This is a genomic window from Calidithermus roseus, from assembly GCF_003574095.1.
GTDB lineage: Bacteria > Deinococcota > Deinococci > Deinococcales > Thermaceae > Calidithermus > Calidithermus roseus.
In genome coordinates this window covers 1-55,890 of the sequence record NZ_QWLA01000003.1, presented here as the reverse complement: position 1 = coordinate 55,890, position 55,890 = coordinate 1, and the positions used below count along the sequence as shown (strand labels likewise).

The following is a 55,890-nucleotide window of genomic DNA, read 5'->3' as shown; positions in this document are numbered from 1 at the left end:
GCCATAGAAAGCGCGGTGGGGTTTGGTTGGCTTCGGCAAAAGCGTGACAGAGGGTGGCGTGGAGTTCGTAGGGGTTGGCGAGGTCGGTGCGGGCTTGCTTGTGGCGGGGGTCAAGCTGGAGCCGGCTTAGGTACACGCTCCACCTCCACAAAATCCGGAATCACGAAGCGGGCCCCAAAGCGGCGCTCGGCAAATGAGCCCAGCGGCTGATCCATGCGCAGTGAGCCTTCGCTCGAGTCCCGGTTCTCCAGCATCACGGGCAGTCTGGCCGACTCGAGGCCATTTTCGTCTTTGGGCCACTCGCGCCCGAGGAATTCGTACTTCAAAGCTTCTCGCAAAGGCTCATCCCGCAAGCCATCGGGCAAGAACACGCCAGGGCTCGGCACGTAGCCTTTTCTTCCGAGGAAGAGCGGCCAGACCGGATTTTTGAGCGCCCGGTGAGCGCGCTCGAGCAGCCCCCAATCCTCTCCTTCTAGCCCCACGAGGAAGACCGCATCGGCCAAGTAGTAGCGCCTCGAGACGGTGGTGGGGTGCACCTTGGACTCATCGGCGGCGATTACGTTCTGGGCGGTCTGGTAGTCGTAACGCAGCACTCCCGGCTGATCCACCCGCACACCCATGAGCAAATCGGCCAGTTGCAGCACCGTCTCTCGCTCCTCACGGTCTACGCCCATCGCGGCGCACAGCAGGCCGATCACCCCGCTTTTGGAGGGCAGAAGATCGGTGTCCCGCTCATCGAAGCGGCTCCGGGTGCCCCAGGACTGCATGGGGCCGGCCAGTCGCAAGAGCAGCGTGGGCATTCAAACCCCCATCTGCTGGCGCACGGCCTCGAGGGTTTTTTCAATCAGCTCCCGGAGGCTCTCCACCGGCTCGCCCACGCGCTTGTTCTCGTCTTTATCGTTGCGGCGAAAATCGGCCTCGTCTATCTCTGGGGCGTTGAGGCGGAAGGTCTTACCGGCCTCGCCGTAAGCGACCTCGAGCCAGCGCCACTTTTGCTCGAACTTCACCGCCGAAGCCTCGGTAAGGCGCAACCCCTGGCTGGGGCGCACCGGCTTCTCGAAGGCATTGGCCAGGTTGCGCGGGTCGGCATCCTGACGCACCGTGAAAACGACGTACTCAGGGTCGTTGTGGGCGGCAAAAGAGTTCTGCTTGCCGCTGGGCTTGGCCTTGACGATGGCCCTGAGGAAAGCCTCGAGGCCCTTCAACATCAGTTCGCTGTCGCCTCCGAGGTTCGTCCTGAGCTTCTCGAGGTCTATGGCCGCGTAGCGATAGAAGCAGGCCGAGTTGAACTCCACCGTCCCGAGCATGTCCGCCCCCGAGTTGTCGTCGGGTTTGAGGTCGTCTACGGCGGTGTAGAAGTCGAATTCGCGTTCCACGACATTGGTAGAGATGGCATGGGCCACCTGACAGGCCGCGTCCTGGTTCTTCTCGGGCAAATCGGCCAACATGCGGCCAAAGAGCGCGACATCGAGGGCCTTACCCCCATCCAGCACGCTGCCCAAGGCTTTTTTGATCTCGTCAGGGACGGCTTCCCTGGCAGCTTTCTTAGCGTCCTTGGCTTTCTTTTTGCCCCCCTCTTCCTCGGCTTGGGCTGCCACCAGGCCGTCCCAGTGCCGGTCAATGAGGTCGGCAATTTTGGCCACCTCTTGCTTGCCCAAAAACAACAGGTACTGGGTTTTGCCCTCTGCATCTACCTTCAGGCCCATCCCACCCAGGGCTTGCTCTACCTTCTGCCGAGCCTCCTCCTCACCCCGGCCCTTGGCCTTAAGTTGTTCTACCAATGCTTGCACCAGTCGCTTGGTGCGCAAAGCCATCGCCTCATGAGGCAGGCCGTTGGGGTGATCGCGTACGTATTCCCGCGCGGCCCGCTTGAGACACTGGCTGCTGATGCGTCCACGCCGGTAACCGCCAAAGAAGGCGTCTTTGGGGCTGCCGGTGTCGTCGCGGTTGAGGTTGGAGGGGGCGAAGTTTTGCAGGATGTGAATCTCGAGAAGATGCTTCATATGGCTCCTACTTTTGAAGGTTCTGAATCTGTAGCCGTACAACCTTCCAGCCGAGACCCTGTCTTTCCATCACAATGCCTTCATTAGGGTTATCCTTGTGATGAAGAAGAACTTGGGACAAACCTTGTCGCTTGAGCCGCCAGTCCCTGACCGCCTCGAGGTTGCCATATTGGGGGTCTTCACCGGTGCCAATGCTGGCCAGACCCTGGGGGGTGATCAGCGCGTTGACCAATGGCTCCACCAATGAAGCTGCAAACAGAAGCCCTAACGCACCATACCCGGACTCGTCTTGTTTGGCTTGCTCCATCAAGGTGCGGTTAAGGTCGGCTTTGAGACTCTCTCGCACGCGGGGGAAGTCCACGTAGCGCTCGAGGCGCGAGGGGTCGTTGCTCTGGATGGCCCGCTGGATGCCCACAAACGTCAGGTACGGCGAAAACCAGGCGTAGGCCACCAGCAGCAGCAATCCGGCCAATAAAGCAAAGGGCAGCTTCCTGGCGTGCCAAGGGCTCGAGGACAGCTTTTCTTGGGGTTTGGTTTCGTTGCTCATTCTTCGCCTCCTTCTTTGCTCACAGTGCGGTAAAAAGCCCGGGCCCACTTTTGTTGCACGGGCTTACCCTCGTAATTCCAGGCCAAAAGGTCGCGCAAAAGCTCCGACCAGTAGATCTGAATGCCATCTTCGCTCTTGAGCAGTTGCATCATCTGGCGCAGCCGGTAGGGTAGTTGCTCCTCGTCGGCATCGAGCAAGGTGACGAAGCGCTGCTCGATGCTTTTGGGCTGGTCACGGGCCAGGTAAAGCTGGGCGATGGCGTGGCCCAGCGTGCGGCGGTAGCCCGCCTCCACCTGGTGCACAGCCGCAGGCTGTCCCGACAGGGGATTGTCCACCGGCTTCTCCTCGGCTTGGGTCGGCTCCGGCTCCTCCTCAGTCTGCTGGCGGAAATGCTCCAGCTCCGATGAAGACACCGTAGTGGCCCACAGCCCCGCCACCAGGTAGTAGACCAGCCGCTCCCAACGGTCTTCGCGTTCATCCTGGATGCGCGCCAAGAACCTCTCGACCACCGGGATCACTTCCTGGCCCGGATCGCCCAGAGCGCGGCGCATCCGCGCCAGATCGGCGGGTTCGCTGCGACGGCGCAGGTGCCGCACGAAAGCCTGTTCTCTGCTAATTTCCTTTTGCACCCGCTTCCTCCTTCCCTTTGCCGTAGACGTGGGCCAGCAGGATGCCTTCGCTCTTGTGGATGGCCCGCAGGGCCCTGGCATCGTCCCCGGCAGCCAAAACCGTGAACCTCCATGCCCGCAGGGCTTCCCGCCGGAGGGTCTCGAGCCAGGCTTTCTCGAGGCGGGACTGGTGCTGCTCGAAATCCAACCCCAGTTGCTCAATCCAAGCGGCGAATTGGGTCTCGAGCGCCGACCAGTAAGCGACTTGGTGAGGAAAACTCTGGACCAGCTTGCTCACGTCGTCTTTATGGGGCTGCCGATCTCCCAGGGTCAGGAGCTGCGTAGCCAGGGCTCGAGCCGCCCCATTCAAGGCCCTTCCCATTTCTTCGGCTTTTTCCAGGTTCTCCTCCACAAAGCGCCAGAGGTCCTTATCGCTCAGGATGGCCTCGGGCAGACGGTAGACCTCGCCCCGCCATAGCTCAATCTTGGCCTGGTCGTTGGCCTGGCCCGCGACCATTACCGGAATGCCCCGTCCTTTAAACCGAGTCCCCAGCGCCCTGTAGACGTTGCGGGCGTGATCCACCACCCCCAGGCTGTGCGCGGAACCTGGCCTGGGCAGCAGCGAGGCGAAGTCCCGCCACAACGCCCGGCCCTCGCTGAAGCCGAGTTGGCGTGGCGGCTTGGAAGGGTCTTTGGGGTCCGGGCGGAAGGCCACCATCGGGTCGGGGCGTATGGCGGCTTCCTCGTAGCGAATCCCCGAGGCGTAGGCGATCCAGCGCACCACCGTCTGGTGAACAGGCGCGTGAGCGCTCTGTCCCAACAGGGGATCGTCCGTCTGGCCGTCTTTCTCTTCGGGCTCGAGGCGCACCGCGCGCGAGAACCAGGTGTAGCGGTGGACAATGCCCTTGGCAGTGGCCCTGGCGGCCTCGCAATTTTCCAGGTCGGATACCCGCAGCGGCTCCTGCTCCCAGGTGGCCAAATCGCGTTTGTACTCGCCTTCGGAGTAGCTAACCAGGTTCAAACACAGCGTCTGGTGCAAATTCTCGCCCAGCACGATGACCAGCGCCGCCGTTGCCACGGGCGCAGTGGCGGTGTGGCAGAGCACGCTCTTGCCTGCAGAAAGGGCAAAGGTCTGGTTGGCGACCAGCAAGCGCGCGGCCTCGGCGGGGTGCAGGGGGCGGGGCCTGGAGGTGACGGTGTGGTCGAAGAGAACCTTGTTGTTGTCGGAGTTGAGTTCGGGGGCCAGCACCGTCCAGGAGCGACTGGAGCGCTCGAGGGTAAAGTCGGGTACCTGGTAGAAGGGTTTCTCGGGGTGAAAGAGGTCGAAGCGGTCGTGGTGTCTGGCCAGGTAGTCGCGTATCTTGTCGTTATCGAAGCCGTCTTTGAACCACTTTGCTGCCACATAGGCATCTGCCGGGCCTTGCAGCGCTCGGTGCAGTACGGCCAGCAGCAAGCGGTGCAGCGCCATGGTCACGAGCGGGCTGGGGTCTTCGATGCGGGTGAAGCCTCTGGCCTCGAGCAGGGCTTGCTCGAGGCTGACAAGCTTCAACTTGTTTCCCTGTCGCACGGGAATCCAGGGCTGGGTTATCAGGTTGAACGTGAACAAGGTTTACCTCCTGTAAACCACCCCAAGCTCGGAGTGAAGCTCGAGCTCGAGTTCCCCCAGCACGGCGCAGCCCCCCTCGAGCACCACCGGATGGGCGTGGGCCAGCAGTGGGGTTTCGCTCCAGACCTTGGCCGCCAGGCCCTGGCTCTCGCGGTGGGCCTTGAGGGCCTCGAAGTCGTTTCGCGTAAGCTCATGTCGGCTCAGCTTGACCGAGCGGGCGAACAGCCGCTTGGCCTCGGCTAGCTCGAGCTTGGCGGCCAGGCTGACCGGTTGTTGCCCGTCTGGATCCAAGCAGAGCCTTCCTTCTACCTTGTGCAGCAGCACCACCGTGGCGCTGGGCCGACCCTTACGGGTTTTGGGCGGACTGGGGTCGTCGTCGGGGTTGGGTTCGTCGTCGGGGAGTTTGCGCGGGTCGGGGGCCTCGAGCCAGTCGGTCTCGCAGGGGTCGCCAAAGGCTGCGTAAAACGCCTCGTCCTGGGCTTGAGAATCTCGTTTGTCCATGCGGGCCTGGGCCTGCTCGAGGGCCGTCTTCCACTCCACCGAAAGCCCCTGGGGCGGCGGCTCGCTGTAGACCTCCTGCACCAGGCGGTCAATATCGCACGGAAGGTCAATCTGGGTGCGGCTGTGCAGCGCGAGCCAGCTCCGCAGCAGAATGTAGCGCTCGTAGATTCGCTCGGTAGAATCGAAATCCGGCACGCCCCCCTCCTCCAGGCCCGCCACCCACAGCACCGGCTTGGTATGGCCGCGCCGTTCCTCTGGGCTGCGGGCGTGACGGTGGAGCCGCCCGGCGCGTTGCAACACCAAGTCCACCGGGGCCAGGTCGGTAAACATCACGTCGAAGTCGAGGTCAAGAGATTGCTCGACCACCTGCGTGGCCACCAGGATGGCCTTATGGGGGCGCACGCCCTCCTTGCCGAACTTGGCGAGGACGGTTTGCTCGCGCTGGAGGCGCTCCTCGAGGGGGTAGCGGGCATGGAACAGGTGAACCTCGACCCCATCCGGGTTGCTCACCAGTGCCCGGTACAAGTCCTGCGCCCGCTGCACGGTGTTGACGATGCAGGCCACGCAGCCGCCCGAACGGGCCTGCTCGAGGGCCTTTTCTTTGATGTCCTCGAGGTCGAGCCTGGCTCGCTTCAGGGTCAGGGTGGGTTGAGGCCGGGCTGCAAAAGTCTCTGTGGTCGCCCTGGGATTGCCCTTGATCACCCGCGTAATGCGGGGATAAGGCTCCTCTTCCCACTCCTCTGCCCCAAAAGCCCTGAGCAGGCTTTCCCGCTTGGCCTTGGGCAGCGTCGCGCTCATCAGCACGACCGAGGAGTCCAAGGCCTTCAGCCAGCGCACCAGCGACTCGATGAGGCCGCTGGTGTAGGTGTCGTAGGCGTGAACCTCGTCCAGCACCACCACCCGGTTGCCCAGACCCCACAGCCGCACGAAGTGGTGCTTGGTGGGCAGGATGCTCAAGAGTGCCTGATCCACCGTGCCCACCGCGTACTCCGAAAGGAGCCCGCGCTTGCGGTGGGAGAACCAGACCTGCGCCCCTACCCCTTCCTCCCCCTCGCTGGGCGCGTTGGGCCGCACCACGATGTTCTGGTAGGCATCCACCAGCTCGCTGGCCCCGTGTAGCAGTTGGAGGTCGAGCTTGCGGGAAGCCCCGTAACGGCCCAGGAAGGCTTTGGCCCGCTCGAACATCAGGTTGCCGGTGGCCTGGGTGGGCAAAGCGATGTACATCCCCCGGTGCCCGTTGGCCGCTTGCAGGCGCAGATGGGCATAGAGCGCGGCCTCGGTCTTGCCCTCGCCCATTGGAGCCTCGACCAGGAAGAGGGCGGGTTTATCCACCCCCTCCAGCAAGCCCTCGAGCACGGTTTGCAGCGGGCGGGCTTTGAAGGGCTGGTTGGGTTTGCCCAGGTAGGCAAACACCGCTTCGAGGCTTTGCGGCTCGGGCATTAGGCTTTCCCGCTCGAACCAGCCCACGCTATCGAGCTTTTGCGCCGCCCGCGCTTTAGCGTTCCGGTAATACTCGGCCAGGTCGTTGCCAAGTGGGTGGAAGTCGAGGCTCGAGCCGATCCAGTCGGCGAAGCTGGTCAGGCCCGCCAGGCGCTCGAAGGCCGCGCCCCCGTAGATACAGACCTGGGGTGCCTCCCCTACCTCGAGCACCTCGAGCACCGCCTCGAACAGCTCGCGTCGCACCTCGTCCCAAACGCCCTTACCCCTCTCTTTGGAGACCACATCATCAAGGTTCTTTTGGCTGGCTCTGAAACCGTGGTGCTCGCCTACCGCAGCCGCAACGTTTTGGGCGGCCCTGGGAGTCCAGCCTTTTCCCTCGAGGAGTTCGGGCAGTACTGCCTCACTAATCACGCTGTGGGAAACGTCATCGGGCGGCGGCGTGGGGTCGCTCGACCAGGTTAGCCCTGTGGCCCAGACCCGTTCCTTGCCCTCAGGCCACTTCTGCTGGAAGGCCGGGCTGGCCTTGCCGATGTCGTGCAGCCCCGCCAGAGCGCATATCCAGGCTTTGGCTTGCTGGGGCTCGAGCTTCAGGTCTCGGGCGTACAGCTCGAGGGTCTTCGGGGGCTCACGCTCGAGAATCACCTCGGCGCTGGCCGCTACGTCGAGCAAATGAGCGATGAGCGGATGCCAGGAGCCCTCATCCTTCTCCCGGTCGCTTTTCGCCCACAAAGCCCTTGCAGCCTCCGAAAGCCTCATGGCCTCACCTTCCCGCCCCACTGCGACAAATCCCGTCCTCCATCGCCATAGGCCTCTCCTGCGTACTCGCCCAGCACCTGCCGGGCCTCCTCGAGCCACCGCCGCCGGAGGTTTTCCGGCTCCAGCACCTCCACCCTGGGCCCCCAGCTCTGCACCCAGGAGAGCAGCTCGAGGGGAAAGCTGTGGTTATCGGTGCCGACGGTGAAGCGCGCCTCGAGGCCCCCCTCCGGCAAGTCCAGCAACTCCATGTCGGGGTAGCCCCCTTCCCGCAGGCGGTAGGCCGCCTCCTTCTTGAACCTCAAGCGCACCTCGACCGGCTCCCCCCCGCTGCTGCCCACGACCCCCCAGGCGTTGGAGAGGTACGAGCGCGGATCGAAATCGGCGGGGATGGTATAGGCCCTCTCCTCCCCGATCGGGCGGATGCGGCTCATGCGGTTGAGCTTGTAGGTGCGCAGGCTGCGGTGGTAGCCCCGCTCGTAGCCGATGACGTAGACCCCCAAGTTGAGGCGGGATACCTCGATGAAGTAGACCTCGACCTCGTTACGCCGGGCCTGCCCCGAGCCGCCGGGCTTGTGGTAGTAGAACTCCAGGACCTGCTGGCGGAACCAAGCCTCGGCCACCTTGCCCAGCGCATCGCCCTCGTCGAGCCGGTGGGAGAGGCGGCGCTTGAGGTCTTCGGTGCTCTTGATCGCCACGCTCTGGGCGGGCTCGGGCATCCGCCGAGCGAGCTTGAGGAGGGCCTCGAGGTAGAGCGCGTTGTGCCCCGGAGCGTGGTGGTAGAGCATACGCAGCGCGCTGTGCGTGACCAGCGCCTCCACCGGGCTGAGCTCTTCGGAGGTCAGGAGCCGGTAGCGCGGAGGCCGGCTTCGATCGTCCAGCGGCACCGCTCCCAGGTCGGCGATGTAGCGCTGGGCGGTGCGGAGGTGCACCTCGAGGGCCTCCGCCAATTCCTGCGCGGTGTAGGGCCTCGCCAGCAGCCACCGCCGGGCCTCGCCAAGACGCCGGGCTTTCTCGTGGGTGGCGGGTTCGTGTCGCGTGGTTTTGCCCATGACTGCTCGATCTCCAAGGTTTGCACCGGAGTATAGCGACAGCCCACCCAGCAAATGTCCATTTAGCTCATAGGCATCATGTCATTAGCAAGTTATTTGCGCTCAGTAGACTAAAAGAGAGCCCTCGAGTTCCTGACGCCGCTCCTGGACCCAGTTGCTGTAGATGCCCTCCAGGAAGACCTTCCTGGCCCGAACGTGGGGGTCGTCCATGTCGTAGACCCAGTGGGCCTCGGGGTCGAGGCGCAGCGAGCCGCCCTCGCTGCGGATGCTCTGGGGCCAGCCCAGCGCCCGGCGCAGCTTGGCGACGTTTTCCCACAGCGATTTGTAGGCCTTGCGGCGGCCCTCGGAGGTGGCCGGGACATCGGGGTAAAGGGCGTTGAGCAGGGCATCCATGCTCTGTTCCCCCTCGCCCTCGAGCAAAAACGCCAGCAGCTCCGCCGGGCGCCCGGTCGGCTTGAGGGGGATGGGACGCCCGTTGACCTTCACCCGCAGCAGTCCCGCCGCCCAGACCTCGACCCTGGCCTGGGTCCTGGGCTCGAGCGCCGGCCCGGATGGGGCGAGGAGGGCGAAGAGTTCGGGAAAACACAAAGCCTCTTCCAGGCTCCACAGGTTGGGCAGCTTGAAGCCCTCCAGCTTCACGGGATTGCCCCGGCGCCGCTCCAACTCCGCCCGCACCACCGCCAGCAGGAAGCGCCCCCGCTCCTTGAGGTGCGTCGCCCTCTCAGCGGCCTCCCTGGCCCCCTCCTCGTCGCCCAGCAGCAGGTGCGCGGCGGCGATGTCCGCGTGGAGCCACCCGGAGGACGAAGCCCCGAGCTCGAGGGCTTGCTGAAAGTACCCCAGCGCCTCCGCCGTCCGACCGGAAAGCCTCAGGGTATGGCCAAGGCCCCACAGGGCCTGCTGGCGGTCGTCGGCTTCCTCGGCCACCCGCAGGGCTTCGCTGTAGCAGGCGATGGCCCTGGGCCACTCGCCCAGGATGCGCCGGGCAGCCCCCAGCCCGCACAGCGCCCTGGCCCGGATGGGGCGGGCGGCAGGCTTGCGGCTGAGCCGCTCGGCCTCGAGCAGGTGCCCCTCGGCCTCGGCGGGTGCGTCCAGCGCGCTGATGCCCAGGTTGTAGTGCGCCCAGGCCAGGTAATAGGGGTCGTTGCGCAGGTAGGCCAGCGCCTCCGACCAGCGGGCGCGGGCGGCAGGCACCCGGCCCGCCGCGTAGAGGTAGCTCCCCTCGTCGATCAGGCAACGCCCCAGGACTTCGTGGGTGAGGTGCTCCTTGGCCCGCGCGAAAGCCTCCTCCCAGCCCGGCAAGCCCAGCTTGGCCCCCACCTCCGCCCGGCTGCGCCAGTAGAGCCCCTTGTCGCTCAGCGCCCCTTCATCCAGGGCCTCGAGTCCCTCCAGCGCCTCCTTCGTCCGATCCAACCGCGAAAGCGCCCAGGCGCGGTAGAGCCCCATCATGGGAGTGGCGACCCCGGTCTCTTGGCAGAAGGCCAAGAGCGCTTCCGGCTCCCGCACACGGCACAGGGCATGGGCGTAGAGCTCGGCGGCCTGGGCGTCGGTGTGGAACCAACCCCTGGGTATCGAGGGGAACAGCGCCGACAAAAGCTGGCGCTGGGCCTCGAGGGTGCGGGCTTGGGCAAAAGCCCTCGCGAGGGTTCTGGTGGCGAGGTCCAGACGCCCGGTATGCACCAACTGCCGCAGGGTGGCCTCGAGGTCGCTCAAGGATGCTTTCATGCCGCGTGAGGAATTGTACCCAAATCGAAGGACAATCCCCGCTCAAAGCGGGGATTGCGTGCGCCCGATCCCTCACCCTCCCGTGCCCGTCTTGACGTCGTCACCATCCACCACCGCAGGCTGCGTGGACACATGCGCCCCGCCCTGCGGCTGCACCAGCGCGAGCAGTGCCAGGATGAGGCCGAGCGCCACGAGCCACTTGCCCAAACCGCCCTTCGTGTGGAGTGCATGGGGTTTTCCCATGGCCCACAGGGTGCGGCGGGAATGCGACAAATCCTGTCGCGATGCGGGCGAACTGGGAGCCTCGAGCGACTATGCCCCGCAGGCGGCTCTAGGCCCTACCACCCCCATCAGCGACGGGCTAGACGCCCATCAACTCGGCCTGGGCCAGGACGTGCCCCTGCATGGCCCGCAGCACCTGCTCCTTGGTGGCCCCGGCGGGCAATTGCAGCAGGGTGTCCAGGGCGTAGAGCCGGAAGAAGTAGCGGTGCGTGCCGGAGGGGGGGCACGGGCCACCATAGCCCAGCCTGCCCCAGCTGTTGCGGCCCTGGACGCCCTGCACGGCCTTCTCGGCCAGCTGGTGGGTCTGGGCCGGAAGGTTGAACAGCACCCAGTGCACCCAGGTGCCGGCGGGCGCATCCGGGTCGTCCATGATGAGGGCAAAGCTCTGGGTGCCTCTGGGGGCGTCGCTCCACGCCAGCGGTGGAGAGATGTCCAGCCCGTCACAGGTGTATTTGGCCGGTATCGGCTTCCCCTGAGCAAAGGCGCTGCTGCTTAAGGCAAAGGCCATCGTTCACCTCCCGTCATCTATCACCAGCACCGCCGCCCCCTGAACCCGACCGCTCCTCAGCCGCTCCAGGGCTAAGTTGGCCTGCTCGAGGGGGAAAACCTGCACCTGGGTTCGTACCCCGGCGCGGGGGGCGATGGCGAGCAATTCCTCGCCATCCCGCCGGGTGAGGTTGGCGACCGAGCGCACCACGCGCTCTTCCCACAGCAGGCGGTAGGGAAAGGAGGGGATGTCGCTCATGTGAATCCCCCCGCACACCACCACCCCGCCCCTGGCGGTGGCCTCGAGCGCAGCCGGCACCAGCGAGCCGAGGGGAGCGAAGATGATGGCCGCATCGAGGAGCTCGGGCGGCTTAGAGGCCGAATCGCCCGCCCAGACCGCGCCCAACCGTCGGGCGAAGTCCTGGGCCTCGACGTCCCCCGCGCGGGTAAAGGCGTAGACCCGCTTCCCCTGATGCACCGCGATCTGGGCGATGATGTGGGCCGCCGCGCCAAAACCGTACAGGCCCAGCCGCTCCACCCCCTCCCCGGCCAGCCGGTAGGCCCGGTACCCGATCAGCCCCGCGCACAGCAGCGGCGCGGCCTGGGCATCGGTATACCCCTCGGGCAGCGAGAAGCAGTAGCGCGCGTCGGCCACGGCGTACTCGGCATAGCCCCCGTCGAGGGTGTAGCCGGTGAACTCAGCCCGCTCGCAGAGGTTCTCGCGGCCCTCGAGGCAGTAACGGCACCGGCCACAGGTCCAGCCCAGCCAGGGCACCCCCACCCGCTCCCCCGCCTCAAAGCGCTCGACCCCCGGAGCGCTCTCGACCACCCTCCCGACGATCTGGTGGCCCAGGATGAGCGGGAGCTTGGGTTCTTTCAGCTCACCGTCGAGGATGTGCAGATCGGTGCGACATACCCCGCAGGCCTCGACACGGATGAGCACCTGCCCGGCCTGGGGCCTGGGCACTTCGACCTGCTCCAGCCGCAGCGGCAGCCCTGGCTTCTCGAGCACCATCGCCCGCATGGTTCGTGGCAGCTTCGGGCTCATCCCCCTCGTCCTCCGAAAGCCGGGTTGGCGGATTTGCGATGCCGCAGCTGAATCCTACCGCCGAGGCAAGTGGAAAAATGCCCCCGCCGGGCCTTCCCCTCCAGCCTAAGCGCCAGGAGGGTCCTCGATTAAGCGGAAGATCACCCTCCCCCGTGAGATTCCCGGAGTTTGCGGTTAGACTAAAGCCAGTCCTACCGAGGCCCAGTGGCTCCAAGCGCTGGGACGCTTTGCTTTTTATGCGGGGGTGGGGGCCAAGACCAGCCTGGGGTTTGGGCGGGTGCGGGCTTTCAATCCGCTGCAAAAAGGGGTAGAGGATGAAGAACGAGACGGAAGCTTTGAAAGACCAGATCAAGCAAGCCTGGGACGAACTCAAAGCCCAACAGCAGAAAGTTTCTAAAACCCAAGAGCCAGGGAGTGCAGAAGCTCAGCAGTTTTATGCTGAGAGGATCTGGCCGCTTTTGCTCGAACTTTGGCGGCAAGAACCGCAGATTTACCCCCTGCGAGAAACCTTTGACGTTTCGATTCATACCCTGGGCACCAGCCCAGAGGCCACTACTCTAGCCGCTTTGGGCCTGGGCGCTTCTGAACTGTATGTACTGCACACGCCCGAGAGCAAGAGCTACTTAGCTCAGCTTCAGCAAGACCTAGGTCGTTCGATTTACCCCATTGAGATAGATAAAAGCGATGTGACCCAGCTCTACCAAGCGGTGGGTGAGCAGGTACGCAAACATCCTGATAAAAAGATTGCCCTGGACCTCACTAGTGGCACCAAGGCCATGAGTGCAGGAATGGCTGCAGCGGGTTACTTCCTCCAGCGGGTCTATCCCAGCCTGCGGGTAGCCTATGTAGACAGCGATAAGTATGATGCCACATTGCGCAAGCCGGTAGCCGGAACCGAGAAGCTGATTTTGCTACCCAACCCCCACGAGGTGCTGGGGGACCTGGACGAGCACCTGGCCCAGGAGTTCTACAGGGCGCGGGAGTTTGGCAAAGCGGCAGACCGCTACCAGGCCCTTAGAAGAAAAACTGGGCAGGGCAAATTTGAAGTGTATGCAGCCCTTTGCGAAATGTATCAGCGTTGGTACGCCCTTGACTTTGAGGGTGCTTCGAGCAACGCCCAACGCCTCTTCAACTTCCTGACTCAAGACGCGTACCGCAATCATCCCCTGGCTCGCCACGCCCAGCGACTAAAAGAGCAGAAAGAGGGCCTTGAGGCCATCGTTGCCCTGCTAAAATCGCAGGGTTTTGCGGAGCCCAAGGGTGTTCTTTGGTTGACTACGACGCTTTTGCAACTAGGGGAAGAACGCAGGGAACGGCAGCCGGTCTCCGCAGCTCTCTATTACTACCGGTCCCTCGAGCTTGTCCTGCAACACCGCCTGGCGGTGCGGGGCCGCAGCGATGACGACCCCAACCTGAGCCCCGAAGAACAAGCCTACCTGCGGCAGGCCCTGTCCGACTGGCTGGGAAAGCCGCTCGAACAGATTAGGCCGGTGCAAAAGCTGGGGCTTTTGGAAAGCATTGCCCTGCTGCGCCACCTGGGCGACCCGGCGCTGGGGCAGTTTGCCGAAGCCGACCTGCGCGGCTACCAGGGTATGTTGCAAAGCCGCAACAAGAGCCTGCTGATCCACGGTCTCGAGGTAAGCAAAAAAGGCGACGTGGAGAAGCTCCAGCAGTTTGCCCGCAAGCTGTATCAGACCATGCGGGAAGAGGCCAAGCTGGCACTGTCGGTTGAACCTGTAGAGCTGATGTGACCCTCCACCTCACCGAGCAGTCCTCCACCCTGCGCCTGAGGGCGGGGCGGCTTTTGGTCGAGCTGGACGAGCAAATCCTGGCCGAGCTTCCGGCCCGCAAGGTGCGGGGGGTGGTGGTCTGGGGCAACGTGCGCCTGACCACTCCGGCGCTGGCCTTTTTGCTGCGGCAGGGGGTGCCGGTGCTCTACGCCTCGCTGGAGGGCCAGCTCTATGGGCAGGCCATGGCGCCGCAGGGCCTCTCCCCCGAGGTACTGCGGGCCCAGATGCAGGTCCAGCAAGCCCCTCTCCCCCTAGCCCAAAGCTTCCTGCTGGGCAAGCTGCGCTCGGGGCTGGTGCTGCTCGAGCGGCTCTCGCGTCAGGCCCCCACCGCGCTCCAGCAGAGCGAGATTCGGGCCGCCCTCGAGGCCCTGCCCCAGACTTCCAGCCTCGAGGCCCTGCGGGGGGTGGAAGGCAACGCCGCGCGGGCCTACTTTTCCGGCTTGCAAGCGGTGCTCTCACCCTACGGCTTCTCCGGGCGCAACCGCCGCCCGCCCACGGATGCGGTCAATGCGGCCTTGTCCTATGGCTACATGCTCTTGCTGGGGCGGGTCTTGCTGGCGCTGCACCTGGCGGGACTGCACCCCGAGCTGGGCCTGCTGCACGCCGAGGGACGGCGCAACCCGGCTTTGGCCTTCGACCTGATGGAAGAGTTCCGCGTTCCGGTGGTGGACGTGGTGGTCATCTCGGCCTTCCTGCGCGGCGAGCTAGACCCTAAGAAGCACGCCGAAGCCCGTGACGGCGGGGTCTACCTCAACGACACTGGCCGCAAGGTGCTGCTGCGCCTACTGGAAGAGCGCCTCGCCAAGGAGGCTCAGCACCCGCAGGGCTTCCGCCAACCCTACCAGCAACTCATCGAAACCCAGGCCGCCCGCCTCAAAGCGGCCCTGCTGAAGCGCGATGCCTACAGCCCCTATTACCTCTGGAGGTGAGCTTGCCTACAGAACGCTTCTACACCGTAGCCTACGACATCCCCGACGATGGCCGCCGGGTGAAGGTGGCCAACATCCTCAAGAGCTTTGGCGAGCGGGTACAGCTTTCGGTCTTCGAGTGCTGGCTCAACGCTGCCCAGCTCGAGCAGCTCAAAAAGCTGCTGCAAAAGAAGATCGATCCCAGCGAGGATGGTGTGCGCATCTACCCCGTAGGGGGAGCGGTGGAGGTTCTGGGCCTGGGTCGTAGGCTCGAGAACCCCGACTACCTGATCCTCTAGCCCACGAAAAATCCCTTCGCAATCGCACCCATCCCTCATGAAAAACCCGTCCCTGCCTCGTCCTGGAGCACACAAAACCCCTCTCCCAAAACGACCCGTTATGTTTTGCGCAAACTGGTATAATCCCCTTGCCGGGCCTGCTCGGAGTGCACTTTGAAAACGAGTTCTTCCCACTCCTATCGCAAATCCCTGCGATAAAAAATCTAAATGCGCAGGAAAGTAAGCGCCCATCGCTATAAACGTCACTTTTTTCGCAGTTATCCACAGCCTACCTGTGGATAACTCGCTTTTCTCATAAAACTACCCCCTGGGGCACCTGTACAGAACGGTGTTTTTGGGGGTATGCTGATGCAAACAAAAAGCCCCGCAAGGGGATTGCAACTTCTTCCCTTTTCCCCATCCTCCCCTCCTTCTAGGGGCCTGATGCAAACAAAAAGCCCCGCAAGGGGATTGCAACGGCTTCGGCCTCGGCCCGCTGGCGCTCCTCGCCCTCCAGGATGCAAACAAAAAGCCCCGCAAGGGGATTGCAACCGATCTCGTGCTCCACCACCGCCATCAACTCCGCATCGGGATGCAAACAAAAAGCCCCGCAAGGGGATTGCAACCGTAACCGGTGAGCTATTGGCCGACCTACACTGGATGAGCGAGATGCAAACAAAAAGCCCCGCAAGGGGATTGCAACACGACCGAGCTTGGGCCGGAGGGCCCCACCTCCACCAGATGCAAACAAAAAGCCCCGCAAGGGGATTGCAACTGGAGGGCGAACTTCCCTGAAGCGCCACACAGCATCTTGTGTGATGCAAACAAAAAGCCCCGCAAGGGGATTGCAACCACCACCGCCATTAACTCCGCATCGGAGAGGCTGCTTGCAAAGGATGCAAACAAAAAGCCCCGCAAGGGGATTGCAACCGGGCCGGACGGCCCAGTCTCCGTCGTCATCATCTTCGACGATGCAAACAAAAAGCCCCGCAAGGGGATTGCAACACTTCCTCGTCGCTCATGGTGGCGCCACCGCTCGTGGTGGGATGCAAACAAAAAGCCCCGCAAGGGGATTGCAACAGGGCCGGCGCCAAGAGGGCCTTGATCTCTTCCTCGCTCAGATGCAAACAAAAAGCCCCGCAAGGGGATTGCAACGCCCAGGCTACCAAGGCCTCGTCGGGGAACCCGATGATGCGGGATGCAAACAAAAAGCCCCGCAAGGGGATTGCAACATCTGGGTTCCGCCACCTACGGAGGGCGGCTCCTCCCCTGATGCAAACAAAAAGCCCCGCAAGGGGATTGCAACGAGGTCTTGGGGTCGAGCTTGACGACGTCGGTGTAGAAGCGATGCAAACAAAAAGCCCCGCAAGGGGATTGCAACCATCATGGACCGCCATGGCCCCTCGGCCTCAGGCATATGAGATGCAAACAAAAAGCCCCGCAAGGGGATTGCAACGCCTTGCGTCGTAGCTCCTCCAAGCGGGCTACCCACGGATGCAAACAAAAAGCCCCGCAAGGGGATTGCAACGTCATCATCTTGGCCCCTTCTGGGGGCCGCAGGCTCTGAGATGCAAACAAAAAGCCCCGCAAGGGGATTGCAACGAGAGCTTGTCCTGGAGAAGGTGCAGCTTCATGACTCGATGCAAACAAAAAGCCCCGCAAGGGGATTGCAACGATACGGAGAGGGAAGAAGTACATCATGGAAGTGCAGCGATGCAAACAAAAAGCCCCGCAAGGGGATTGCAACAGAGCATGTTTTGGGCGACCGCTCGGCTGAAGCGGCTGGGATGCAAACAAAAAGCCCCGCAAGGGGATTGCAACTCATCCAGCCCGCTCCTCCTGGAGTTGTACTCCAGGATGTGATGCAAACAAAAAGCCCCGCAAGGGGATTGCAACACCAGGAGGAGGGCAGGAGCATCGAGCTAGCCTGCCCCATGATGCAAACAAAAAGCCCCGCAAGGGGATTGCAACCCCACTACCTTAGGCCTCTCCTGGATCCCCGTTTCCGGGGGATGCAAACAAAAAGCCCCGCAAGGGGATTGCAACGCGCCCCCCCTATGGGCGCGGGGTGGTGCGCCCCCTATTTGGATGCAAACAAAAAGCCCCGCAAGGGGATTGCAACCTTCACTCCCTCATCGCCGCGGCCCTGCTGCAGGCCCGCGATGCAAACAAAAAGCCCCGCAAGGGGATTGCAACCTCGGGGGCCCTGAGGGCCTTCAAGCTCTCCACTGCGCGATGCAAACAAAAAGCCCCGCAAGGGGATTGCAACTTTCTTCGTCGGTCATGGCCCCCGCACCCGCACCGCGGATGCAAACAAAAAGCCCCGCAAGGGGATCATCGCTCCGCCCAGGTAGGGGCGGACTTTTTCTTGTTAGCATGGCGGCATGGCGGAAGTACGGCAGGTACTGATCGTGACAGTCGGACAAAGCCGCGCGCCGGTGGAGTACGCGCTGACCGAACACGCGCCGGATGGGGTGGTCTTCATCGCTAGCCAGACTTCGCAGGTGGTGGTTGCCGAGCTTGTGCGGGAGTATGGCGGGAGTCTGCGCCATCATACCCTGTTGCTGGATGACCCCGAAAACCTCACCGAGAGCTACCGCGTGGCCCAGAAAGCCCTGCACAAGGCGCTGGAGTGGGAGGCGCGCAGCGTGGTGGCCGACCTTACGGGGGGCACTAAGCCCATGGTGGCGGGGGTGGTGCTGGCGCTGAGCGGGCGGGGGGTGACGTTTAGCTACGTGGGCGGGGAGCAGCGCGATGAGGCCGGGCGGGTCGCCAGCGGAAGCGAGCGCTTGCGTCTGCTGGAAGACCCCACCACCCGCTACGGGGTGCGGGAGTGGTCAGACTTCATCCAGGCCTGGAACACGGGTCAGATGGGAGCGGCCCAAGCCCACCTCCAGGCCCTGCTGCGGCGTGAGCTGAGCCCTTCGGAGGAGCGCTTCTACCGCCACCTCGCGGGGGTAGTGGAGGGGCTGGCGGCGTGGGACCGCTTCCAGCACGCCCTCGCGCATAAGCTGCTGCGTGAGCATCTCGAGCCCACCCTGGCCGTGGCGGAGGCCTGGGGCCACGGCGGCAAGGTGCGGGTGCTGCAGGAGCTCGAGCGGGATCTGGAGCGGCTGGAGCGGCTGCTGGAGCGGGGCAACGCGCCCAGCTTCGAGCTGCTGGCCGACCTGCTGGCCAACGCCGAGCGACGGGCGGCGGCGGGGCGCTACGACGACGCTCTGGCCCGGCTGTACCGGGCGGTGGAGTTGGCCGCCGAGGCCGACATCTACGCCCGCCACAAGCTGGTGCTGCGGCAGCCCGAGACCTACCCCGCCGCGCTAGCCGACCTGGGCAGCCGGGCCGGGGGGGTGCTGGGGCTGAAGGAAACGCTGTCGCTGGCTTTCGACATCGATACGCGAAGTGGGCAGAGCAACACCCTGGCACAGCAACTCTTTGGCGACTACGGCCAGCGGCTGAGGGAGTTGCTGCAACGGCGCAACAGCAGCATTCTGGCCCACGGGACCAGGCCGGTGGAGGCCGCCGACTACGAGGCCCTGCGGGCTTACCTGGCCGAGAAGAGCCTCGAGGCCGCCCCACCTTGGCCCCGCTGGTGAGGGGCGAGAGCGGGAGGGCCCAGCACTCGAGGTGCGTGGCGGTCATCTTTGGCCGTGCTCGCTGGCGGGGACCGCGGGGGACTTCGGGGTCGTGGTCGAGGGCCAGCCGGTTCGCGAAGATGAAGACCGAGCAGGTCTTATACGAAAACTACCGCACCCGTTTCTGTGCAAGCCCTATACTCTCTGCGTGCAGGGGCATTTGGGAGATAAATCATGAGAAGATGGCTTTTGCTCCTTATGGCGATCGGCTCGGCAATGGCCCTGGCGCAAGGCGTCCGCCAGCAGGGCCTGGGCGGGCTGATCCTCCCCGGACCCGAGGCCGCGCCCTACAACCCGGCCTACACCACATACCCTTCTACTTATGCCGAGAAGGAGGGCTTCCGCCTGCCGCTGGGCCTTCTGCGGCTGGTCCTCCCGCTGTTCCCCGAGACCAACGCCCTGGCCTACTTCTACGACCGCCAGACCTTCAAACAGCGCTTCGACGCCCTGAGCTTCTACGACCAGCTCACCCATCTGGACGCCTTTCTCTTCAACCCCGCGCGCAGTCCGGATGAGGTGGTTTTCTCCATTGGCCAGGATGAAATCAGCATCACCGACGGTCAGGGCAACCCTCTGAACCTCGACTTCAGCGTGGGGGGCGGTGGCCGGGTGGCTTCGGCGCTGACCCCTCCCGCGCTTTTGCGCCTCCCCCTCCAGACCGGCGTGCCGGGGCTGGGGCTCGAGTTGGCCCTCATCCTTGGCAGCGGTGGCCTCGGCATGGAGGCGAGTGAGGACCTCAAGCAGGCCATGCGAACGGGGGACCTCAACCGCTGCCGCAGCGCCACCCCCTCGCCCTGCGCCCTCATCGGTCGCACCAGCGCCATGGGCGCGGTGGGGCTGAACCTCGCCTACGCCACACCCTTGCCGGAGATTCCCGACTTCGAGGGGAAAGTCTACGCCGGAGTGCGTGGGGAGGGCTTCTACGGCCTGGGATACCTCGAGGCCCAGGCCATGGCCCGCCCTACCTTCGACCAAGACGGCAACCCCAACGGCACCGACTACGAGGTGCGCTACTTCTACAGCGTGCCTGGCAACGGCCAAGGCTTCGGCCTTCGTGCCGACGTGGGGGTGGTGGTGGATTACCAGGAGTACACCTTCGGCCTCGGGGTGTCGAACGTCGTGGGCTTCGCGCGCTGGTCGGGAACGGAGGTCACCTTGCAGAACGGGAGCTCGAGCGAAGCCCCAGCCCTACGGCAGAGCGCGGGGTTCGCCCCGGCGGTGTTCCTCAACGGGGCTTACCGGATGCCCCTGGAGGAAGGCAGCCTCCTCATAGGGGCCGACTTTTCCTCCGCGGACAGTAGCTTCCACCTCGGGGCGGAATACGCCCTGGGGCCCTACCGGCTGCGGGCCGGGGCGGGCCTGGAGGGGGGCTTCAAGTTCGGGCTGGGCGGAGGGGTGCGGCTCGAGGGCCTCAGCCTGGACGCCGCCCTCACGGTCCACCAGGCCCCTGTCGTCAGGGGAACCGTCTACGGCCTGGCCCTTAGCGTAGGCTTCTAGAAGCATGACCATGAAGCATACCCCGATTCTTATGCTTGCTCTGGCACTCGTGCTGGCCGCCTGTAGCGGCCACACGTTGACCACGGTGCGGGTGAACGTGCTCTCGTACATACCCACCGCCTCCCGCAGCGGGCAACTAGACCTCACCAACGCCACCCTTTTTCTCCCCGATGACGACGGAGACGGAACCTACGGCAACGACCCCGATGGCCTTGCCCTCGACCTGCCCAGTCTGGACATCCTGGAAAAGGCCAGGCTCGAGGCCCGCCTAAGCCTAAAGAACACCGGCAGCGCCCCGGCGAGCGTGAGCCTGGAGATCCACGTGGCCCCTCCAAGCGACGGCTTCATCTACGACGGCAGCGAGGATTACACGGTCCTTTCCGGCTCGGTCAACCTCAACCCCGGCGAAGAGAAGCCGCTCGAGCTCGATGCCACCCTCAACGAGGCCAACCCGGCTTTCGGCTTGCTGAAGACCGGAAAATTCCGCGTCGGGCTGAAGGTGAGCCTGGCGGGAGACACCGTGAACTACACCCTGGAAAAGGCCAGCGTGAGCCTCTCCGGGCGGCTGTTCAAGCTCATTCCGGATTGAGTCGGTTCACGGTGAGTGCTCTTACCGGCACACCGACAAGCTGTGCCCATTTTAGTTTGTACCCGCATCGGGTTCCGTCGCATTTCTCACCGAGGGGTTAGGGTTGGTTTCGAGCGACTCCGGTTCACCTTCCACAGGGCGCGAACCGAACTGCCGTGAGGGAAATTCTGCCGGGTTCCAGTACTTCAGCTCTGCATACACCCGCTCTCGAAGCTCCAGCGCCAGATCGACCAGCTCGCCCAGGACTCTCGCAGGCCAATCCCCTCCCGGAAAGATCAGTTTGAGCAGCGCCGCCACCAGCTTGAATACCGCCCGCACATCGCGCTGAGTGAGGCCCGAGGGTAAATAGGGTGTCAATTCTGGCTCAAAAGCCTGCACCCGCAGACGCTTCAACACCTCGGCCAGGTAATCCAGCACCAGTCCATAGTCCTGGTTCAGCCATTCAGGGCCCAGTTTGGGAAATTCATGGCCGGGCAGCAGCCCCGCCAGCCGGTCTAGAAAAGCTGTATCTCCTACTAACCCATCGGGTAATACCTTGGTTTGAGGAACCGCCGCACTGTCGGTGTTGCCCAAGAAGACTAGGGAGGCCTGAGCATGAAAGCTGCGGTTGCCGCGGCTGAACCGGCCCGATTCCATGAAGTCTTTTAGAGTCGATAGCAGCGCAGGGTCATCCCAACGGGTATGGGCCACCTCATCGAAAATCACTACCTGATAGGTGGGGATCAGCCCAGGTTTGCGCTGCAACTGATGATAAAAAAGCGTCGCCGGAGTGGCCCTGCCACCAGAAATCAGGAAAACCTCTGGTGAGGTGTTGCGCAGGAGAAAGGTCTTCCCTGTTTGTCTCGGGCCCAGCTCCATCAGGTGCAATCCTGGTTCCACCAGCGGCGCCAGGCGCGCCAGATAAAGTAGCTTGAGCCGGGTACCTAGTAGCCTTGGATTGATCCCAAGGCTCATAAGAAGGACATCGATCCATTCCGCCTCCGTGAAGGCCTCACGCGCCCGACGATACTCCTCCAGATCGATGCGGGCCACCTGGAAAGGCAGGAAATCCGCTACTCGAACCTGGCGCCGTGCCGGATCGTAGCTGAGTTCAATGGTTCCCCAAAGACCGTACAGCACCCCAGGGTAGCGCTCGGTCAAGTCGAAAGGGACTTCGGCTTTGATCTCGCCCAGGCTAGGGATGCGCGCGGAATACCGCCCGGTAGACAGATCTACCTGCACCTCGAGTTCATCGATAAGCACAAAGCGGCCCTTGCGCAGCAGTTGGTCCTTGACCCGCTCCCGCTCCTCAGGTCCGGGGTAGCGCTCTTGGAGCAGCCGCTGCACCTTAGCCACAGCATTGGCGTTGCCATCCGGGGCAAACTTGGCCAGGAGGTACTCCACTACGTAGCGGGGTACCCGGTGGAAAACGGGACGCTGGGTCAGATGTTTGGCCAGCACTCGACCGGGAAAGGCTTTAGCCAGGCGGTCATTCATCGAAGATTGCCTCCAGTAAAGGGTTGGGCCGCTCATCCAGAGAGTGCGCCGCCGGCGATGGCACTTTTGGTGGCGGCGAGGACGTCGGTTCCATGCCCCCGTAATCGGCGAGGATTATCTGATCGGGAGCAAGGGGATGGACGAAGCGAAACAGCACGCCTTCGCCTGGTAGCCATTCGGCCTGCTGGGTCAGAGGCTCGAGCCAGCGGGTAGGCCGAACGGCACCGAGCAGGAAGCCGTGGGCCTCGTGATCCGGGCGATGGCAGGCCATCACTCGTGGAGCCGAAGCCAGCGTGGCTGCCCCCCAGGCTTCGCTATCCATCAGCTCGGAGATATCCGGTAGCGGCAGGTCCGCAGCCATGCGCTCCCCCTCCAGCAGCAGGCGATCTTCGAGTCCCTGTAGGTCACGGTCCCAAAATAACTCCAGTATACCCTCCTGAATCAACTGCTTCGAACGGTGTTCCAACTCAGTCTGAGGCACGATGTACGGCGGCTCAAAGCGCAAAACTAGGGGGTGTCGGGTCGGGGGGCCTGCGGCAGGAAGTTTGAATTCCGCCACCAGCCGCCGGATCGTCTGGCAGCGCTCACGCTCGCGGGCCAGAGCGTCCCGGTATACGCGAATCAGGCGGTACTTTGCCCAGCGCTCGAGCCAAAGCTGCTGCTGCTGAGTGAGGAGCTGATGCTGCGCGTGGCCTGCGCCCAGCTCGGTCCAGGCTGCGTCACACAAGCGCTTGCGCACCCTGCTCAGTTCCTCGGCATCGACCCCGAGTGAACGCGGACGCAGGGAGGGCCAGAATAGACCGATCATCCTTCGCCAGAACGGGGGCCGTGGTTCTTGCGGCCTGGGTTGCTCGAGTTGCTCGCGCCAATGCTTCCGGTTATCCTCAAAACGTGCTCGCGCTTGCTGGAGTTGTTGAGTCGCCCCCTTAGCCACCGGATCGCGCGCGAGAAGTTCTTCAATCTGCGGCCCCTCCAGCAGTGCATCCAACTCTGCCAGGCGCCCCCGCAGCTGTTCCAACTCCTCTTCCGGGATCGGCCTGCCAGCCTCGGCCCTCAATTCAAGCCGCTTAAGGCGGTCCCTGCGGTCACGCAAGCCGAACAACTCGTCGAAGGGCTCGAGCGCCGCCTTGAGCGCGTCGTTGGTTTCACCCAGGGCATGGGCCAGCTGCGCTTCCAGTTGCTCCAGGGCCGGCAATCCCAAAAGCAACGCCTCACGGGCAACCTCCCAGGGCAGCGCTGGCTCGAACGCAAAGGCTAGCTCATCCACCTGCAGCCGGTAGGAATCGCGGAGCCTGATACGAGCGGTTTCCCAGGGTTGGTCAATCTCCCAATCCGGGTGCTGGAGGCAGTTGGTGCGTTTGGGTGGCTCAGGCAGGACCTGCTGGGGCTCCGGCTTCGGGATTGGGGGTGGCTTTGGCAGCACCAGACTTCCCATGGAAGTCTGGCACAGCACCGGCCAAAGCTGGGCGGCGAGCACGTACTTCGAGGGGGGAGCCACTTCCAAGCGGCATACTCCCAGCCCCGCCCAGTCCCGCCCTTTGGCCTGAGCAGGATGGAATGGGAATTGGCTCCGCACGCAGGCTTCGACCAGGTGCTGGATCAGGGGGAAGACCTGCTCAGGTGAGCGCAGGTGAAGATCGGCGCGGTTGCGCAGGGACAGAGGCCATACCCGCGTCGCGGGCAGCGCCGAGGGGTCGGGGCGGAGATAGTCCAGGTTCTCCTGGGCCTGGGCTTTCTCCTCCTGGCTCAGCGCAAACAGGTCCGGCAGCAGCAGCACCAAGTGCACGCGCAGCTCACGCCCGCCAAACAGCAACCCCTGGGGCTTATCTGCTAGGCGGGAGAGGTCGCTTCGGAGCTTCGGATGGTGGGCTTGCGCCACCCACACCAGGTTGAGGGCTTGACTCAGAAAGTGCCCAGAAAGTTGCAGGTCCACCACCCTCTGGTGATCGAGCAAGCGCCCCAGGCCAGCCTCGAGGGGTCCGAGACCCTGATCCTCGAGCACTTCCAAAGCAGGCCAGGCCGGGCCCAGGCGCTGCCGCCACAAGGGCGACAAGACCCGCAGGGCCCTGTCGCCCAGTTCCCCGGAGGCGGCAACTATGGTGGGGTAAAGATTCATCGCTTCAGGTCGCAGAAAATCCCGGGAAGCTGTCGTCGCTCAGGCTGGGGTCGTACTCCTCCAGCTCTTTGAGCCACCGCTCGAGGACTTCCTTCTCCCGCTCGAGCACCTTTTGATCCTGCTCACCCCAGCTATTGGCTTGCAGACGCCGCGTGCGGTCTTCCAGGGCCTCCCTAACTCTGTCCTTTAGCTCCGGCAGACACTTACGCCGGGCTTCGGCCTCGAGCTTGCTCACCTTGCCCTCGAGCTCTTTGAAGCCGAAGAAGTCGTCACAAAAGCTCGCGAAAGCCTTCCCAGGAGCAGCCCCCAAGGTGCGCCAGCGCTCTACCCCCTCGCGGTCGGACTTATAGGCGTACTCGGGGTTGTGGCGGATCAGCCCGAAGAAGCGGGCCTTGGTCCAGATCTTGGCGACCTCCTCGGGGTCAGGCAGGGGCAGCAGGTCCTCTAGGCTGGCCTCCCAGTCGCGGCGGACGTGGAAGCTTCGGCTAGCGGAGAGGGACTGGTACTTCTCGCGGTACATTTCCAGGCCCCACAGCGTGAAGGCGGGGATGGAGGCCTCGATCTTGTAGAAGTAGACCCGTTTGGGGTCCCTCGTGCTCACCGGCTGCAATTTCTGCTTGGCATGGATGTTCCCGGCGAAGATGTCTTGAAACTCCCCGTGCAGCAGGGGATGGTTCTTGTCGGAGGTGTCCTCGAGCCCCAGGATATGCACCTGCTCACGCTGTCCTACCTTTGGGTTGGATACCCAGGCGTCCTGGTACTCCCATGCCGGCGCCGAAAGTGCGTCCAGCTCGCGGAGGGTGCGCTCGGTAGCCATCCGCAAGGGGTCGTGAGGCTCCTTTTTCTTGACCTCCTCGAGCCACACCCGCAGAGAGGTACGTTCGGTGGGCATGAGCACCTCGTCCAAAACGGCGTGGGGTTTCTCGAGGAGGTCACGAAGCCCCCTCTTTCGCAACACTTCCAGTGCTTCCCGGTAATCCACCCGTCCCAAGGCTGCACCCTCTACGTAAGGGGGCGGCAGAGTGAGGGTGAAGGGGTTGGCATCCTGAACCCCCGCTTCTTGTGTTTTGCGCTCGGTAAAGCGTTCGGTCCACTCCCGGATCGAGCGCACCAACTCCTCGAGCTTCTCCAGCTTCGCTTGCAGCAACTTGGGCAAGAACTTGGCGGCTTCGTAGCGGGCCTGGGCCTGGGCAGCATCCACGGCCAGGTCAAGCTGGACCTCAAGGATGCTGCGATTGATCCGCGGTCCCTCCTGCGGCTCTGAGCGGTTGAATAGCCTCCCAAAGCCGCTCCCTGGCGTCATGCCCGTCGCCAAGTGTTCTTCGACCTTCTGCCGCTTTTCCTCTTCTTTGTGGGATTCTCTGTCATACTCGGCCTTAAGCTCCTTGAGGAGGGCGTCCGCTCTGGGCTGGAGCTCACGCAACCCCTCCTGCAATTCGGCCAAGCTATGGGTCTTGAACGCCTCCTCCAGGGCCCTGTCAAGGAGGTCCTCGACAGGCCAGTCCGAGGAAATAGCCTGGCGGGCTTGCTCGAGCACCCCTTCCTTGAGGGTTCCGATCTCGGCGAGTGCCTCGTTCCAGACTCGCCTGTCTTCGCTGCGGCTCGGCGGTGGGTTGAAGCGCTTCTCCGGGGCTGGGGGAAGGGGATGATCCTTGATTTTCCTCAGCTCCAGCTCCAGGCCCGTGATACCCCACGGCTGCGTGCTTTGGGTCAGCCGGTCCACTGTCTGCTTGGCGATCTGAATGGCGCGCTCGAGCTCGAGGCCGTGCGGCTCAAAACGTAGCTCTGCCGCGCCGAAGCTGGCGTAATGGGCCGTCTTGCCGTAGTACGAGCCCTGCTGCTCGGTGAGTTGCATGACGATGTTGTCGAAGACATCGGCCTGCTCCTTGCCCAAGGGACCACTGACCAGGAAGAGACCCATGCCCAGCAGTTCGGCCAGGTCGTCGATGGAGTTGAAGGTCTTGCCTCCACGGTTCTGGCGATTGACCAGGAAAACCATGTCGAAGGGCTTCTTCCGCACCTCGATACTGCGCCCCCCGAAGGGGTAGCTGAAGGTCTCCTGCAGGCTCATGAGCCTGTCCAGCTCCTTCAGCGCCCCGTAAGCGTTAGCCTCGACGTTTTGGGTGCCGGGCCGATTGGTGTAGATGTCCGGCAACAGCAAGTACCCAAAGAGTTGGTCCTCGTCCTTGAGCAGGTCGCGCAGGATGAGGGCAACGTCGAGAAAGATCCCCGAGCCCGTACCCCCGGCCAGCGAGCCCACCACGCACACCGTGAGGTGCGGAGTATACGATTCATACACGAATTTCCGCTCCCTCGAGGGGCGCTCGGCCTGGTAGTCGCGAGCCTCGGAGAGCAAAGCCCGCAAGCTGTCGTAAACGATCCGTGCGTTGGCGAACAGCGCCAGTCGCCCCAGCGCCCGGACCTGGCCCGCCCCGGAGAGGATGTTGGCCTTGAGCTCGGCCTTGGGGGGAAACCACTCACGCACCTCGTCGTGCACCTGAGGCAACAGGCTGGCTCCCCTGGCCTCGATAAACAGCACCTCACTGGGGTTGAGCCGTACGAGAAGCTTTTCCCCTCCAGGGCCCATGGCGCTCAGGCCATTGGTATGAGCACTGGTGGTGTCTACGAGTAGAAATTTGACCAGGGGCGGGATCTCGCCAAAAGTCTCGATGTACTTGCGCTTGGCGTGTAATAGCGCATTCTTGCCCGTCCCACCCAGGCCGATGAGGACCGTGCGCTTAAGCTGGCGGGTTTCCTCTAAGATTCGCATAATTCCTCACCTTCCACGAATTCTCCCCAGGGAGAAATTGCCTAGCTCTTTACCTCCTTCGCTGATGGTCACGGTCTCCCCCATTTGAATGCGGTCCTTTGGTTCTAGGAGATTCTTCCCAACCTTAAGCTCGAGGTGGAGTGGGTATTCCACTTGCGGGTTCTGGCCGCGCGATCCGGTCAACTTGATGCCGCGCAACTCCGGTTGCTCGAAGAGCTTGCCGAGGTCGACGGGGCGCTTCCCCCGCAACTTGCGGGTAGTCTCCTGGCATTTCGGTGGCGGCCCTACCAGGGTAACGGTGGCCCAGGGCGCGTTTTGCGCCGCCGTCCAGCGCCACAAAAGCAGCAATAACGCCAGGAGGAGAGCGAGCCAGGGCAGCCACCGGAGCAACTGCTCCCCCAGGGTGAGGGGCTGGCGCAACGTGGCCAGGGGCACCTCCGGCGCGCCGATAGACCCGGCGGGCAGTTGCACGGACAGTGCCGGGCTGGCCATCTTCCCGCTGCCGAAGCCGTTGTTGCGCAGCTCGACGCGCAGTTCCTCGCCAGGGCGCAGCGTTACCGGGCCGGGTTCACCATTGAGCCTGGCCTCGAGGCCTTCCGGCAAGCCCTTCACCGACACCCGCACCGGCTCCTTGGCCCACTCACTGCCTTCGAGGCGAAAACGCAGCGCCGCAGACTGCCCTCTGGGCAGGTCCAGCCTTTCCTGGGTCTGTAGCGCTTTCAAGAGGTACTCCCCAGGCGGATGGTAAGTGAGTTTTACCTGCAAAGCTCCAGGGCGCACCAGCGTGTTCGGCCCCGCCTTGAGGCACAGGCTCGCGCTGTAGGAGCCATAAGGGAGGGAATCTGGGTTGCGCAGTGAAAAGCGAAGCGAGTGGGCACCGCTGCCGGAAAGTTGCTCCGGCGAAACCTCGAGGAAGCTGCCGTGCCTCTCGATTGAAGGGGCACTGACCTCCAGTACCAAAGGCGACTGCCCGCCTTGTGTCCTAAGTTCTAGGTCGCGCTGAGTTGAGCCAACACCGAACAGGTTGCCCAGGTCGATCAAAGCCGGGCGTAGCGCCACCTCCGACAACCGGGGCACCTGGTTGGGCGCTGCACTCAGCGCGCGGCTTCCGGGCGTGTTGCGCAGGGCAGCGCCGACGTCTGGGGGAGTACTCAGCCCAAGGGTGATGTAGTACAGCCAGTCGTACGCCCCCCGGCGCAGGCGGTACTCCTTGGCCACATCCGCCATGGTCAAGGGACCGGGGTCGTTGTCCTGCCCATCGGTGAACAAGTAGATGCTCGTGGCCACGTCACTCGAGAGGGCAAGCTCCCTCAATACCTTGAGCAAGGTGGCATAAACATAAGTGCGCTGTCCGGTCGCCTTGAGCCCCTCAATGTAACGGTTCAACTCCGCCCTCTGGGCTGGCAGGCGAAATGAGCGCTGGGGACCCGGTCCCTGGTCAAAGGTCTGGATCGTCACCAGGGTATCCGGCGGCACTCGGCTCAGAAAATTCCTCAACTCGCTCTTTACCTTTGGGAACACCACACGTCCTGCCCCGTCCCCCTGCCCCATCATGGATGCCGAGGTGTCGATAATAAAAACGTAGCGATATGAGCTTGGCAACTGCCTCTTCGAGAGAGGCTCTTCAGCGTCGCACACCTGTGCGAAGGCGATACTCAGCATTAGCCACAACCCCACCAGTACCCTTTGCATGATTGGAGAATTGTAGCTTAAACATCGCGCTTGCTGGGAGAAATTTAGGCCTCGAGTACCCCCCAAAAACCGTCGGGAGATTATTGCACCCCGTCCTGGGAGTGATTCGCAGCCAACGCTGCACCCTGACCTCCCCGTGGTCTAACTGATCCATCTTGTCCGACAGTGAAATACCTGCAAGCCGCACTAAACCTCGCCAATCCCACTGGGTTTACGGCCAGGTTTGTGAAGGCCTGAGCCCGCTTCCGCACCAGTTCCTCGCTCATTCGCAAATATCGCAAGGGGGGCCGCATCTCCCTCCCACGCCTCGAGCCATAGCAAGATCCATCCGCGAGCCAGATGCTGCGGCAAATAACCCATCCAGAACCCAGAAAAGACGCTACCTTAAAAGCGTTATGGAAACGCTATTAGAATGCGGCTCCCGCTCGGGCGGATGGCCGAGTCGGCGGCGCCCCAGCACTTTCACCGGTGCAGATTGAGGGAGTATGGACAAGCCTTCATACCTCGGCAAGGGCGGCGACAACCCTGCACGCCCCAAGGGCACCGACGCACTGCAAAGCGTCCTTGGAGAGGTGGGGCGGCGGCTCGAGGCGCACAGGGTCCGCCTGGTCGCTCTCAGGGCGGGCGGTGCGAGCTGGGAGCTGAGGTGGACGCAACCGGGTACTCAGCCCGAACATCCGGCCCCTTCACCCGGCGATTCGCCCCCTTCTCCGGCGCTTCCTCCCCGCTGGCTCGAGGTGCTGCAGCAAGACGGCGCTATCCGGCAAAGCGCGCGAGGCCCCGGCACCCTGGCGGTGCTGGTCGTCCCGGTGTGGACGGAAGGGGAGTTGTGGGGCTTCATCGAGGCGGCCAGCGGCAGCGCCCGGCGCTGGCGGGCCGCCGACGAGGCCATAGCGCGCCAGTACGCCGCTTGTGCGGGCTCACTGTTGGAGCAAATACACAAAGGGATCTACCTGGATTCCCTACTGGAAAATGCTACCGCCTTTTACGTCGTGCGGACGGACCTGAGTGGCCGAGTGACCTACGCCAGCCCCTCCTACCGCCGCTCCTTGGGGCCAGGCGTGGAACTGCCAGGCTCGAGCGCGCTCGAGGCCGTGTTGCCGGAGGACCGCGCTTGCTGCGTCGGGGCGGTGCAGCAAGCGCTCGCCGAGCCGGGAAGGGCGGTCTGGGCGGAATTGCGCAAGATCGGCCCAAGCGGGCGGCCCCAGCCGACGGCATGGGAGTTTATCGCCGTTCGTGGCCTCGACGGCGAGGTGCGCGAGTTGCAGTGCGTAGGCTACGACCTCTCCCGCCAGCGGCGCTGGGATTTGTTTCGCCAGGAGATGCTGGGGCTTTACCGGCTGCTCATCGGCAAAGGGCTCGGCGAAGCCACCTACTCCCAAATCCTCCGTGCGGCGCTGCGGGCTATCCCCGCGGCCCAGGCCGGCAGCGTCACGCGCCTGATGCCCGACGGGAGCTTTGGCTTCGTGGCCGCCGAAGGCTACGACCTGAAAGCGCTCCAGAAGGTGCGGCTACACCCGTCTGAGCCCCTCTCTCTCAGCCAGCACACCAAGGCTCAGGTGTTCACCCAGGAGGACCTGGCCCGCTTCAACGCCCGGCTCGACCCCCAGCGACGCTCCATCCTCGAGCGCCACGGGCGCACCCGCGAAATCCAAGCGCTGCTGTCGGCGCCGGTGTGGGTGGACGAGAAGCTACAGGCTTACTTGTACCTCGACAACTTCGAGCGGCCCGACGCCTTCGACGAGCTGGACCTCGAGATGGCCCACAACTTCGGCACTCAGATCGGGCTCTTGCTGCAGAAGCTCGAGCTCGAGGCCCGGGTAACCCACCTGGCCTACCGCGACCCCCTGACCGGCCTGCTCAACCGCACCAGCTTCGGCCACAAGCTGGCCGAGGCCCTGGAGGCGCTGCGCCACGGGCGCGGGCGCAGCCTCGCGCTGCTGTACCTCGACCTCGACGGCTTCAAGGAGATCAACGACCTCTTTGGCCACGAGCACGGCGACCTGTTGCTGCGGGAGGTGGCCTCGAGGCTTCAATCGGCAGTCCGGGCGGGCGACCGCGTGGCCCGTCAGGGCGGCGACGAGTTCTTGCTGCTGCTGCACGACCTGGCCGATCCCGCCGACGTGATCCCGGTCGTCGAGCGCATCCTCGAGCTGCTCCGACATCCCCTCACCCTCTCGGGCGTCTCCCACCGGTTATCCGCCTCGGTAGGGATCGCCATGGCCCAGGCCCAGAGCACCCCCCAAGCCCTGCTGCGCGAGGCCGACCTGGCGCTGTACGAGGCCAAGGCGCAGGGCCGCAACCGTTACGCCTTCTTCGAAGCCTCGCTCCAGAAAGCGCTGGAAGAAGACGTGCGCCTGTGCGAAGCGCTGCGCCAGGCGCTCGAAGGGGATGCGGGCGCCGATGAGCCGCTGGCCCTCCATCTCCAGCCCATCGTGAGCCTGCGTGAGGGCAAGCTCCACCACTTCGAGGCCCTGCTGCGCTGGGGCAAAGCCCCTCCCTCGCGCTTCATCCCCCTGGCCGAACGGCGGGGCCTGATCCGCCCTTTGGGGCGGTGGGTGCTGCAGCGAGCCGCGCGGCTGGCGAGCGCGTGGGGCATCCCGATCTCCGTCAACGTCTCCCCCTCGGAGCTCACGGGGGACTTCGCGCGCGAACTGGAGCAGGTGATGCGAGAGGCTGCCGTGGCACCCGGGGGGCTGATCCTCGAGATCACCGAGGCCGCCATCCTGGCCGAGGGGACGCAAGCGGTCCTCGAGCAACTGCGCGCCCTGGGGGTGCCGCTGCACCTCGACGACTTCGGCAGCGGCTACTCCAGCCTCGAGTACCTCGTGCACCTTCCCATCGACACGCTCAAGCTGGGCCAGGGATTTCTCAGGGCCCTGGGCGACCCTCCAGAGCTTTCCAGTCCCGCCGACCGCGTGGTGCGGGCGGTGGTGAGCTTGGGGAAGAGCCTGGAACTCGCGGTGATCGCCGAGGGAATCGAAAGCGAGACCCAGCTCGAGTACCTCAAAGGCCTGGGGGTGCAGATGGGACAGGGGTACTTCCTGGGCCGACCCGCGGGGGAGAGCTCGGCGGCCACCCGGTGGGGCTTGGGCCTATAAACCCACGGGAAGCGCCGGCGGCATGGCCTACGCCCACATAGCCTTGGACGATGGCCTTGGAGATGTACGGGCCCAGGCAGGTCCCCCGTACCCCTCGTTCAAACACCGGGCCAGTTTACGGATATATCCCCTGGGGGTATACTGGGCTGAGCGGCTCTACGGAGCGCACGAGGAAAAGCCATGGAGAAAATATTCCCCGACGACATCCGCAAACAGGTACGGGAGGTGCCGGGCGCCATCCAGCAGCCCGTGGAGGTGGCGGTCTTCACGCCGCTCGAGACCCTTTTGATGCTGGGCACGGGGGGTGTGCGCTGATGGAGCGCCTGCGCTCCTTCCTGGCCTGCCGGGTGCAGGGCTTCTCACTGTGCCGGGTCATGCCCTGGCTCGTGGTGGGCCTGGTGGCCCTCGTGCTGCTCAACAGTTGCGCCCCCAAGCCGGGCTACAAGGACGTGAGCGTGCAGGAGCTTCAGGCCGCCGGCGAGCCCGACCGCATCGTGCTGGACGTGCGCGAGCCCTATGAGTACGCCGAGGGGCACGTGCCGGGGTCCATCCTGCTGCCCCTGGGGCAGGTCGCCGCCCGGGCCGGGCAACTCCCCAAGGACGCCCCGGTGTACGTGATCTGCCGCAGCGGCAACCGCTCAGTGCAGGCCAGCCGGACGCTGGCCGAGCTCGGCTTCAAAGACGTGCGCAACGTACAGGGCGGCATACTGGCCTGGCAGTCGGCGGGCTACCCCCTCGAGCGATGAGCCTGAGCCCCGATGCCCTCCTGCTGGGAGCGCTGGCCCTGAGCTGGCCCAACCTGGCCCTGCTGCTGGGGATCCTGGCCTTCACCGCGCTGGCGGCGCGGCGGGGCCTGGAGGCCCGGAGCGGGTGGGTGCTGCTGGCGGCGCTCCTGGCGGCCCGGCTGGGGTACGCGCTGGGGCACCTGGGGACCTGGCCCGACCTCGCCTCGGCCCTGCTGGGGGTCGTGGACCTCCGCAGCGGGGGCTGGAGTTGGTGGTGGGGGCTGGTCGGGGGCGCGGTGATGGCCGGAGCCCTGCTGCGCCGGGAGGCCGGGCGGCTTTTGGTCCCCGCCGCCGGCGCCCTCGCCCTGGCCGCGCTGCCGCTGGGGCTCCAGCAGGTGCTGCTGCGCCCCGGCCCGGCAAGCGAGAGCCTGGCCTTCGACGCCAAGCCGCTGGCCTACCTCGAGCCCGGCCACTCTCAGCCCATCCCGGCGCGCTTCGGCGACCTGCCCAAGCCCATGCTGCTCAACGTCTGGGCCACCTGGTGCCCGCCCTGCCGCAGCGAGATGCCCCTGCTGGTGGAGTACCAGCAGAAAGGCTACCCCATCGTGCTGCTCAACGCCGGGGAGGACACGGAGGCCGTCCAGGGCTTCCTGAAGGAGGCTGGCCTGTCGGCCCGAGTCTTCCTGGACGGCGCCAACCTACGGGGGAGCTTCCAGGTCAGCGGCCTACCCACCACCTTGCTGATCGGGGCGGACGGGCGGGTCCTGGCGCGCCACCTCGGCCCCGTCAACCGGGCGCAGCTCGAGGAGCTCCTCGAGCGGCTGCGGTAGACTATTCCTGACGCGCCCATAGGATAAACTGTTGCCCAGGGAAATACCCCTGAGGGATACCCAGCCTGCGAGGTGAACCTTGAGTGTCGTTGCGAACCGAAGCCGACCCCAGCGCAAGCCCCGGCCCGCTCCCCCGACCAAGGAGCAAGTGCTCAACCGCCTCAAGCGCCTGGAGGGCCAGGTGCGCGGCCTGCAGAAGATGGTCGAGGAGGAGCGCGACTGCCGCGAGATCCTCACCCTGCTCTCCGGCGTGCGCAGCGCCCTCGAGGCCACCGGCGACATCATCTTCGAGACCTACCTCGAGGAGTGCCAAGCCGACTTGGCCAAGGGCCAGGGGGACACGCGGGCCATCGTGGAGGCCGTGCGCCTGCTGCGCCGCTAACCCGAGCTTCCCACCCCGGCCAGTCGGCGGGAGCTTCAGCGGGCCCCCGTGGAGACCTGGCCCGATGCGCTGTCCGGCACACGGACGTGGCGCAGCGCCCCCAGCAGCGAGGCCGTGAGTTCGCGCACCGTGAGGCCCAACGTGGGCTCGGGGTGGCCGATCCAGTGCACGCCGAGGGCAAAGCCTGGATCCTCGATGAACAGCCCCTTGAGGGCACCGGTGCTCACCTCGGGCTCGATGAAGGAACGACAGACGATGCCCACCCCGAGCCCGTCCAGCGCCGCCGCCTTGACCCCCAACAGGCTCCCGCACTCAACGAAGCGCTCGGGCACGATGCCATGGCCCTCGAGGAACTGCTCCAGCCGCAGGCGCAGCCTCGAGTTGCGCTGGGGCACCAGGACCCGCGCCCCCTCCAACTGCCCCAGCGCGATACCCCCCAGGCCCGCCCAGGGGTGGCTGGGCGCGACTGCCAGCATGGCCTCGTCGGTGGTGACGCGCCGGGCCTCGAGCGGCTCCGGCAGGGCCTCGCTGCCGCCGAGCACCAAGGCCCCGTCGAGGTCGCGCTGGTAGACCTGCTCGATGAGCTCGAGGGTGGTGCCGTGCACGAGGTGCAGATCGAAGCGGGTTCTGCCACCCTCGGCCTCGGCCCAGCGCAGCAGCGCCGCCTGAAAGCGCGGGATCAGGCTCCAGGATAGGCCCACGGTGAAGGCAGGGGTGCGGCGGGTGCGCTGCTCCTCGATGAAGCGAGTAGCCTGTGCCAAGCTGCGGCTCACCGCGCACGCGTAGGGCAGGAGGGCCCGGCCAGCCTCGGTCAGGACGATCCCCTTGGCGGTGCGCTCGTAGAGCGGTTGCCGGAAGATGTCCTCGAGGGCTTTGAGCGTCTTGCTGATGGCGGGCTGGCTGAGGTGCAGCACCTCGGCTGCGCGGCTGAGGCTGCGCAGCTCGGCCACCACGCAGAACACCATCAGGTAGCGGGGGTTTAAGCGCATGGCAGGTGTTGTGGCAACGATTATACCTGAGGGGTTATCAGAGGTATAACCCTTAGCTACTTGCCATGACCCTGGGTAATGCCTAACCTCTAGTCAGCCGGAGGAAAGCCCGATGATTGCCAGGGAAGAAGCGAAGATGAGCATTACGGTGAAAAGCCGCCTCCACCACCGCATCCTGATCATTGGCGGAGGAACGGCGGGCCTGACGGTCGCTGCCCAGTTGCACCGGAGAGGTGAACCGGATGTGGCCGTCCTCGAGCCCTCACCCAACCACTACTACCAACCCGCCTGGACGCTGGTGGGGGCAGGGGTCTACTCTGCGGCCGCCACGGCACGACCCCAAGAACCCCTCATACCCACAGGCGTGAAATGGATTCAAGACTACGCCGAAGCCATCGATCCCGAAAGCCAGAGCGTGGCCACCCGCAACGGCCTGGAGATCGGCTACGACTTTCTGGTGGTAGCAGCGGGCATCCAGCTCGACTGGCACAAAATCGAAGGACTGGAAGAAACCCTGGGGAAAAACGGCGTCAGCAGCAACTACCGCTTCGATCTAGCCCCCAAGACCTGGGAGTTTCTACGAGGCTTTAAAGGCGGTGTAGCCCTTTTCACCGCTCCCAGCACACCCATCAAGTGCGGTGGGGCTCCGCAGAAGATCATGTACCTCGCCGCCGACTACGCCCGTCGGCGGGGAATCGCCAAGGAAACCCAGGTGATCTTCGGCTCCGCCGGGACCACCATCTTCGGGGTTCCCGAGGTCAAGGCGGTGCTGGATAAGGTGGTCCAGCGGTATAACATAACAACCCGGTTTCACCATGAGCTCGTAGCCGTAGACCCACGGCGGAAGGAGGCCACCTTTGAATTCACGCCCAACCACCCCCTGGTCAAATCCAACCCCAGCGCCTCGAGACCTAGGGTTGTCATCCCCTTCGACTTCCTGCACGTCGTGCCACCCCAAAGCGCCCCCGACTTCATCAAGCAAAGCCCCTTGGCCGATCCTTCGACGCCTCTGGGCTGGGTGCAGGTGGACAAGCACACCCTTCAGCATACCCGCTATGCCAACGTCTTTAGCCTGGGCGACGCGAGCAGCGCCCCCACCTCCAAAACCGGGGCGGCCATCCGCAAGCAGGCTCCAGTACTGGTGGAGAACCTTTTACAGGTGATGCGGGGCCAAGATCCCCAAGCCCGGTACGATGGCTACACCTCCTGCCCCCTGGTCACGGCTTATGGAAAGATGTTCCTCGCGGAGTTTCTCTACGATAACGTCTGGCATCCCACCCTTCCCGTTATCAACACCCAAAAAGAGCGCTACGACATGTGGTTGTTAAAGAAGCATGGGCTTCCCCTCATGTACTGGAACCTCATGCTCAAGGGTCGGGTTTAATACCCCCTGGGGGTACTTGACATATACCCCCCAGGGATATATCCTTGCGCTTAGGAGGTTTGCAGATGCTGTTCCGACAGATCTATGAGGAGGGGTTAGCCCAGGCCAGCTACCTCATCGGCTGCCAGGCTTCGGGCGAGGCGGTGGTGGTGGACCCCCGCCGCGACATCGACGTCTACTTAGCCGAGGCCGAGCGTAACAAGCTGCGCATCGTGGCCGTCACCGAGACCCACATCCACGCCGACTACCTCTCCGGCGCCCGCGAGTTGGCCAAAGTTACGGGCGCCAAGCTCTACCTCTCCGACGAGGGCGATGAGAACTGGAAGTATAGGGGCCTCGAGGGCTTCGACTACCAGCTCCTCAAGGACGGCGACGAGTTCAGGGTGGGCAACGTCCGGATCAAGGCTCTGCACACCCCCGGTCACACCCCCGAGCACCTCTCCTTCCTGGTGGCCGACGGAGCGGTGACCGAGGAGCCCCTCCTCTTCCTCACCGGCGATTTCGTCTTCGTAGGCGACGTAGGTCGGCCCGACCTGCTCGAAGAGGCCGCCGGCCTCCTGGGCACCGCCGAGCCGGGGGCCAGGCGCATGTTTAAGAGCCTCAAGGAGAAGTTCCTCACCCTCCCCGACCACGTGCAGGTGTGGCCCGGCCACGGCGCCGGCAGCGCCTGCGGCAAGGCCCTGGGGGCAGTGCCCTCCAGCACCGTCGGTTACGAGCGCCGCTTCGCCTGGTGGGCCGACTATCTGGCCAAGGATGACGAAGAGGCTTTCGTGAGGGCCCTGCTCTCCGGCCAGCCCGAGGCTCCCAGCTACTTCAAGGAGATGAAGCGCCTCAACCGCGACGGCATGCCCATCCTGGGCGGCATCCCCCACCCAGGCCGCCTCACCAAGGCCCAGTTTGACCGTTATTTGCGGGAGGGGGCCATCCTGGTGGACACCCGTGACAAGTTCGCCTTCGCCGGGGGGCACCTCAAGGGGAGCATCAACCTCCCCGCGGGCAAGGGCTTCTCCACCTGGGCCGGCTGGCTTTTGCCCTACGACCGCCCCCTGGTGCTGTTGGCCTCGCCCCAGCAACTCGAAGAGCTCACCCGCCAGCTCATCCGCATCGGTCTGGACGACGTGCGGGGCTACGTCCCCGGCCTCGAGGGCTACGCCGAGGGCGAACTGGAGACCGTCCCCCAGCTCACCGCCGCCGAGCTCAAGGCGAAGTGGGAGCGGGGCGAGGTGGTCGTCCTGGACGTGCGCGGGGCTGACGAGTACGCCCAGGGCCACATCCCCGGTGCCCTCAACCTCCACGCGGGCCGGGTAATGAAGAACCTGGGGCGCATCCCTAAGGACAAGCCCGTGGTGCTGCACTGCCTGGGGGGCGATCGCTCTTCCACCGCCGTCAGCGCCCTGCTCTCCGCCGGCTTCACCAACGTCATCAACCTCACCGGGGGGATCCGGGCCTGGCAGGAGCAGGGCTTCCCCACCGAGAAGGGCGCGGCGCGCGAAGCGGTGAAGGCCTGAGTGAAGCTTTGCCTGCCCCCGAGCCCGCAGGCTCGGGGGATCTCCCAAAGCGAACACACCATGACCCGAAACCTCGATCCCAAGACGGCTTACCGCACCCTCGAGCGCTACCAGGTGGTGGACGTGCGCGAGCCGGAGGAGTGGGCCGAGGGGGTGCTGCCGGGCGCCGTGCGGCTCCCTTTGAGCACCCTCGAGGCCAGGGCTGCGCTCGAGCTCGAGCGCGAACGTCCGGTGCTGCTGTACTGCCGCAGCGGCAACCGCTCCCAAGAAGCCCTGAAGACCCTCCTGGCGCTGGGCTACCGCAAAGTCTGGCACCTCGAGGGCGGCATCAAAGCCTGGCGCGAGACGGGGATCCCCTGCGCCAGCCCGACCTAGAGATCCAACGACGAAGGAGAAGCATGTTGACCGTGCCCTACAAGGACATCACCCCCCAACAAGCGCACAAGCTGCTCGAGGAAAAGGTCCTCTTCGTGGACGTGCGCGAGGCCGAGGAATTCGCCAACTCCCGCATCCCCGGCGCCAAGCTGGTGCCGCTGTCGGAGTTCACCGGGCGGGCCGCCGAACTGCCCAAGGACGAGCCGGTGGTGCTCTACTGCCGCAGCGGGGGCCGCTCGGCGCAGGCGGCAGCCTGGCTAGCGGCCAAGGGCTACGCCCGGGTGCTCAACCTCGACGGGGGCATCCTGGCCTGGTACCGCGCCGGGCTGCCCTTGGACACCGTCCCGGTGGAGGTGACCTACCGCGAAACCGCCTTCACCGAACTCACCCCGCACGAGGCCAAGGCCTGGGTGGACGCAGGAGCCTATGTCGTCGACGTGCGCGAGCCCTACGAGTACGCCATGGGGCACCTGCCGGGCGCGGTCAATGTCCCGCTGGGGCGCTTCGTGGCCCAGGCGGGGCAGTTGCCCAAAGACCGCAAGATCTTGCTGGCCTGCGCCTCGGGCAACCGCTCCTCCCAGGCTGCGGCCTACCTGGTGGGCCAGGGCTTCGACAAGGAGCTCGTGGGCAACCTCGAGGGCGGCACCTACGGCTGGATGGGCGCGGGCTTCGAGGTGGAGCGTTGATCGGCTGGCTCAAGAAGCTGCTGGGGGGCCCCGCCGTGGGCCGCCTCTCCCCCGCCGAGGCCCGACAAAAGCTCGAGGCCGGCGCCCTTCTCCTCGACGTGCGCACGCCGCTGGAGCGCAAGGAGGCCAAGATCCCCGGCTCGCAGGCCCTGCCGCTGGAGCGGCTGGCCGCCGAGTGGGAGAAGCTGCCCAGGGAGAAGGAGATCATCTGCCAGTGCCGCAGCGGCAGCCGCAGCGCCTCGGCAGCGCGCTTCCTGGCGGCTAAGGGCTTCAAAGCCTACAACCTGGCGGGGGGCCTCGAGGCCTGGAGGCGGGCGGGACTGCCGGTGAAGTGAGTGAGCATGTACCACGACGTCTTCCCCAATGAACTCTCGCTGTGGACGCGCCGCGGGGCAATCCTTCTGGACGTGCGCGAGCCGGAGGAGTGGGCCCAGGGGCACATCCCCGGCTCGCTCAACGTCCCACTGGGGGAGTTGCTGGAGCACCTCGGCGAACTCCGCGACCCTATCGTGACGGTCTGCGCCTCCGGCAGCCGCGCTGCGCTCGCCGCCGAGGTGCTGGGCTACGAGGGCTTCGCGGAAGTGGGCCGGCTGCTGGGGGGCATCCAGGGCTACGTCCGGCATGGCCACCCCCTGGCAAGGCGCGAGAGGCCCACGGAGGCCGCATGCTCCTAGCCTGGACCGGCGCGGTGCTGATCGGGATCGCCCTGGGCATGCTGGGCTCGGGGGGCTCCATCCTCACCGTGCCCATCCTGGTCTACTTGGTGGGCGAGCCCGACAAGCTGGCCATCGCGGAGTCGCTGGCCGTGGTGGGTCTCATCGCCCTGGTAGGGGCCGTCCCCTACGGCCTGCGGCGCCAGATCGACTGGGCCAGCGTGGTCTGGTTCGGCCTGCCGGGGATGGCCGGGACCTACCTGGGGGCTTACTTATCCCAGTGGTTGCCCGGTGTGTGGCAGCTCGGCCTGTTCGCGCTGGTGATGCTGCTGGCCGCCTACTTCATGTTCCGCCCGCAGAAGCTCACGGGGCAGCCCCAGCCCCGCAAGCGCTCGCCCTTCAAGATCGGGCTCGAGGGCCTGGGCGTGGGCATCCTCACCGGGCTGGTCGGGGTGGGTGGGGGCTTCCTGATCGTGCCGGCGCTGGTGCTCCTGGGGGGCCTGCCCATGCACCTGGCGGTGGGCACCAGCCTGCTGGTCATCGCGCTGAAGTCGGGGGCGGGCTTCTACAAGTACCTGCACCTGCTGCCCGAACAGGGCTACAGCGTCCACTGGGACGTCGTGCTCCTCTTCGCGGCCTTGGGGGTCGCGGGGAGCTTCCTGGGCGGGCGCATCGCCGCGGGCATCCCCCAGCTCGGCCTGCGGCGCGGCTTCGCGGGCTTTCTGGTGCTGATGGGGGCCTTCATCCTATGGCAGAACCTGCCCAGGTTCTGGCACGGTTGAGGCGTTCGCCCCACAGCCCCATAGCAGCGCCCACGCACCCCCCCCCACGGCGAAACCGCTGTGGGGGGTCAAACACGGGCCGTAGGCGGGGTCAGTTCGTGTACCCCGCCAGCGCTAGATCGTCCTCGAGGGCCTGCACCTCGACCGGGCCAGCGTAGACGTTGACGACCCGGCCCTGCGTGTCGAGGACGAAGGTCCAGGGCTGCCCCAGCACCTTGAAGCGGCTGGCCACCGCGGCGGGCGTGTCGCCGCCCGGCGCGGCCAGCAGGGGCAGGAAGGCCGGGTAGGCCTTCATGTAGGCCAGCACCACCTGGGCGCTGTCCCGGGGCTCGCGGCTGATGACCACGAAGGGCACCTTGTACTCCTGCGCCAGCCGGTGCAGCTTGGGGAACTCGGCCTTGCACACCAAGCACCAACTGGCCCAGAAGACCAAGACCGCAGGCTTCCCCTTGAAGCTGGCGAGGGTATAGACCTTCCCCCCGGCGTCGGCGAGGCGGAAGTCCGGGGCCACCTCGCCGGGCCGCACAGCCAGGGCCAGAGCCAGGGCAAGCGACACGAACACCGCGACCATGCGCTTCATTTCGGCCTCCCGCCGACAGCCTGCACGCCGCATCCCTCGGCGGCAGGGGGCAGCACCCGCACCAAGTCGGCCAGGCGCACGACTCCCCCGCGCAGGACCCGCGCGTACACCCCCCGGCCCTGGTACAGCAGCCGGGGCAGGCGGGGGTCCAGCTGGGTGAGCGCGGCGCAGACCGGGCAGATCGCGACGAGTTCCAAGAGCGCCTCGCCTGCCTCGAGCCGCCGCCCCAGCCAGGCGTGGGGGTCGAGGTCGAGCAGCAGGTTCTCCCCCAGCGCGCCGTAGGGCAGCTCAATGCCGGCCTCCAGGGCCCGGTGGTAGCTCCCAATCCCCGCCACCAGCACGGCCCGCCTCGGGTCGCCGCCGGCGTGCCGGTCGCCCACAGCGCCGTAGCCGGCGACCAGCTGCAACTCCCCCACCCCGGCCTTGGGCAGCCCCGGCCGGTCGCCCACGTGCAGCGAAAGGACCCGTCCCATGCTACTTCAGCCCCAGCTTAGCCCGCTGGGTGTAGACCTGCTGGGGGGTGAGGGGCTGGCGCAGGGCCCGGATCTCCTCGGCGGTGTAGGGCTTGAAGTCCTTGAGCAGCGCGGCGTTGCCCCAGCTCGAGGCCACGTAGTTGAGCACCGCCGCCACCTGCGCGTCGCTGAGCGAGGCGAAGGCGGGCATGGGGGCGTTGTAGGCGACGCCCTCGACCACGATGGAGCCCTGCAGGCCGCCCAGCACCACCAGCGGCAGGTAGGCCCGCCCGCCCGGGGCCGTCAGGATGGCGGGGACGTGCTTTGCCAAGGGCGGGAAGGCCCCCGGAACTCCGGCCCCGTTGGCCTGGTGGCAGCCCTGACACATCGCGTACACCTTAGCCCCCTCGTCGGCGGGAGCCGGGGCGGCCTGGGCGGCCTCCTTGCCGAAGTGGGTCGCCAGGTACGCCACGACCACCTTGCGCTCGGCGTCGTTGAGCTGGGCCCCGTTGCCGATCATGCTCCCCACCACCGCGTCCCACTCGGCGGCGCTGAGGCGGTTGCCGGTGATGACCTCCAGGCCATGACAGACGCTGCAGCGCTGCTCCACCAACGCCTTGCCCTCGCCCTCGGGCAGCCCCTGGGCCAACACCCCCCAGGCCAGGATGAGGGCCACCAGCCACTTCACGCGTGAAAAAGTCATGGCCGAGCCTCAGCCCACCTTGATCTTGACCTTGTCCACCGCGTTCCACTCGTAGCCGTTGGGGTTCCACAGGATCGCCCCGTCGATGGGCTGGCTGCGCCCCAGGGCGTCGGTGGCGCGAGCCCAGACCTCGGTGTCGCCCGTCGCCACCACCACCCGGATGCGCCAGGGGTACCAGCCGTAGGGCGAGGAGGGCTTCTCGAGGCTGGCCGACTGCCAGCTGCGGCCCTGGTTGGTGGAGACCTCGACCCCCGTGATCGGCGCCGAGCCGTCGTTCCAGGCCACGCCCCGCACCTCGATGATGCCGCTGACGCTCTGGCCCTCGGCGGGGCTGAGGATGACGGCCTTGACGTTCTGCCGCCAGTTGGGACGGCTGTTGTCGAGGGTGAAGGTGAAGGTGCTGCCCACCGGGATGGGGGCTAAGGGGACCCGGTAGCGCGGGATCATGGTGTTGTTGGTCGAGGCGGCGGCCTCGAGGCGCAGCCGGTTGACCCACTTGATGTTGTTGATGCCGTAGTAGCCCGGCAGAATCAGCCGCAACGGCCCCCCGTGCACGGTGGGCAGCGGCTCGCCGTTCATCTCGTAGGCCAGCAGGGCGCTCGGCAGCACGTCGCGGAGGGGAACGCTGCGCTCGATGTCGGGGGCCTGGGGGTTGGCGGGCTGGTCAGCCCCCTCGGCGGTAAGGAAGAGGGCCTCAGGCTTGACCCCAGCGCCCTCCAGCACCGCCGAAAGCTTCACCCCCTTCCAGCGCACGTTGGCCAGCGCACCCCGCTCCCACTGGGCCCCGCTGGCGCGGGCGTACTTGGAGAAGAAGCTGCGGCCATTGCCCGAGCACTGCAACACCATCTCGAGCTCGGTAGCAGGTAGCCTCTTGAGCTCGGAGAGGCGCAGGGTGAGGGGTTTATCCACCAGGCCCACCACCTCCACCGTCCACTCCTCGACCCTGGGGAGCTCGGTGGTGAGCTGCATGCCCGGGGGCACCCCCAGGTTGTTGCGGATGTACATGATGTTCTTGGGCGTGTAGCGGTGCTCGCGCAACAAGGCCACGGGGGTCTCGAGCTCCACCGGGTTGGTGTTGCGAACGATCAGGCCCGGGTCCTTGCCCGCCACCAGGACGTCGGCGGTGGGGGTCTGCTGGGCGGCGGCGAGGCCCGCCAGGCCGGGGACCGTACTCAGGCTCGCGGCGGCCAATCCAGTCTTCTTGAGGAACTCCCTGCGGTTGATCCGGGCCAGTAGGTCATGCTTGTCGTCCTGCATGTCCACACCTCCTGCGCTGGCGCTGCCCGTACCGGCGTGTATACCGATATCGGGTATGTTTGGGTTCTCGAGTCTACATCGTAGGGGTCTCGAGGGAAAAAGGCAAGGGCACCACGAAGTGAGGTTTTTCACGGGTCCAGTCCGGGATATTTCCAAGAGCTATAACGCTTATGCAACGGAATGATAACGCCGGGTGCGCGGGGTTTTTTCCGCTCGAGGCGCCCCTGTCGCGTTGACGGTCATACCCCCTGATGGTATAACCGGGGTGCCTGAAAAGCCGAAGGCCCTGCTATGCATCGACGCAATCTGCTGTTTCTGGTCGTGCTTTTCTGGCTGCTCCCCTGGGGAGTAGCCGAGGGGGTCGACTACGCCCGCTGGTACCCCTACGACCAAGCCAGCCGACACGCCCGCCAGTCTGGCCGGGTGATGCTGGTCTACTTTTGGAGCCACGGCTGCGTGTACTGCGAGCAGATGAATACCTTCGTGCTCTCCGACGAAGGGGTCGCGCGGGCCCTCGAGCGGCACTTCGTGGTGGCCAGCGTGGACATCCACAGCCCGGAGGGGCGCGCCCTGAGCCGCGAGCTGCGGGCTGTCGGGACCCCTACGTTCGTCTTCCTCGCCCCGCGGCAGGGCGCGGGGCCTTCAGCATGGCAGGAGTTAGGCCGACTCTACGGGAGCCGGCCCAGGGCGCAATTTCTGGGAGAACTTCAGCACATCTGCCAGAGGGCAGGGGCTGAGGGCGGAGGTGAACGCTGTGGATAGACGGTCGTTTTTAAAGACAAGCGCGGGCGCCGTGGCCGGGGCCGTGCTGAGTTCCAGCCTGGCCGCGGCCCTGGCGCAGGGGGGGCTGGAGGGGGAGGACGTCGCCAAGCTCGACGCCGCGCTACAGAAGGCGCTGGGCAAGGGCTACAAAGACCTCGAGCCCTCCAAGGACGTCAAGCTGGTCGCGCCCACCATCGCCGAGTCTGGGGCCAACGTACCCGTGGAGATCGAGGCCGCCCTGCCGGCGGAGGAGGTCAAGGCCATCCACTGTTTCTGCGACAAGAACCCCACGCCGCTGCTGTTCAGCGTGTTCCTCAGTGGGGTCGCGCCCTACTACGCGACCCGCATCCGCATCGCCGAGACCGCCCCGGTGCGGGCCGTCGTCGAGACCAAGGACGGCAAGCTGCTGCTGGCCTCGCAGTCGGTGCGGGTCACGGTGGGGGGCTGCGGCTGATGGCCGCCGAGTGAGGAGGAAAAGATGCCCGTACAGATCCTGATCCGCTTCAACCCGGCCAAGCCCAAAGCCGGCGACGACGTGCGCGTCCAGATCGTCGCCCAGCACCCCATGGAGCCCGGCACCCGCAAGGACGCCAACGGCAAGACCATCCCTGCCAACTACATCACCGAACTCAACGTGATCTTCGACGGGCAGACCGTCGCCCAGATCAGACCGACCGGGGGCACCAGCGCCAACCCCCTGTTCGCCCTGAAGATGAAGGCGGTCAAGGCCGGACAGCTCAAAGTGACCTACAAAGACCTCGCTGGCGACTCCGGCGAGAAGACCGCCGACCTCGCACTGGCCTGAGGAGCCGCCATGAGCCGCTTATGGCGTTTCGTCGCGGCGGGGCTGGCCCTGCTGGCCCTGGGGGTGGGGGTCTTCGCGCAGGACCAGCCGGAGCCCTCCCCGGCCGAGGAGGCCAAGAAGCAGCGGCAGCAGTTGCTCGAGCAGGGTGGCGGTATCCTGCCCAGCGACCTCTACGTCGCGCAGGGCGAGGAGCTGTTCAAGGCCGTGCGCGGGCCCAAGGGGGTGAGCCTCGAGGGCTGCGACTTTGGCCGCGGCGCGGGTCAGGTGGAGGGGGTGGTCGCGCAGTTGCCGCGCTACTTCCCCGACACCGGCCGGGTCGAGGACCTCGACTCGCGCATCCGCAGCTGCATGATCGGCCTGCAGGGCTTCAAGCCGGAAGAGGTCAAGCGCAGTGAGGTGATCGCCATCGCCTTCTACCTCGCCTCCCTCTCCCACGAGGCCACGGTCGACGTGCGGCTCGCCACGCCCCAGGAGAAGCGGATGTACGCGCTGGGCGAGGAGTTGTTCTGGGTGCGGGCGGGCCCGCGAGACATGGGATGCGCGACCTGCCACGTCACCTACAGGGGCAAGCGCTCCGGGGTGCTGCCGCTTTCGGACGTGGTAGGGGAAAAGGTCGCGGCCCACTGGCCGGCCTACCGCTACTCCAACGACTCCGCCCTCACCATGGAGGACCGCATCCGCACCTGCTACTCGAACCTGGGCATGCCCGCCCCCGACTACTACTCCGACGCGGTCATCGCCCTGGGCCTGTGGCTGGCGGTGCAGTCCAACGGCGCCAAGATGGACCTGCCGGGTTTCATCCGCTAGGGGAGGTGCGCGGTGCGACGGATTCACCTTCTGGCAACGCTGGCCCTGCTCCTGGGCGTGGCCGGGGGCCAGCCCGGCCGGACTGGGCTCAGCGAGGATCTCGCCAAGCTCGTCCGGGGCTCGGGCAGCAGCTACGGCGAGGCGATCCTCAAGCAGACCCCCGACCAGGCCCTGTGCACGGCCCACAAGAACCGGCTCCCTGCCGACGTGGTGGGGCAATTCATCCAGGAGCAGCGTTCGGCCATCAAGTACCCCAAGGACGGCAGGCTGATGGGCGACTGGAAGCAGGGCGAGGCCGTCTTCAACACCCTGGCCCGCGGCAACTGCTTCTCCTGCCACTTCGGCTCGCCGCTCAACGTCAGCGGGAACGTGGGGCCCAGCCTCGAGAAGTACGGCCAGCGGGGCACCTCCGAGGCCGTGCAGCGCTACACCTACGAGGTGATCTACAACCCCTGGGCCTACTTCCCCTGCACCGTGATGTACCGCTTCGGGCACAACGGCCTGCTGACGCCCGAGGAGGTCGCCCACGTGGTGGCCTACCTGCTCGACCCAGCCTCCGACTTCAACACCAAGCCCGCGCTGCGGAGGTAAGCCCCGCGGCACCCGGGCGGAGCAGGAGAGGACTTGACCCGCAGAGAAGCCTTAAAACTCTTGCTGGCAGCGGGGATCACCACCCCGCGGGCCTTCGCCCAAGCCATGGAGCGCCCCGAGGTGCTCTACGACCTGCCCCCCTTCGGGGACATCACCCTGCTCTACAGCACCGATCTGCACGCCCAGCTCCGGCCCCACTACTTCATGGAGCCGCCCAACCTGCTGGCGCCCCGGGCGCTGGAGGGCCGACCGGGCTACCTCACCGGGGAAGCCGCACTGCGTTACTACGGCCTCCAGCGGGGTAGCCTCGAGGCGCACCTGTGCACCTACGTGGACTTCGTGGCCCTGGCCGAGCGCTTCGGCCCGCTGGGTGGCGCGGCCTACGTGGGGGCGCTGATCAAGCGACAGCGGGCACAGGCCGGGGTCGAGCGCACCCTGGTGTTGGACGGGGGCGACACTTGGACCAACTCGGGCCTATCGCTGCTGACGCGGGGCCAGGCGATGGTGGAATGGATGAACCGGGTGGGCTTCGACCACATGGTCTTCCACTGGGAGTACACCCTGGGCCGCGAACGCGTGGAGGAGCTCGTGGGAGCGCTCGAGGCTCGGGTCGTGAGCTTCAACATCGTCGACGACCTCTTCGGCGACCCCATCTACCCCCCCTACGCCATCCACACCATCGGGGGCTACGCCCTGGGGGTCATCGGCTTCAGCTTCCCCTACGTGAAGGTCTCGCACCCCGAGGAGTTCTCCCAGGGGCTCTCCTTCGGCGTCCGCGAGCACGAGCTGCAGCGCTACGTGGACGAGCTGCGGGGGATGGGCGTGGACGCGGTGGTGCTGCTCTCGCACGGCGGGGTACCGCTCGACACCGCGCTGGCGGCGCGGATCAGGGGCCTCGACCTCATCCTCAGCGGCCACACCCACGACTTCACCCCCCGCCCCGTGCGCGTCGGGAGCACCTGGCTGGCCGCGGGGGGGTCGGCGGGGAAGGCCGTGCTGCGCCTGGACCTCAAGATGAGGAAGGGCGGGATCGCCGACCTGCGGCTCAGGACCCTGCCGGTCGCGACGAGCGTCCTCGAGCCCGACGGCGAGCTCGAGCACTTCCTCCAGGAGGCCTACGCACTGCACAGCGGCTACCTGGGGCAGGTGCTGGGCACGGCGCAGAGCCTCATCTACAAGCGTGACTCACTGTACTCCACCTTCGACGAGCTGGCGGGGAGGGCCATCCGCGCGGCCTACCCCGAGGTGGAGGTGGCCTTCAGCCCCGGCACCCGCTGGGGCACGACGATCCTGCCCGGTCAGCCCATCACCATGGAGGCCCTGCTGGCCTTCACCAGCTTCACCTACCCCGAGGTGTACGTCTTCAAGCTCAAGGGCGAGCGGTTGCACGCGGTGCTGGAGGACGTGGCGGCCAACGCCTTCAACCCCGACCCCTTCTACCAGCAGGGCGGGGACATGAGCCGGGTGTACGGGATCTCCTACGAGCTGGCCGTCAACGCGCCCACCGGGCAGCGCGTCCGCAGCCTCGAGGTCGGCGGCCAGCCGCTCGAGCCCAGCCGGGAGTACGTGGTGGCCGCCTACGGCGGGCGCCTACAGCGCAGCGGCACCCCCCTGGAGCGCTACACCCCGCGCCCGGTCTACGACGTCATCGCCGAGTACATCCGTCAGGTCAAGACCGTGCAGATCCCCCCCCGGCCCGCCCTACGGGTGCTGGACCAGAGCTATGTGGTCCCGGCTTGGGGGGGCTGAGCAAGATCAGAGTCAGGAGGTCGATCCGTGGAGATACGAAGGCACTTGTGGTGGATAGCCGTGCTGTGGGCAGGATTCACCCTCTCGCAGGAGGGGCCCTTCCTGCAACGGCTCAACGAGGCGATCCAAGACGGCGGCAGCGCCTACGCCCGCGACCTGCAGCAGGACGCCGACCAGGCCCTGTGCTCGCGCTACCGCGACAGACTGCCGCCCGAGGCGGTCGAGCCTTTCCTCCAGCGCCAGCGCTCGCTCATCCGCTACCCAGCCGGGGGTCGGCTCCTGGGCGACTGGAAGCAGGGCGAGGCGCTATTCACCAACCCCCGTAAGGGCAACTGCTACGCCTGCCACACCGGCGACCCCAAGGAGAAGGGGGCCGGACGGATGGGGCCGGGCCTCGTCGCCTACGGGCAGCGGGGCACCTCCGAGGCGGTGGTGCGGTTCACCTACGAGAAGGTCTACAATGCCTGGGCCTTCCAGCCCTGCTCCTTGATGTATCGCGCGGGGGTCCACGGCATTCTAAGCCCCGAGGAGACGGCGCACATCGTGGCCTTTTTGCTCGATCCGGCCTCGCCGGTGAACGCCAACGCCAGGAGGTGAGAGGGTGTTGACCAAGCGCAAACTGCACGCCCTTTTCTGGGTGGCCCTGCTGATCCTGGGCCTGGGCGTCGCCCTGACCCAGGGCGACGAGGAGATCGACCCCTACAAGGAGGCCGAGCGGCAGCGCGAGCTGTTCCGGCAGACCTCGGGCGGGATCCTGCCGGGTGAACTCTACGCGGCTGAGGGCGAGGAACTCTTCACCCGGAAGCGCGGTCCCAAGAACGCCTCCCTCGAGGCCTGTGACTTTGGCCTGGGGCCGGGGAAGCTCGAGGGGGCTTACACCCGCATGCCACGTTACTTCGCCGACACCCGCAAGGTCGAAGACCTCGAAAGCCGCGTGGTGAGCTGCATGGTGCGCCTGCAGGGCTTCAAGCCCGAGGAGGTCGGGCGCGACGAGGTCAAGGCCCTGGTGGCCTACGTGGCCTCCAAGTCGAGCGAGATGCCGCTGCAGGTCGTGCCCAAGCACCCCAACGAGATCACGCTGTACAACCTGGGCAAAGAGCTGTGGTACCGCCGGGCCGGCAGCCGCGACATGAACTGCTCGATCTGCCACGACACCTACGCGGGGGGCCGGGTGCGGCTGTCGCCGGTGCGCAGCCCGCGCCAGGGGCTGTCTAACGAGTGGCCCGCCTACCGCTTCGAGGCCGACAAGCTCTACACCCTCGAAGACCGCATCGCCTTCTGCTACGAGTCGGTGGGGGTGCACCCGCCTGACTTCTACTCCGAGCCCATGATCGCGCTGTCGGTCTACATGCTCACCGAGGCCACCAAGGGCAAGCACAAGTTCACCGAGCTGCCCGGGTTCACGCGCTAGGAGGCAAGCATGCACCGGTGGATGATACTGGCGATGGTCCTCAGCGGCCTTTCGTGGGCCCAGGAGGCCAGCCCGCAGGCGCTGCGGGAGCTGGGCGAGTTCATCAAGCGGGTCAACCCGGCCAGCTACCTGCTCTACGCCGCCGAGGCCAAGGACTATGTGGAGGTGTTTGAGCCCTTCATCCTGGACGTGCGCACCGACGAGGAGCGCGCCAGGGGCTTCATCCCGGGGTCGGTGCAGATCCACATCAGCCAGCTCCCCGATCGCCTGAGCGAGCTGCCCGCCGACAAGGACAAGCCCGTTTTGGTCTACTGCGGCACCGGCCACGTCAGCGCGGTGGCTGCCGCCTACCTGCGCGCGCTGGGCTACCGCGAGGTCAAGAACCTCAACGGCGGGTTCCGCACCTGGCTCGAGCTGGGTCTGCCCGTGCAAAAACCTTGAGGAGGACGCTATGAAGATCAAGTTGCTGGTCATCACCGCTTTGCTGGGGGCCCTCCCGGCGCTAGCACAGTCGGTGGAGGTCAAGCTCAGCGGGGTGAGCCTGGCCGAAGCCCAGGCCAAGGCCGAGGCCGCGCTGCGGGCCCAGGGGCTCAGCGTCCTGCGCGTGCTCAACCTGGGCGGCCAGGTCAAGAACTTCCGCGCCGACTTCCCCGACTACCTGCTGCTCATCGTCGCGCCGGAGGAGGGCAGCCTCAAGGCGGTGGCCCGCAACCCCATGGCCGCGATCGTGCTGCCCCCCACCGTCTACGTCCACACCGCCGCCAAGGGGGTGGTGACGGTGGGCACCCTCGACGGCAACCTCATGGGCGGGATGCTGGGCCTGAGCGACCCCGAGACCGTGGGGCTGTGGAGGAAGCTCGAGGGGGCGCTGTCAAGCCTGGGGCCGCTCGAGCGCGTCGCCCCGGCCATGATGCCCGACCCCAGCTCGGGCATGATGCCCGCACTGCTGTACAAGGTGGAGGGGGCCACCGTGGACGAGGTGGCGCTGCTGCTGGAGAGCGAGCTCGCCAGCCACGGCCTCAACGTGCTGCCCCAGGTGAGGCTGGGCGGCCTGGTGGGGATCCACCCCTGCAAGAGCGAGTGGGCCTACGAGATGTTCACGGCTCAGCCCGCGGGCGGCTTCGCCGCCCCGTGCCGTTTCTTCGTCGCCCCCCTGCCCGACGGGGTCCTGGTCGGGGCCATCGAGCCGATGCTGATGAGCATCATGCCCGGGGTGGCGCAGAACAGCCGGACCATGGGCATGCTCCAGGAAGCCCGCAGGGCCATGGTGCAGATCATCGAGGCCACCGGGGGCAAGCCCTACCGCCCCTAGAAGTCTCGATGGCTCGAGAGGAGGAAGCTATGGATAAGCTGTCGCGCCGTCAATTCCTCAGGAACAGCGCCGCGGTAGGGGTGGCCGCGGCCACTCCTGGCTTCGCCCAGGAGTTCTTCAGCAAGCCCGCGCGCCTGCTGGGCCCCGCACGCGGCAACCGGGTGGTGATCATCGGCGGGGGCTGGGGGGGCATCAGCACCGCCCGCCACCTGCGCCGCAAAAACCCGGCCATCGAGGTCGTGCTCATCGAGAAGAACCCCGTCTTCATGTCCTGCCCGCTGAGCAACCTCTACCTAGGCGGGGTCAAGGACCTCGACTTCTTCGTCTTCGACTACACCAACGTGGTCAGGGCGGGCGTGAGCTTCGTGCAGGAGCGGGCGCTGGAGGTCAACCGCACCGCGCGCTACGTGCGCACCACGGGTGGACTGGTCTTCTATGACTACCTCGTCGTCTCGCCCGGCATCGACTACATGTACGAGGCCATCGAGGGCTACGGCGAGGTCAAGCAGTTCCTGCCGGTGGGCTTCAAACCCTTCGAGCACGTGGCCCTCAAGCGCCAGCTCGAGCAGTTCGAGGGTGGCGACATCGTGCTGTCGATTCCCAAGCCCCCCTACCGCTGCCCCCCAGGGCCCTACGAGCGGGCCGCGCTGCTGGCGCACTACCTCAAGTCCAACGGCATCAAGGGCAAGGTCGTCGTGCTCGACGCCAACAACCAGCCCATTTCCAAGGCCGCCGGCTTCACCGCGGCCTATCAGGAGCTCTACAAGGACTACCTCGAGTACGTGCCCAACGCCGAGGTCACCGCTGTCGACCACGCCGCGCGGAAGGTCACCACCACCCTGGGCGAGTACGGCTACGACCTCGCCAACCTCATCCCGCCCATGAAGGCCGGGGAGATCGTGCGCAGCGCGGGCCTGGGCGAGCGCTGGGCCAATGTCCGCTTGCCCTACTTCCTCTCCGAGAAGGACGAACGGGTCTACCTCGTGGGCGACGTGCTGGGCAACGTGCCCTTCTCTAAGAGCGGCCAGGTGGCCTACAACGACGGCAAGATCATCGCCGAGCACATCGCCAGCCGCGTCGCGGGCAAGCGGCTCGAGGAGATCCCCCACGCCCTACCCGACAACATCTGCTACAGCTTCGTCGACTCCGAGGAGGCCATCTGGGTCGCGCACAAGCACGAGTGGGACGCGGCGGCCCGGCAGGTCAAGCAGCAGTCCACCAGCGACCAGAAACGCTCAGCGCAGAACGGCGCCCTGGCCCTGGAGTGGGCTCGGGGGCTGTGGGGCGATATGTTCGGCCCCGGCGCCTGAGCCCCCCACGAGACGTCCGGGGATCCCCCAGCGGAGGCATGTGTTTCGATGAACCGACGCAAACTGCTTCGATTGTTGAGCCAGGGCCTGGCCCTGGGAAGCTTCGCCAAGCTCTCCTCGGCGACGGGCCAGGCCCCGAGCCCGAGGTCGTTCTCGGAGAAGTCCTTCGAGAGCATGAAGACGCTGGGCGCCCCCTTGCGCGAGTACGGCGAGCGCAGCGAGTTCGAGAAGGAGGTCGTCCGCTACATCTCGCCCAACCTGCGCACCCGCCACTCGGGGGCCGACTTCACGCCGCTGGAGAAGCTCGAGGGGGTCATCACCCCCAGCTCCTTGCACTTCGAGCGGCACCACGGGGGCGTGCCCAGCGTGGATCCAGCGGAGTACCGCCTGGTGATCCACGGCCTGGTGGAGCGCCCCCTGATGTTCACCCTGCAAGACCTCAAGCGTTTCCCCTCGGTGACGCGCACCTACTTCATCGAGTGCGCGGGGAACGGACAGAACGGCTACCGCAACCCCCCCGACCCCACCCTCACCGCCACCCGCAGCCGGGGGCTGATGTCCAACTCCTCCTGGACCGGGGTCCCCCTGGCGATCCTGCTGAAGGAGGCGGGGGTGAAGGCGGGGGCCCGCTGGCTGATCCCCGAGGGGCAGGATGCGGCGGCCTACACCCGCAGCCTGCCGCTGGAGAAGGCGCTCGAGGACGTGCTGGTGGCCTACGCCCAGAACGGCGAGGCCCTCCGCCCGGAGCAGGGCTACCCGGTGCGGCTGGTGGTGCCGGGGTGGGAGGGCAGCATCCAGGTGAAGTGGCTGCGGCGCATCGAGGTGGCCGACGCGCCGGTGATGAGCAAGGACGAGACCTCCGAGTACACCGACGTGATGGCCGATGGCACGATCCGGGCCTTCACCTGGGTCATGGACCCAGAGTCCATCATCACCTACCCTTCCGGCCAGCAGGCGATCTCCAGGGGCTTCCACGAGATCCGGGGGCTCGCGTGGAGCGGCCACGGACGCATCCGCAGGGTCGAGGTCTCGCTGGACGGGGGCAACAGCTGGAAGCAGGCCAGCCTGGAGGGCCCCCTCGAGCCCCTGGCCGCGGTGCGCTTCAAGTACAACTGGGTCTGGGACGGCAAGCCCACCACGATCATGAGTCGCGCCACCGACGAGGCGGGCAACACCCAGCCCACCCCGGAGGAGTTCTTCGCCCGGTGGGGCCGCAACAACCGCTACCACTACAACGCCATCCAGGCTTGGCACGTCGGCGCCGACGGCAAGGTGCTCAACGGCGACAAGGCCCTGCCTGGCGCGCTGGCCCCGAGCCGATTGGGTGCGGCGGGCCGGGGCGGATGTGGGGGTGAGGCGTGAAGCGCAGGACTTGGGTGGGGCTGGCCGTGGCCCTCTCGGCGCTGGTGCTGGCCCAAGGACGCTACCAGATCGGGCAGCCTTTGAGCGAGGAGGAGGTCAGGCGGTGGAACGTCCGGCCCTCCGTCCTGGCGACCGGGGCGGGGCTGCCCCCGGGCGAGGGCACCGTGGATCAGGGGGCCCAGGTCTACGCGGCGCAGTGCGCCGCCTGCCACGGCGGCAGCGGGGAGGGCGGCGCCTTCAACCGCCTGGTGGCCGAGCCCTTCCCCGTCACCAAGGAGACCAACCCCCGCGACTTCGCCATCGGCAACTACTGGCCCTACCCCACCACCCTCTTCGACTACATCCGCCGGGCCATGCCCTTCGCCACGCCCGGCATCCTCTCCGACGACGAGGTATACGCAGTGGTGGCCTACCTCCTCTACCAGAACGGCATCATCGACGGCTCGCAGCCGATGAACGCCGCCACCCTCCCCGAGGTGGAGATGCCCGCCCGTGCGCTGCTGCAACTCGACCCCACCACCCAGAAGAAGTTCCCCTGGATCACCCTGCCCTGAGGAGGTGAGCATGGACAGACGCGGTTTTCTCGAGTTGCTCGGCAAGGGGGCCTCGCTGGGCTCGCTGCTCAGGCTCTCCCCGCTGGGGATGCTGGAGTTCGTCCGGGCGCAGAGCAGCGCCAACACCTTCCGGCGGGCCCTACTGGTGGACAAAGCGGGCGAGCCCTTCAGGCTCGATGCCCTCGAGCCCCACCAGCCCTACGTGTTCGCCTACCCCTTCGCCGCCACCCCCAACATCCTGGTCAACCTCGGAGTGGAATTGCCCCCCGTGGACGTGAAGCTGCCCGACGGGAAGAGCTACCGCTGGGCGGGCGGGGTGGGCAAGGGCAAGGGCGTGGTGGCCTACACCAGCATCTGCCCCCACGCCTACAGCTACGCCGCCCCCAACCTGGGAGCCATGGGCTACTACAAGCCCGAGGGGGGGCGGGGGCCGCGGATGGTCTGCTGCGCCCACCTCTCCGCCTTCGACGTGAGCCGGGGGGGCGAGGTCAAGGGAGGGCCCGCACCCCACGCCCTGGCAGCGGTGGTGCTGGAGTACGACGCCGCCAAGGACGAGGTCTACGCCAGCGGGTTCGTGGGCAACCCCGAGTTCGACGCCTTCTTCCGGGCGCAGAGCCAGGCCCTGCGCGAGCTTTTCCGGCCCGCCGCCAAAGCCCGCGAGGAAGTGTCCCGGGCCGTAGTGGTCCCCTATGCGGAGCACAGCAAGGTCCCTACCACCTGCCCGGTGCTGGGCTGAGCCAGGAGGCGATGCCTTCGCTGTCCGCGCGCCATGCTCAGGATCCGGCGGGCAGCAGGGGTTTCAAACCCATCCAGGCCAGGATCGAGCGGGTCAGCACCACCAGCCAGAAGCCCACCAACACCGCGAACAGCCCCCAGGCCGCCAGCAAAAGGAGCCCCGACTCGAGCGCACGGCTCAAGGCCAGGGTGGAAAGGGTGAACGCTCCCAGGGGAAAGACGAAGCTCCACCATCCCGGCGTGAACTGCAGTCGCTCGCGGCTGGGCTGGGACCAGAGCATGTCCAGCCAGAACATCAAGCTCAGGGTAAACCACCACAGCCCCAGCCCCCACAACGCCACCCCCACGAAAGGCAGCGCTTCGGACCAGCCTTCCGGCAGCAGACCAACACGTGCTCCGCCCTCGAGCCATCTCCAGGGGGCCAGAATGCCCAAGCCTACCGGAGCCAGCCCGATCCAGACGGAAGGCAGCATGTGGGGTGAGGGCCGCCCGAAAGCGTATAGCCGCTGCAAGAGGGTGCTGAGCACGAAGATGAAGAGTAGCAGGCCAATCCCCAAGAATATCCCGTTCCAAACCAGCAACTCCCGGTGCAGGGCTCTCGGGAAGTCGGCCAGGAGCACGCCTCCGACCAGCGGCACCACCAAAGCCGAGACCGGGGGGATGAACCAGACTCCGCTGGCCTCTTTCAGCGGCACCTCGAGCCGGGTGAAGATCACGAAAGCCACTCCTACGCTGAAAAGGAAGATCAGGGGCGATCCCAGAAGGTAAAGTCCCTGCGCGAGGGGTACGGCCAGGTTCTCACCCAGCAGCGCGGGGCCGATCTGCCGCGTAGCCAGAGCGGTGACCAGGAGGGCGATGGGGAGGGTGGGGAACAATTGGGAGAACTGCGGGTGATTGAGGTCGGCCAACGCGGCCTGGGGGTGACGCCACACCTTGAGCATCCATAACGCCAGCAACCCGGCCAGCATCAGCAGGCTGAGCAGATAGGCAGCCCAAGCTACAGGCTCGAGCCAAGCGAGCTGCTGGCCAAATTGCCCCAGCGCCACCGCCACCACCCCCGTGCCCATCACCGAAGTGAACCAAGCAGGGTTCAGGAAGCGCACACTGCGTTCGGAAGCTGGGGTCGCAGCACCCTGCATCAGGAGGTCACCTCCAGAGGCTCGTGCTCAGCCAGGTACTTTTCGGCGGCCATGGCAGCCCGGGTGCCCGCCCCCACGCTGGTGGTGAGCTGGCGGTAGACCGGGTCGGCCACGTCCCCCGCGGCGAAGATCCCCGGCACGCTGGTGTAG

Annotated in this window: 54 protein-coding genes, 2 pseudogenes and 1 CRISPR repeat array (1 of these 57 only partly in view); of the genes and pseudogenes, 33 read left to right on the top strand and 23 right to left on the bottom strand. The window is 65.9% G+C overall.

Going from position 1 to position 55,890, the window contains the following annotated elements:
- The 12 genes from cas6e to Mrose_RS01700 form a co-directional block, all read right to left on the bottom strand.
- Positions 1-136, bottom strand: the 5' portion of a protein-coding gene (gene cas6e, locus Mrose_RS01750) for a type I-E CRISPR-associated protein Cas6/Cse3/CasE (RefSeq protein ID WP_119275740.1). Its footprint begins 491 nt before the window's first position; only the first 136 of its 627 coding nucleotides appear in the window; it begins with the start codon at positions 134-136; its stop codon lies off the left edge, out of view.
- On the bottom strand, positions 111-800 hold the full coding sequence (cas5e, locus tag Mrose_RS01745; protein WP_119275708.1) for a type I-E CRISPR-associated protein Cas5/CasD: 690 nt from the start codon (positions 798-800) through the stop codon (positions 111-113). The genes cas6e and cas5e overlap by 26 nt, the downstream gene beginning before the upstream one ends.
- The gene (gene cas7e, locus Mrose_RS01740) at positions 801-2,003 is read right to left on the bottom strand and encodes a type I-E CRISPR-associated protein Cas7/Cse4/CasC (protein ID WP_119275707.1); all 1,203 of its coding nucleotides are present in this window, start codon (positions 2,001-2,003) and stop codon (positions 801-803) included.
- A gap of 7 nt (positions 2,004-2,010) precedes the next feature.
- Positions 2,011-2,550, bottom strand: a complete 540-nt coding sequence (locus Mrose_RS01735; RefSeq protein ID WP_119275706.1) for a DUF2939 domain-containing protein — start codon at positions 2,548-2,550, stop codon at positions 2,011-2,013.
- Positions 2,547-3,179: a type I-E CRISPR-associated protein Cse2/CasB gene (gene casB / locus Mrose_RS01730; RefSeq protein ID WP_119275705.1), complete on the bottom strand. Its 633-nt coding sequence runs from the start codon at positions 3,177-3,179 to the stop codon at positions 2,547-2,549. Before casB ends, Mrose_RS01735 begins: the two co-directional genes overlap by 4 nt.
- Positions 3,163-4,764, bottom strand: a complete 1,602-nt coding sequence (gene casA, locus Mrose_RS01725) for a type I-E CRISPR-associated protein Cse1/CasA (RefSeq protein WP_119275704.1) — start codon at positions 4,762-4,764, stop codon at positions 3,163-3,165. The genes casB and casA overlap by 17 nt, the downstream gene beginning before the upstream one ends.
- Before the next feature lie 3 nt (positions 4,765-4,767).
- Positions 4,768-7,461, bottom strand: coding sequence for a CRISPR-associated helicase Cas3' (gene cas3, locus Mrose_RS01720; RefSeq protein ID WP_119275703.1), 2,694 nt, complete (start codon positions 7,459-7,461; stop codon positions 4,768-4,770).
- The gene (locus Mrose_RS01715; protein ID WP_245969432.1) at positions 7,458-8,510 is read right to left on the bottom strand and encodes a helix-turn-helix transcriptional regulator; all 1,053 of its coding nucleotides are present in this window, start codon (positions 8,508-8,510) and stop codon (positions 7,458-7,460) included. Before Mrose_RS01715 ends, cas3 begins: the two co-directional genes overlap by 4 nt.
- A gap of 102 nt (positions 8,511-8,612) precedes the next feature.
- Complete coding sequence (locus tag Mrose_RS01710; RefSeq protein WP_119275702.1) at positions 8,613-10,232, bottom strand: tetratricopeptide repeat protein; 1,620 nt, start codon at positions 10,230-10,232, stop codon at positions 8,613-8,615.
- 72 nt (positions 10,233-10,304) lie between these two features.
- Positions 10,305-10,439: a hypothetical protein gene (locus tag Mrose_RS19600; protein WP_275052649.1), complete on the bottom strand. Its 135-nt coding sequence runs from the start codon at positions 10,437-10,439 to the stop codon at positions 10,305-10,307.
- A gap of 154 nt (positions 10,440-10,593) precedes the next feature.
- Complete coding sequence (locus tag Mrose_RS01705) at positions 10,594-11,022, bottom strand: YbhB/YbcL family Raf kinase inhibitor-like protein (RefSeq protein ID WP_119275701.1); 429 nt, start codon at positions 11,020-11,022, stop codon at positions 10,594-10,596.
- A 3-nt stretch (positions 11,023-11,025) separates the two neighbouring features.
- Complete coding sequence (locus Mrose_RS01700) at positions 11,026-12,048, bottom strand: zinc-dependent alcohol dehydrogenase family protein (RefSeq protein ID WP_245969430.1); 1,023 nt, start codon at positions 12,046-12,048, stop codon at positions 11,026-11,028.
- A 181-nt stretch (positions 12,049-12,229) separates the two neighbouring features.
- Here Mrose_RS01700 and Mrose_RS19285 point away from each other — a divergent pair.
- The 7 genes and pseudogenes from Mrose_RS19285 to Mrose_RS01665 all read left to right on the top strand — a co-directional run.
- Positions 12,230-12,445, top strand: a pseudogene (locus Mrose_RS19285) (CRISPR-associated protein Cas6); the annotation flags it as partial.
- A complete protein-coding gene (locus Mrose_RS01690) occupies positions 12,363-13,799 on the top strand; it encodes a TIGR02710 family CRISPR-associated CARF protein (RefSeq protein WP_119275699.1) in 1,437 nt (478 codons plus the stop codon). The pseudogene Mrose_RS19285 and the gene Mrose_RS01690, both read left to right, overlap by 83 nt.
- Positions 13,796-14,767 carry a CRISPR-associated endonuclease Cas1 gene (gene cas1 / locus Mrose_RS01685; protein ID WP_119275698.1) on the top strand — a complete coding sequence of 324 codons (972 nt, stop codon included), beginning with the start codon at positions 13,796-13,798 and terminating at the stop codon, positions 14,765-14,767. The genes Mrose_RS01690 and cas1 overlap by 4 nt, the downstream gene beginning before the upstream one ends.
- A gap of 2 nt (positions 14,768-14,769) precedes the next feature.
- Positions 14,770-15,045 (top strand): CRISPR-associated endonuclease Cas2, encoded by a 276-nt coding sequence (gene cas2 / locus Mrose_RS01680; protein WP_119275738.1) that lies wholly within the window; start codon positions 14,770-14,772, stop codon positions 15,043-15,045.
- 347 nt (positions 15,046-15,392) lie between these two features.
- Positions 15,393-17,365: direct repeats of the CRISPR family, unit length 35 nt; unit sequence GATGCAAACAAAAAGCCCCGCAAGGGGATTGCAAC.
- Between the two features lie 43 nt (positions 17,366-17,408).
- Positions 17,409-18,617: a TIGR02710 family CRISPR-associated CARF protein gene (locus Mrose_RS01675; protein ID WP_119275697.1), complete on the top strand. Its 1,209-nt coding sequence runs from the start codon at positions 17,409-17,411 to the stop codon at positions 18,615-18,617.
- 213 nt (positions 18,618-18,830) lie between these two features.
- Positions 18,831-20,153, top strand: a complete 1,323-nt coding sequence (locus Mrose_RS01670) for a hypothetical protein (RefSeq protein ID WP_245969427.1) — start codon at positions 18,831-18,833, stop codon at positions 20,151-20,153.
- Positions 20,154-20,184: 31 nt separating this feature from the next.
- Positions 20,185-20,742: a hypothetical protein gene (locus Mrose_RS01665; protein WP_119275737.1), complete on the top strand. Its 558-nt coding sequence runs from the start codon at positions 20,185-20,187 to the stop codon at positions 20,740-20,742.
- 51 nt (positions 20,743-20,793) lie between these two features.
- On the opposite strand, the gene brxL is transcribed toward Mrose_RS01665, so the two are convergent.
- From brxL to Mrose_RS01645, 4 genes are read right to left on the bottom strand one after another with little or no spacing between them, the layout of a single operon-like run.
- Complete coding sequence (gene brxL, locus Mrose_RS01660; protein WP_119275695.1) at positions 20,794-22,218, bottom strand: BREX system Lon protease-like protein BrxL; 1,425 nt, start codon at positions 22,216-22,218, stop codon at positions 20,794-20,796.
- Positions 22,211-24,334, bottom strand: coding sequence for a hypothetical protein (locus Mrose_RS01655; protein ID WP_119275694.1), 2,124 nt, complete (start codon positions 24,332-24,334; stop codon positions 22,211-22,213). The genes brxL and Mrose_RS01655 overlap by 8 nt, the downstream gene beginning before the upstream one ends.
- Before the next feature lie 4 nt (positions 24,335-24,338).
- Positions 24,339-27,104, bottom strand: coding sequence for a tubulin-like doman-containing protein (locus Mrose_RS01650; protein ID WP_119275693.1), 2,766 nt, complete (start codon positions 27,102-27,104; stop codon positions 24,339-24,341).
- A gap of 6 nt (positions 27,105-27,110) precedes the next feature.
- Entirely contained in the window at positions 27,111-28,766 is a 1,656-nt protein-coding gene (locus tag Mrose_RS01645; protein ID WP_275052650.1) for a vWA domain-containing protein, read from the bottom strand.
- Positions 28,767-29,281: 515 nt separating this feature from the next.
- Between Mrose_RS01645 and Mrose_RS01640 the strand changes: the two genes are divergently transcribed.
- The 5 genes from Mrose_RS01640 (at position 29,282) to Mrose_RS01625 (ending at position 33,834) form a co-directional block, all read left to right on the top strand.
- Positions 29,282-31,897 carry a bifunctional diguanylate cyclase/phosphodiesterase gene (locus tag Mrose_RS01640; RefSeq protein WP_119275691.1) on the top strand — a complete coding sequence of 872 codons (2,616 nt, stop codon included), beginning with the start codon at positions 29,282-29,284 and terminating at the stop codon, positions 31,895-31,897.
- 180 nt (positions 31,898-32,077) lie between these two features.
- Positions 32,078-32,212, top strand: coding sequence for a hypothetical protein (locus tag Mrose_RS19595; RefSeq protein WP_275052648.1), 135 nt, complete (start codon positions 32,078-32,080; stop codon positions 32,210-32,212).
- Positions 32,212-32,643, top strand: coding sequence for a rhodanese-like domain-containing protein (locus Mrose_RS01635; RefSeq protein ID WP_245969425.1), 432 nt, complete (start codon positions 32,212-32,214; stop codon positions 32,641-32,643). The genes Mrose_RS19595 and Mrose_RS01635 overlap by 1 nt, the downstream gene beginning before the upstream one ends.
- Complete coding sequence (locus Mrose_RS01630; RefSeq protein ID WP_119275690.1) at positions 32,640-33,452, top strand: TlpA family protein disulfide reductase; 813 nt, start codon at positions 32,640-32,642, stop codon at positions 33,450-33,452. The genes Mrose_RS01635 and Mrose_RS01630 overlap by 4 nt, the downstream gene beginning before the upstream one ends.
- A gap of 79 nt (positions 33,453-33,531) precedes the next feature.
- Positions 33,532-33,834: a metal-sensitive transcriptional regulator gene (locus tag Mrose_RS01625; protein ID WP_245969423.1), complete on the top strand. Its 303-nt coding sequence runs from the start codon at positions 33,532-33,534 to the stop codon at positions 33,832-33,834.
- Between the two features lie 35 nt (positions 33,835-33,869).
- On the opposite strand, the gene Mrose_RS01620 is transcribed toward Mrose_RS01625, so the two are convergent.
- A complete protein-coding gene (locus tag Mrose_RS01620; protein ID WP_119275688.1) occupies positions 33,870-34,823 on the bottom strand; it encodes a LysR family transcriptional regulator in 954 nt (317 codons plus the stop codon).
- Positions 34,824-34,971: 148 nt separating this feature from the next.
- On the opposite strand from Mrose_RS01620, the gene Mrose_RS01615 reads away from it, so the two are divergent.
- The 7 genes from Mrose_RS01615 (at position 34,972) to Mrose_RS01585 (ending at position 40,211) form a co-directional block, all read left to right on the top strand.
- Positions 34,972-36,207, top strand: coding sequence for an NAD(P)/FAD-dependent oxidoreductase (locus Mrose_RS01615; protein ID WP_245969421.1), 1,236 nt, complete (start codon positions 34,972-34,974; stop codon positions 36,205-36,207).
- A 65-nt stretch (positions 36,208-36,272) separates the two neighbouring features.
- A complete protein-coding gene (locus tag Mrose_RS01610; protein ID WP_119275686.1) occupies positions 36,273-37,715 on the top strand; it encodes an MBL fold metallo-hydrolase in 1,443 nt (480 codons plus the stop codon).
- On the top strand, positions 37,716-38,090 hold the full coding sequence (locus Mrose_RS01605; protein ID WP_245969419.1) for a rhodanese-like domain-containing protein: 375 nt from the start codon (positions 37,716-37,718) through the stop codon (positions 38,088-38,090).
- 23 nt (positions 38,091-38,113) lie between these two features.
- Positions 38,114-38,776, top strand: a complete 663-nt coding sequence (locus Mrose_RS01600) for a rhodanese-like domain-containing protein (RefSeq protein WP_119275684.1) — start codon at positions 38,114-38,116, stop codon at positions 38,774-38,776.
- Positions 38,773-39,111, top strand: a complete 339-nt coding sequence (locus Mrose_RS01595; protein ID WP_119275683.1) for a rhodanese-like domain-containing protein — start codon at positions 38,773-38,775, stop codon at positions 39,109-39,111. The genes Mrose_RS01600 and Mrose_RS01595 overlap by 4 nt, the downstream gene beginning before the upstream one ends.
- A 6-nt stretch (positions 39,112-39,117) precedes the next feature.
- Complete coding sequence (locus Mrose_RS01590; RefSeq protein WP_119275682.1) at positions 39,118-39,450, top strand: rhodanese-like domain-containing protein; 333 nt, start codon at positions 39,118-39,120, stop codon at positions 39,448-39,450.
- Positions 39,441-40,211 (top strand): sulfite exporter TauE/SafE family protein, encoded by a 771-nt coding sequence (locus tag Mrose_RS01585; protein WP_119275681.1) that lies wholly within the window; start codon positions 39,441-39,443, stop codon positions 40,209-40,211. Before Mrose_RS01590 ends, Mrose_RS01585 begins: the two co-directional genes overlap by 10 nt.
- A 91-nt stretch (positions 40,212-40,302) precedes the next feature.
- Here Mrose_RS01585 and Mrose_RS01580 read toward each other — a convergent pair whose 3' ends face one another.
- From Mrose_RS01580 to Mrose_RS01565, 4 genes are read right to left on the bottom strand one after another with little or no spacing between them, the layout of a single operon-like run.
- Positions 40,303-40,791: a TlpA family protein disulfide reductase gene (locus Mrose_RS01580; protein WP_119275680.1), complete on the bottom strand. Its 489-nt coding sequence runs from the start codon at positions 40,789-40,791 to the stop codon at positions 40,303-40,305.
- Complete coding sequence (locus Mrose_RS01575) at positions 40,788-41,264, bottom strand: MOSC domain-containing protein (protein WP_119275679.1); 477 nt, start codon at positions 41,262-41,264, stop codon at positions 40,788-40,790. The genes Mrose_RS01580 and Mrose_RS01575 overlap by 4 nt, the downstream gene beginning before the upstream one ends.
- 1 nt (position 41,265) lies before the next feature.
- Entirely contained in the window at positions 41,266-41,946 is a 681-nt protein-coding gene (locus Mrose_RS19590; RefSeq protein ID WP_119275678.1) for a c-type cytochrome, read from the bottom strand.
- A gap of 9 nt (positions 41,947-41,955) precedes the next feature.
- A complete protein-coding gene (locus Mrose_RS01565; RefSeq protein ID WP_119275735.1) occupies positions 41,956-43,203 on the bottom strand; it encodes a sulfite oxidase in 1,248 nt (415 codons plus the stop codon).
- A 291-nt stretch (positions 43,204-43,494) separates the two neighbouring features.
- Between Mrose_RS01565 and Mrose_RS01560 the strand changes: the two genes are divergently transcribed.
- From Mrose_RS01560 to Mrose_RS01495, 14 genes are read left to right on the top strand one after another with little or no spacing between them, the layout of a single operon-like run.
- The gene (locus Mrose_RS01560; protein WP_119275677.1) at positions 43,495-43,965 is read left to right on the top strand and encodes a thioredoxin family protein; all 471 of its coding nucleotides are present in this window, start codon (positions 43,495-43,497) and stop codon (positions 43,963-43,965) included.
- Positions 43,958-44,419: a thiosulfate oxidation carrier protein SoxY gene (gene soxY / locus Mrose_RS01555; RefSeq protein WP_119275676.1), complete on the top strand. Its 462-nt coding sequence runs from the start codon at positions 43,958-43,960 to the stop codon at positions 44,417-44,419. Before Mrose_RS01560 ends, soxY begins: the two co-directional genes overlap by 8 nt.
- Before the next feature lie 24 nt (positions 44,420-44,443).
- Positions 44,444-44,770 carry a thiosulfate oxidation carrier complex protein SoxZ gene (gene soxZ, locus Mrose_RS01550; RefSeq protein WP_119275675.1) on the top strand — a complete coding sequence of 109 codons (327 nt, stop codon included), beginning with the start codon at positions 44,444-44,446 and terminating at the stop codon, positions 44,768-44,770.
- A gap of 9 nt (positions 44,771-44,779) precedes the next feature.
- Positions 44,780-45,577, top strand: a complete 798-nt coding sequence (gene soxA / locus Mrose_RS01545; RefSeq protein WP_119275674.1) for a sulfur oxidation c-type cytochrome SoxA — start codon at positions 44,780-44,782, stop codon at positions 45,575-45,577.
- A 12-nt stretch (positions 45,578-45,589) separates the two neighbouring features.
- Complete coding sequence (soxX, locus tag Mrose_RS01540; protein ID WP_119275673.1) at positions 45,590-46,168, top strand: sulfur oxidation c-type cytochrome SoxX; 579 nt, start codon at positions 45,590-45,592, stop codon at positions 46,166-46,168.
- 33 nt (positions 46,169-46,201) lie between these two features.
- A complete protein-coding gene (gene soxB, locus Mrose_RS01535; protein ID WP_119275672.1) occupies positions 46,202-47,917 on the top strand; it encodes a thiosulfohydrolase SoxB in 1,716 nt (571 codons plus the stop codon).
- Positions 47,918-47,950: 33 nt separating this feature from the next.
- Positions 47,951-48,514 (top strand): sulfur oxidation c-type cytochrome SoxX, encoded by a 564-nt coding sequence (gene soxX / locus Mrose_RS01530; RefSeq protein ID WP_245969443.1) that lies wholly within the window; start codon positions 47,951-47,953, stop codon positions 48,512-48,514.
- A gap of 7 nt (positions 48,515-48,521) precedes the next feature.
- Positions 48,522-49,328, top strand: coding sequence for a sulfur oxidation c-type cytochrome SoxA (gene soxA, locus Mrose_RS01525; RefSeq protein WP_182482625.1), 807 nt, complete (start codon positions 48,522-48,524; stop codon positions 49,326-49,328).
- Between the two features lie 9 nt (positions 49,329-49,337).
- Positions 49,338-49,769: a rhodanese-like domain-containing protein gene (locus tag Mrose_RS01520; RefSeq protein ID WP_119275670.1), complete on the top strand. Its 432-nt coding sequence runs from the start codon at positions 49,338-49,340 to the stop codon at positions 49,767-49,769.
- A 10-nt stretch (positions 49,770-49,779) separates the two neighbouring features.
- The gene (locus Mrose_RS01515) at positions 49,780-50,640 is read left to right on the top strand and encodes a DUF302 domain-containing protein (RefSeq protein WP_119275669.1); all 861 of its coding nucleotides are present in this window, start codon (positions 49,780-49,782) and stop codon (positions 50,638-50,640) included.
- 29 nt (positions 50,641-50,669) lie between these two features.
- Positions 50,670-51,950, top strand: coding sequence for an FAD-dependent oxidoreductase (locus Mrose_RS01510; RefSeq protein ID WP_119275668.1), 1,281 nt, complete (start codon positions 50,670-50,672; stop codon positions 51,948-51,950).
- A gap of 48 nt (positions 51,951-51,998) precedes the next feature.
- Complete coding sequence (soxC, locus tag Mrose_RS01505; protein WP_119275667.1) at positions 51,999-53,312, top strand: sulfite dehydrogenase; 1,314 nt, start codon at positions 51,999-52,001, stop codon at positions 53,310-53,312.
- Entirely contained in the window at positions 53,309-53,866 is a 558-nt protein-coding gene (locus Mrose_RS01500) for a c-type cytochrome (protein ID WP_119275666.1), read from the top strand. Before soxC ends, Mrose_RS01500 begins: the two co-directional genes overlap by 4 nt.
- Positions 53,867-53,876: 10 nt before the next feature.
- Positions 53,877-54,602 carry a Rieske (2Fe-2S) protein gene (locus Mrose_RS01495; RefSeq protein ID WP_119275665.1) on the top strand — a complete coding sequence of 242 codons (726 nt, stop codon included), beginning with the start codon at positions 53,877-53,879 and terminating at the stop codon, positions 54,600-54,602.
- Between the two features lie 37 nt (positions 54,603-54,639).
- Here the strand turns inward: Mrose_RS01495 and Mrose_RS01490 are convergent, their stop codons facing one another.
- A complete protein-coding gene (locus Mrose_RS01490) occupies positions 54,640-55,740 on the bottom strand; it encodes an SLAC1 family transporter (RefSeq protein WP_119275664.1) in 1,101 nt (366 codons plus the stop codon).
- Positions 55,740-55,890: pseudogene (locus tag Mrose_RS19280) on the bottom strand (thioredoxin-disulfide reductase); the annotation flags it as partial. The pseudogene Mrose_RS19280 and the gene Mrose_RS01490, both read right to left, overlap by 1 nt.

Excerpts from the sequence above, each read along its gene's own strand:
- Mrose_RS01600 (WP_119275684.1), top strand. The coding sequence starts at position 38,114 with ATGTTGACCGTGCCCTACAAGGACATCACCCCCCAACAAGCGCACAAG.
- Mrose_RS01490 (WP_119275664.1), bottom strand. The coding sequence starts at position 55,740 with ATGCAGGGTGCTGCGACCCCAGCTTCCGAACGCAGTGTGCGCTTCCTG.
- Mrose_RS01670 (WP_245969427.1), top strand. The coding sequence starts at position 18,831 with ATGAGAAGATGGCTTTTGCTCCTTATGGCGATCGGCTCGGCAATGGCC.
- Mrose_RS01645 (WP_275052650.1), bottom strand. The coding sequence starts at position 28,766 with ATGCTGAGTATCGCCTTCGCACAGGTGTGCGACGCTGAAGAGCCTCTC.
- Mrose_RS01565 (WP_119275735.1), bottom strand. The coding sequence starts at position 43,203 with ATGCAGGACGACAAGCATGACCTACTGGCCCGGATCAACCGCAGGGAG.
- Mrose_RS01585 (WP_119275681.1), top strand. The coding sequence starts at position 39,441 with ATGCTCCTAGCCTGGACCGGCGCGGTGCTGATCGGGATCGCCCTGGGC.
- Mrose_RS01590 (WP_119275682.1), top strand. The coding sequence starts at position 39,118 with ATGTACCACGACGTCTTCCCCAATGAACTCTCGCTGTGGACGCGCCGC.
- Mrose_RS01620 (WP_119275688.1), bottom strand. The coding sequence starts at position 34,823 with ATGCGCTTAAACCCCCGCTACCTGATGGTGTTCTGCGTGGTGGCCGAG.
- Mrose_RS01735 (WP_119275706.1), bottom strand. The coding sequence starts at position 2,550 with ATGAGCAACGAAACCAAACCCCAAGAAAAGCTGTCCTCGAGCCCTTGG.
- Mrose_RS19595 (WP_275052648.1), top strand. The coding sequence starts at position 32,078 with ATGGAGAAAATATTCCCCGACGACATCCGCAAACAGGTACGGGAGGTG.
- Mrose_RS01700 (WP_245969430.1), bottom strand. The coding sequence starts at position 12,048 with ATGAGCCCGAAGCTGCCACGAACCATGCGGGCGATGGTGCTCGAGAAG.
- brxL (WP_119275695.1), bottom strand. The coding sequence starts at position 22,218 with ATGAATGACCGCCTGGCTAAAGCCTTTCCCGGTCGAGTGCTGGCCAAA.
- Mrose_RS01630 (WP_119275690.1), top strand. The coding sequence starts at position 32,640 with ATGAGCCTGAGCCCCGATGCCCTCCTGCTGGGAGCGCTGGCCCTGAGC.
- Mrose_RS01705 (WP_119275701.1), bottom strand. The coding sequence starts at position 11,022 with ATGGCCTTTGCCTTAAGCAGCAGCGCCTTTGCTCAGGGGAAGCCGATA.
- Mrose_RS01690 (WP_119275699.1), top strand. The coding sequence starts at position 12,363 with ATGAAGAACGAGACGGAAGCTTTGAAAGACCAGATCAAGCAAGCCTGG.
- Mrose_RS01575 (WP_119275679.1), bottom strand. The coding sequence starts at position 41,264 with ATGGGACGGGTCCTTTCGCTGCACGTGGGCGACCGGCCGGGGCTGCCC.
- Mrose_RS01510 (WP_119275668.1), top strand. The coding sequence starts at position 50,670 with ATGGATAAGCTGTCGCGCCGTCAATTCCTCAGGAACAGCGCCGCGGTA.
- Mrose_RS01520 (WP_119275670.1), top strand. The coding sequence starts at position 49,338 with ATGCACCGGTGGATGATACTGGCGATGGTCCTCAGCGGCCTTTCGTGG.
- Mrose_RS01610 (WP_119275686.1), top strand. The coding sequence starts at position 36,273 with ATGCTGTTCCGACAGATCTATGAGGAGGGGTTAGCCCAGGCCAGCTAC.
- Mrose_RS01580 (WP_119275680.1), bottom strand. The coding sequence starts at position 40,791 with ATGAAGCGCATGGTCGCGGTGTTCGTGTCGCTTGCCCTGGCTCTGGCC.
- Mrose_RS01655 (WP_119275694.1), bottom strand. The coding sequence starts at position 24,334 with ATGAATCTTTACCCCACCATAGTTGCCGCCTCCGGGGAACTGGGCGAC.
- cas3 (WP_119275703.1), bottom strand. The coding sequence starts at position 7,461 with ATGAGGCTTTCGGAGGCTGCAAGGGCTTTGTGGGCGAAAAGCGACCGG.
- Mrose_RS01515 (WP_119275669.1), top strand. The coding sequence starts at position 49,780 with ATGAAGATCAAGTTGCTGGTCATCACCGCTTTGCTGGGGGCCCTCCCG.
- soxC (WP_119275667.1), top strand. The coding sequence starts at position 51,999 with ATGAACCGACGCAAACTGCTTCGATTGTTGAGCCAGGGCCTGGCCCTG.
- Mrose_RS01495 (WP_119275665.1), top strand. The coding sequence starts at position 53,877 with ATGGACAGACGCGGTTTTCTCGAGTTGCTCGGCAAGGGGGCCTCGCTG.
- Mrose_RS01640 (WP_119275691.1), top strand. The coding sequence starts at position 29,282 with ATGGACAAGCCTTCATACCTCGGCAAGGGCGGCGACAACCCTGCACGC.
- Mrose_RS01560 (WP_119275677.1), top strand. The coding sequence starts at position 43,495 with ATGCATCGACGCAATCTGCTGTTTCTGGTCGTGCTTTTCTGGCTGCTC.
- soxZ (WP_119275675.1), top strand. The coding sequence starts at position 44,444 with ATGCCCGTACAGATCCTGATCCGCTTCAACCCGGCCAAGCCCAAAGCC.
- Mrose_RS01710 (WP_119275702.1), bottom strand. The coding sequence starts at position 10,232 with ATGAAAGCATCCTTGAGCGACCTCGAGGCCACCCTGCGGCAGTTGGTG.
- cas7e (WP_119275707.1), bottom strand. The coding sequence starts at position 2,003 with ATGAAGCATCTTCTCGAGATTCACATCCTGCAAAACTTCGCCCCCTCC.
- Mrose_RS01635 (WP_245969425.1), top strand. The coding sequence starts at position 32,212 with ATGGAGCGCCTGCGCTCCTTCCTGGCCTGCCGGGTGCAGGGCTTCTCA.
- soxA (WP_119275674.1), top strand. The coding sequence starts at position 44,780 with ATGAGCCGCTTATGGCGTTTCGTCGCGGCGGGGCTGGCCCTGCTGGCC.
- Mrose_RS01675 (WP_119275697.1), top strand. The coding sequence starts at position 17,409 with ATGGCGGAAGTACGGCAGGTACTGATCGTGACAGTCGGACAAAGCCGC.
- Mrose_RS01650 (WP_119275693.1), bottom strand. The coding sequence starts at position 27,104 with ATGCGAATCTTAGAGGAAACCCGCCAGCTTAAGCGCACGGTCCTCATC.
- Mrose_RS01665 (WP_119275737.1), top strand. The coding sequence starts at position 20,185 with ATGCTTGCTCTGGCACTCGTGCTGGCCGCCTGTAGCGGCCACACGTTG.
- Mrose_RS19590 (WP_119275678.1), bottom strand. The coding sequence starts at position 41,946 with ATGACTTTTTCACGCGTGAAGTGGCTGGTGGCCCTCATCCTGGCCTGG.
- cas5e (WP_119275708.1), bottom strand. The coding sequence starts at position 800 with ATGCCCACGCTGCTCTTGCGACTGGCCGGCCCCATGCAGTCCTGGGGC.
- Mrose_RS01715 (WP_245969432.1), bottom strand. The coding sequence starts at position 8,510 with ATGGGCAAAACCACGCGACACGAACCCGCCACCCACGAGAAAGCCCGG.